The sequence below is a fragment of the Kibdelosporangium philippinense genome, from assembly GCF_021390435.2.
GTDB lineage: Bacteria > Actinomycetota > Actinomycetes > Mycobacteriales > Pseudonocardiaceae > Kibdelosporangium > Kibdelosporangium philippinense.
Window position 1 is genome coordinate 113,477 of record NZ_JAJVCN010000001.1, and the last position, 56,870, is coordinate 170,346.

The 56,870-nt window shown below is 64.5% G+C and carries 55 protein-coding genes (2 of these 55 running past the window's edge); 24 read left to right on the forward strand and 31 right to left on the reverse strand.

What is annotated here, in order from left to right; translation table 11 throughout:
• The 3 genes in view from LWC34_RS00560 to LWC34_RS00570 are tightly spaced (at most 2 nt apart) and all read right to left on the reverse strand, a layout consistent with a single transcriptional unit that may run on beyond the window.
• Positions 1-213, reverse strand: the 5' portion of a protein-coding gene (locus LWC34_RS00560) for an enoyl-CoA hydratase/isomerase family protein (RefSeq protein WP_233726338.1). The gene continues 549 nt to the left of window position 1, outside the view; the window shows 213 of its 762 coding nt (coding positions 1-213); it begins with the start codon at positions 211-213; its stop codon lies off the left edge, out of view.
• A 2-nt stretch (positions 214-215) separates the two neighbouring features.
• Complete coding sequence (locus LWC34_RS00565) at positions 216-1,379, reverse strand: CaiB/BaiF CoA transferase family protein (RefSeq protein ID WP_233722412.1); 1,164 nt, start codon at positions 1,377-1,379, stop codon at positions 216-218.
• A gap of 2 nt (positions 1,380-1,381) precedes the next feature.
• Complete coding sequence (locus tag LWC34_RS00570; RefSeq protein WP_233722413.1) at positions 1,382-2,644, reverse strand: SLC13 family permease; 1,263 nt, start codon at positions 2,642-2,644, stop codon at positions 1,382-1,384.
• 109 nt (positions 2,645-2,753) lie between these two features.
• Here LWC34_RS00570 and LWC34_RS00575 point away from each other — a divergent pair, with 109 nt between their 5' ends.
• Positions 2,754-3,884 carry a pyridoxal-phosphate-dependent aminotransferase family protein gene (locus LWC34_RS00575; protein ID WP_233722414.1) on the forward strand — a complete coding sequence of 377 codons (1,131 nt, stop codon included), beginning with the start codon at positions 2,754-2,756 and terminating at the stop codon, positions 3,882-3,884.
• Positions 3,881-6,682, forward strand: coding sequence for an FAD-binding and (Fe-S)-binding domain-containing protein (locus tag LWC34_RS00580; RefSeq protein ID WP_233722415.1), 2,802 nt, complete (start codon positions 3,881-3,883; stop codon positions 6,680-6,682). Before LWC34_RS00575 ends, LWC34_RS00580 begins: the two co-directional genes overlap by 4 nt.
• Here the strand turns inward: LWC34_RS00580 and LWC34_RS00585 are convergent.
• The gene (locus LWC34_RS00585) at positions 6,658-7,542 is read right to left on the reverse strand and encodes a bile acid:sodium symporter family protein (protein ID WP_233722416.1); all 885 of its coding nucleotides are present in this window, start codon (positions 7,540-7,542) and stop codon (positions 6,658-6,660) included. The genes LWC34_RS00580 and LWC34_RS00585 overlap by 25 nt on opposite strands.
• 367 nt (positions 7,543-7,909) lie before the next feature.
• Here LWC34_RS00585 and LWC34_RS00590 point away from each other — a divergent pair, with 367 nt between their 5' ends.
• Positions 7,910-8,854 (forward strand): alpha/beta hydrolase, encoded by a 945-nt coding sequence (locus LWC34_RS00590; protein WP_233722417.1) that lies wholly within the window; start codon positions 7,910-7,912, stop codon positions 8,852-8,854.
• Position 8,855: 1 nt separating this feature from the next.
• Here LWC34_RS00590 and LWC34_RS00595 read toward each other — a convergent pair whose 3' ends face one another.
• The 7 genes from LWC34_RS00595 to LWC34_RS00625 all read right to left on the reverse strand — a co-directional run bounded on the left by LWC34_RS00595 (position 8,856) and on the right by LWC34_RS00625 (position 15,081).
• A complete protein-coding gene (locus tag LWC34_RS00595; protein ID WP_233722418.1) occupies positions 8,856-9,338 on the reverse strand; it encodes a hypothetical protein in 483 nt (160 codons plus the stop codon).
• Positions 9,331-9,909, reverse strand: coding sequence for an RNA polymerase sigma factor (locus tag LWC34_RS00600; protein ID WP_233722419.1), 579 nt, complete (start codon positions 9,907-9,909; stop codon positions 9,331-9,333). Before LWC34_RS00600 ends, LWC34_RS00595 begins: the two co-directional genes overlap by 8 nt.
• A 66-nt stretch (positions 9,910-9,975) precedes the next feature.
• The gene (locus LWC34_RS58625) at positions 9,976-10,173 is read right to left on the reverse strand and encodes an IS3 family transposase (protein ID WP_372496411.1); all 198 of its coding nucleotides are present in this window, start codon (positions 10,171-10,173) and stop codon (positions 9,976-9,978) included.
• A 447-nt stretch (positions 10,174-10,620) separates the two neighbouring features.
• On the reverse strand, positions 10,621-11,526 hold the full coding sequence (locus LWC34_RS00610; protein ID WP_233722420.1) for an acyl-CoA dehydrogenase family protein: 906 nt from the start codon (positions 11,524-11,526) through the stop codon (positions 10,621-10,623).
• Entirely contained in the window at positions 11,523-12,635 is a 1,113-nt protein-coding gene (locus LWC34_RS00615) for an acyl-CoA dehydrogenase family protein (RefSeq protein ID WP_233722421.1), read from the reverse strand. Before LWC34_RS00615 ends, LWC34_RS00610 begins: the two co-directional genes overlap by 4 nt.
• 164 nt (positions 12,636-12,799) lie before the next feature.
• Positions 12,800-13,630 carry an enoyl-CoA hydratase gene (locus LWC34_RS00620; protein ID WP_233722422.1) on the reverse strand — a complete coding sequence of 277 codons (831 nt, stop codon included), beginning with the start codon at positions 13,628-13,630 and terminating at the stop codon, positions 12,800-12,802.
• Positions 13,627-15,081: a FadD3 family acyl-CoA ligase gene (locus LWC34_RS00625; RefSeq protein ID WP_308199944.1), complete on the reverse strand. Its 1,455-nt coding sequence runs from the start codon at positions 15,079-15,081 to the stop codon at positions 13,627-13,629. The genes LWC34_RS00620 and LWC34_RS00625 overlap by 4 nt, the downstream gene beginning before the upstream one ends.
• A gap of 39 nt (positions 15,082-15,120) precedes the next feature.
• Between LWC34_RS00625 and LWC34_RS00630 the strand changes: the two genes are divergently transcribed.
• The 4 genes from LWC34_RS00630 to LWC34_RS00645 are packed head-to-tail and all read left to right on the forward strand — an operon-like array spanning position 15,121 to position 18,851.
• Entirely contained in the window at positions 15,121-16,266 is a 1,146-nt protein-coding gene (locus LWC34_RS00630) for an acyl-CoA dehydrogenase family protein (RefSeq protein ID WP_233722424.1), read from the forward strand.
• Complete coding sequence (locus LWC34_RS00635; RefSeq protein ID WP_233722425.1) at positions 16,263-17,033, forward strand: SDR family oxidoreductase; 771 nt, start codon at positions 16,263-16,265, stop codon at positions 17,031-17,033. Before LWC34_RS00630 ends, LWC34_RS00635 begins: the two co-directional genes overlap by 4 nt.
• Before the next feature lie 13 nt (positions 17,034-17,046).
• On the forward strand, positions 17,047-17,673 hold the full coding sequence (locus LWC34_RS00640; RefSeq protein ID WP_308199945.1) for a TetR/AcrR family transcriptional regulator: 627 nt from the start codon (positions 17,047-17,049) through the stop codon (positions 17,671-17,673).
• A 26-nt stretch (positions 17,674-17,699) separates the two neighbouring features.
• Positions 17,700-18,851: an acetyl-CoA C-acetyltransferase gene (locus LWC34_RS00645; protein WP_233722426.1), complete on the forward strand. Its 1,152-nt coding sequence runs from the start codon at positions 17,700-17,702 to the stop codon at positions 18,849-18,851.
• Between the two features lie 7 nt (positions 18,852-18,858).
• On the opposite strand, the gene LWC34_RS00650 is transcribed toward LWC34_RS00645, so the two are convergent.
• A complete protein-coding gene (locus LWC34_RS00650) occupies positions 18,859-19,101 on the reverse strand; it encodes a hypothetical protein (protein WP_233722427.1) in 243 nt (80 codons plus the stop codon).
• 118 nt (positions 19,102-19,219) lie between these two features.
• Here LWC34_RS00650 and LWC34_RS00655 point away from each other — a divergent pair, with 118 nt between their 5' ends.
• Entirely contained in the window at positions 19,220-21,715 is a 2,496-nt protein-coding gene (locus LWC34_RS00655) for a M14 family zinc carboxypeptidase (protein ID WP_372496412.1), read from the forward strand.
• A gap of 44 nt (positions 21,716-21,759) precedes the next feature.
• Here LWC34_RS00655 and LWC34_RS58630 read toward each other — a convergent pair whose 3' ends face one another.
• Positions 21,760-22,488, reverse strand: coding sequence for an NPCBM/NEW2 domain-containing protein (locus tag LWC34_RS58630; RefSeq protein WP_372496413.1), 729 nt, complete (start codon positions 22,486-22,488; stop codon positions 21,760-21,762).
• A gap of 74 nt (positions 22,489-22,562) precedes the next feature.
• Positions 22,563-22,712 (reverse strand): hypothetical protein, encoded by a 150-nt coding sequence (locus LWC34_RS00670; RefSeq protein ID WP_233722428.1) that lies wholly within the window; start codon positions 22,710-22,712, stop codon positions 22,563-22,565.
• A gap of 190 nt (positions 22,713-22,902) precedes the next feature.
• On the opposite strand from LWC34_RS00670, the gene LWC34_RS00675 reads away from it, so the two are divergent.
• Together LWC34_RS00675 and LWC34_RS00680 are read left to right on the forward strand one after the other, a co-directional pair.
• Positions 22,903-26,754, forward strand: a complete 3,852-nt coding sequence (locus LWC34_RS00675; RefSeq protein WP_233722429.1) for a Pls/PosA family non-ribosomal peptide synthetase — start codon at positions 22,903-22,905, stop codon at positions 26,752-26,754.
• Positions 26,751-28,034, forward strand: a complete 1,284-nt coding sequence (locus tag LWC34_RS00680; RefSeq protein ID WP_372496414.1) for a M1 family metallopeptidase — start codon at positions 26,751-26,753, stop codon at positions 28,032-28,034. The genes LWC34_RS00675 and LWC34_RS00680 overlap by 4 nt, the downstream gene beginning before the upstream one ends.
• Here LWC34_RS00680 and LWC34_RS00685 read toward each other — a convergent pair.
• Genes LWC34_RS00685 through LWC34_RS00700 form a run of 4 tightly spaced genes read right to left on the reverse strand, consistent with a single transcriptional unit; the run spans position 27,987 to position 31,318 of the window.
• Positions 27,987-29,051, reverse strand: coding sequence for an NAD(P)H-dependent flavin oxidoreductase (locus LWC34_RS00685; RefSeq protein ID WP_233722430.1), 1,065 nt, complete (start codon positions 29,049-29,051; stop codon positions 27,987-27,989). The genes LWC34_RS00680 and LWC34_RS00685 overlap by 48 nt on opposite strands.
• Positions 29,048-29,761: a CoA-transferase subunit beta gene (locus LWC34_RS00690; protein ID WP_233722431.1), complete on the reverse strand. Its 714-nt coding sequence runs from the start codon at positions 29,759-29,761 to the stop codon at positions 29,048-29,050. The genes LWC34_RS00685 and LWC34_RS00690 overlap by 4 nt, the downstream gene beginning before the upstream one ends.
• Entirely contained in the window at positions 29,752-30,573 is an 822-nt protein-coding gene (locus LWC34_RS00695; RefSeq protein ID WP_233722432.1) for a CoA transferase subunit A, read from the reverse strand. Before LWC34_RS00695 ends, LWC34_RS00690 begins: the two co-directional genes overlap by 10 nt.
• Positions 30,566-31,318, reverse strand: coding sequence for an enoyl-CoA hydratase family protein (locus tag LWC34_RS00700; RefSeq protein ID WP_233722433.1), 753 nt, complete (start codon positions 31,316-31,318; stop codon positions 30,566-30,568). The genes LWC34_RS00695 and LWC34_RS00700 overlap by 8 nt, the downstream gene beginning before the upstream one ends.
• Before the next feature lie 72 nt (positions 31,319-31,390).
• On the opposite strand from LWC34_RS00700, the gene LWC34_RS00705 reads away from it, so the two are divergent.
• Positions 31,391-32,131, forward strand: coding sequence for an SDR family oxidoreductase (locus LWC34_RS00705; protein WP_233722434.1), 741 nt, complete (start codon positions 31,391-31,393; stop codon positions 32,129-32,131).
• Positions 32,128-33,039 (forward strand): SDR family oxidoreductase, encoded by a 912-nt coding sequence (locus tag LWC34_RS00710; RefSeq protein ID WP_233722435.1) that lies wholly within the window; start codon positions 32,128-32,130, stop codon positions 33,037-33,039. The genes LWC34_RS00705 and LWC34_RS00710 overlap by 4 nt, the downstream gene beginning before the upstream one ends.
• 15 nt (positions 33,040-33,054) lie before the next feature.
• Here the strand turns inward: LWC34_RS00710 and LWC34_RS00715 are convergent, their stop codons facing one another.
• On the reverse strand, positions 33,055-34,056 hold the full coding sequence (locus LWC34_RS00715) for a hypothetical protein (protein ID WP_233722436.1): 1,002 nt from the start codon (positions 34,054-34,056) through the stop codon (positions 33,055-33,057).
• Positions 34,057-34,147: 91 nt separating this feature from the next.
• Positions 34,148-35,266, reverse strand: coding sequence for a steroid 3-ketoacyl-CoA thiolase (locus LWC34_RS00720; protein WP_233722437.1), 1,119 nt, complete (start codon positions 35,264-35,266; stop codon positions 34,148-34,150).
• Positions 35,267-36,102: 836 nt separating this feature from the next.
• On the opposite strand from LWC34_RS00720, the gene LWC34_RS58635 reads away from it, so the two are divergent.
• Complete coding sequence (locus LWC34_RS58635; RefSeq protein WP_372496512.1) at positions 36,103-36,654, forward strand: cytochrome P450; 552 nt, start codon at positions 36,103-36,105, stop codon at positions 36,652-36,654.
• A gap of 41 nt (positions 36,655-36,695) precedes the next feature.
• On the opposite strand, the gene LWC34_RS00730 is transcribed toward LWC34_RS58635, so the two are convergent.
• From LWC34_RS00730 to LWC34_RS00750, 5 genes are all read right to left on the reverse strand, one after another.
• Entirely contained in the window at positions 36,696-38,171 is a 1,476-nt protein-coding gene (locus tag LWC34_RS00730) for a carboxylesterase/lipase family protein (RefSeq protein WP_233722439.1), read from the reverse strand.
• A gap of 82 nt (positions 38,172-38,253) precedes the next feature.
• Positions 38,254-38,970 carry an SDR family oxidoreductase gene (locus tag LWC34_RS00735; protein WP_233722440.1) on the reverse strand — a complete coding sequence of 239 codons (717 nt, stop codon included), beginning with the start codon at positions 38,968-38,970 and terminating at the stop codon, positions 38,254-38,256.
• Positions 38,940-40,094, reverse strand: coding sequence for a thiolase family protein (locus LWC34_RS00740; RefSeq protein WP_233722441.1), 1,155 nt, complete (start codon positions 40,092-40,094; stop codon positions 38,940-38,942). The genes LWC34_RS00735 and LWC34_RS00740 overlap by 31 nt, the downstream gene beginning before the upstream one ends.
• Positions 40,094-41,146: a thiolase family protein gene (locus LWC34_RS00745; protein ID WP_233722442.1), complete on the reverse strand. Its 1,053-nt coding sequence runs from the start codon at positions 41,144-41,146 to the stop codon at positions 40,094-40,096. Before LWC34_RS00745 ends, LWC34_RS00740 begins: the two co-directional genes overlap by 1 nt.
• A 7-nt stretch (positions 41,147-41,153) precedes the next feature.
• Positions 41,154-42,095, reverse strand: a complete 942-nt coding sequence (locus LWC34_RS00750; RefSeq protein ID WP_233722443.1) for a Zn-ribbon domain-containing OB-fold protein — start codon at positions 42,093-42,095, stop codon at positions 41,154-41,156.
• Positions 42,096-42,185: 90 nt separating this feature from the next.
• Between LWC34_RS00750 and LWC34_RS00755 the strand changes: the two genes are divergently transcribed.
• The gene (locus LWC34_RS00755) at positions 42,186-43,703 is read left to right on the forward strand and encodes an acyl-CoA synthetase (protein WP_233722444.1); all 1,518 of its coding nucleotides are present in this window, start codon (positions 42,186-42,188) and stop codon (positions 43,701-43,703) included.
• Between the two features lie 53 nt (positions 43,704-43,756).
• Here the strand turns inward: LWC34_RS00755 and LWC34_RS00760 are convergent, their stop codons facing one another.
• Positions 43,757-44,530: a crotonase/enoyl-CoA hydratase family protein gene (locus tag LWC34_RS00760; protein WP_233722445.1), complete on the reverse strand. Its 774-nt coding sequence runs from the start codon at positions 44,528-44,530 to the stop codon at positions 43,757-43,759.
• Between the two features lie 63 nt (positions 44,531-44,593).
• On the opposite strand from LWC34_RS00760, the gene LWC34_RS00765 reads away from it, so the two are divergent.
• On the forward strand, positions 44,594-46,198 hold the full coding sequence (locus LWC34_RS00765) for an acyl-CoA synthetase (RefSeq protein WP_233722446.1): 1,605 nt from the start codon (positions 44,594-44,596) through the stop codon (positions 46,196-46,198).
• The gene (locus LWC34_RS00770; protein ID WP_233722447.1) at positions 46,198-47,286 is read left to right on the forward strand and encodes an NAD(P)H-dependent flavin oxidoreductase; all 1,089 of its coding nucleotides are present in this window, start codon (positions 46,198-46,200) and stop codon (positions 47,284-47,286) included. The genes LWC34_RS00765 and LWC34_RS00770 overlap by 1 nt, the downstream gene beginning before the upstream one ends.
• A 135-nt stretch (positions 47,287-47,421) precedes the next feature.
• Here LWC34_RS00770 and LWC34_RS00775 read toward each other — a convergent pair whose 3' ends face one another.
• Positions 47,422-47,712: a DUF3159 domain-containing protein gene (locus LWC34_RS00775; protein WP_233722448.1), complete on the reverse strand. Its 291-nt coding sequence runs from the start codon at positions 47,710-47,712 to the stop codon at positions 47,422-47,424.
• Between the two features lie 32 nt (positions 47,713-47,744).
• On the opposite strand from LWC34_RS00775, the gene LWC34_RS00780 reads away from it, so the two are divergent.
• On the forward strand, positions 47,745-47,882 hold the full coding sequence (locus tag LWC34_RS00780; RefSeq protein WP_233722449.1) for a TetR/AcrR family transcriptional regulator: 138 nt from the start codon (positions 47,745-47,747) through the stop codon (positions 47,880-47,882).
• On the opposite strand, the gene LWC34_RS00785 is transcribed toward LWC34_RS00780, so the two are convergent.
• A complete protein-coding gene (locus LWC34_RS00785; protein WP_233722450.1) occupies positions 47,872-48,402 on the reverse strand; it encodes a TetR/AcrR family transcriptional regulator in 531 nt (176 codons plus the stop codon). The two genes, LWC34_RS00780 and LWC34_RS00785, sit on opposite strands and share 11 nt — an antisense overlap.
• A gap of 80 nt (positions 48,403-48,482) precedes the next feature.
• Here LWC34_RS00785 and LWC34_RS00790 point away from each other — a divergent pair, with 80 nt between their 5' ends.
• Positions 48,483-48,911, forward strand: a complete 429-nt coding sequence (locus LWC34_RS00790) for a nuclear transport factor 2 family protein (protein ID WP_233722451.1) — start codon at positions 48,483-48,485, stop codon at positions 48,909-48,911.
• Between the two features lie 113 nt (positions 48,912-49,024).
• Positions 49,025-49,618 (forward strand): hypothetical protein, encoded by a 594-nt coding sequence (locus LWC34_RS00795; RefSeq protein ID WP_233722452.1) that lies wholly within the window; start codon positions 49,025-49,027, stop codon positions 49,616-49,618.
• Here the strand turns inward: LWC34_RS00795 and LWC34_RS00800 are convergent.
• Genes LWC34_RS00800 through LWC34_RS00810 form a run of 3 tightly spaced genes read right to left on the reverse strand, consistent with a single transcriptional unit; the run spans position 49,604 to position 52,464 of the window.
• Positions 49,604-50,623: an acyl-CoA dehydrogenase family protein gene (locus LWC34_RS00800; protein ID WP_233722453.1), complete on the reverse strand. Its 1,020-nt coding sequence runs from the start codon at positions 50,621-50,623 to the stop codon at positions 49,604-49,606. The two genes, LWC34_RS00795 and LWC34_RS00800, sit on opposite strands and share 15 nt — an antisense overlap.
• A 15-nt stretch (positions 50,624-50,638) precedes the next feature.
• A complete protein-coding gene (locus LWC34_RS00805; RefSeq protein ID WP_233722454.1) occupies positions 50,639-51,820 on the reverse strand; it encodes an acyl-CoA dehydrogenase family protein in 1,182 nt (393 codons plus the stop codon).
• A gap of 47 nt (positions 51,821-51,867) precedes the next feature.
• Entirely contained in the window at positions 51,868-52,464 is a 597-nt protein-coding gene (locus tag LWC34_RS00810) for a dihydrofolate reductase family protein (RefSeq protein ID WP_233722455.1), read from the reverse strand.
• Between the two features lie 241 nt (positions 52,465-52,705).
• Between LWC34_RS00810 and LWC34_RS00815 the strand changes: the two genes are divergently transcribed.
• The 5 genes in view from LWC34_RS00815 to LWC34_RS00835 are tightly spaced (at most 10 nt apart) and all read left to right on the forward strand, a layout consistent with a single transcriptional unit that may run on beyond the window.
• Complete coding sequence (locus LWC34_RS00815; RefSeq protein WP_233722456.1) at positions 52,706-53,554, forward strand: 3-oxoacyl-ACP reductase; 849 nt, start codon at positions 52,706-52,708, stop codon at positions 53,552-53,554.
• Positions 53,555-53,564: 10 nt separating this feature from the next.
• A complete protein-coding gene (locus LWC34_RS00820; RefSeq protein WP_233722457.1) occupies positions 53,565-55,073 on the forward strand; it encodes an aldehyde dehydrogenase family protein in 1,509 nt (502 codons plus the stop codon).
• Complete coding sequence (locus LWC34_RS00825; protein WP_233722458.1) at positions 55,073-55,831, forward strand: glucose 1-dehydrogenase; 759 nt, start codon at positions 55,073-55,075, stop codon at positions 55,829-55,831. The genes LWC34_RS00820 and LWC34_RS00825 overlap by 1 nt, the downstream gene beginning before the upstream one ends.
• Before the next feature lie 7 nt (positions 55,832-55,838).
• A complete protein-coding gene (locus tag LWC34_RS00830) occupies positions 55,839-56,633 on the forward strand; it encodes an MlaE family ABC transporter permease (RefSeq protein WP_233722459.1) in 795 nt (264 codons plus the stop codon).
• Positions 56,634-56,870, forward strand: the 5' end (the start) of a protein-coding gene (locus LWC34_RS00835; protein WP_233722460.1) for an MlaE family ABC transporter permease. 624 nt of this gene lie beyond the right edge of the window; only the first 237 of its 861 coding nucleotides appear in the window; the start codon lies at positions 56,634-56,636; its stop codon lies off the right edge, out of view. It abuts the gene before it with no gap.

Below are 56,870 nucleotides of genomic sequence, written 5' to 3' on the forward strand. Positions count from 1 at the left end.
GGTCTCGAACTCGCTGAACTGCGTGATGTCCGTGCCGGACACGAACGCCTGACGGCCCGCGCCGCGCAGCACCATCGCGCGGATCTCGTCGTCGTTGTCAGCGCGCTCGCATGCCTCAGCCAGGTAGCTGTACATGTCGAACGTCATCGCGTTGTGCTTGTCCGGACGGTTGAAAATGATCGTGAGGACAGGACCGTCCTGCTCGACAACCACGCTCAAGACTGTCCTCCGACCAGTTCGTCAATTTCCTCATTGGTGTACCCGACCGCGAGCAGCGCTGCACGCGTATCCGCTCCGAGCGCTGGTCCGGCGGCGTTGCGTTGTGTGGGCGTGCGGGACAACCGCATTGGCGAGCCCAGTTGGCGTACGCCATCCGTACTGTCCCAGAGGAAGCCTCGCTTGGTGAGGGCATCGGCCGTGAAAACCTCGCCGTAGTCCGAGATCGGCGCGCACGGTACCTCGGCACGGTTCAGTGCTGCGACCAACTCGGTGACCGTCCGCATCGACGTGACGTCCTCGATGAGGGGGATGAGCTCGGCGACGTTCTCTTTGCGGCGGTAGGCGTCGTTGAACCGTTCGTCGTCCACGAGTGCCTGCAGGCCAAGGACTTCGCACAGGCCAAGCCAGGTTTTCGGGGTGATGGCGCCGACCGTGAGCCACCCGTCCGCGCACCGCACGGCCTGATACGGCGCTTGGCTCTGGTGCGCTGTGCCAAGTGGCCCACCGACTTCGCCGGTCGCGAAGTACTTCCCGGCTTCCCAGACCGCCAGTGACACACCGGATTCGAGCAGGCTCACGTCGATGTACTGGCCTTCACCACTTCGGTCTCGTTCACGCAGTGCCGCGGTGACAGCGAGGGCGACGTACAACCCGCAGACCAGATCGCACACCGGCACGCCGACCTTTGCCGGGCCGCCACCGGCCTCGCCCGTGATGCTCATCAGTCCGCTGCGTGCCTGCGCCATGATGTCCAGGCCCGGTAGCGTCGCAAGTGGACCGTCCTGGCCCCAGCCGGAGGCGGAGGCGTAGATGAGGCGCGGGTTTGTCTGCCGCAGGGTTTCGTAGTCCAGCCGTAGCCCGCGCATCGCGCCTGGCCTGAGGTTTTCGACCAGCACGTCGGCCCGGTCGGCCAGGCGCCGGAAGGCCGCGCGCCCGTCCGGCGATTTCAGGTCAAGTGCCACGGATTTCTTGTTCCGGTTGAGCCGGGCGAACGGTGAACTGGTGCCGTCGACGAACGGCCCGGCTTGCCTGACCGGATCGCCGCCCGTCGGATTCTCGACCTTGAGTACCTCCGCGCCGAGGTCAGCGAGTTGCATGGTGGCGTACGGGCCCGCCATGAACACGCCGACCTCGAGCACTGTGATCCCGTCCAGTGGCATGCCTACAGCCAACCCGGAACCACGAGAACCAGCCACGTGACGATCGGCGCAACGGCGATCATCGAGAATCCCCACGCCATCAGCCGCTTGAACACCAGTTCGCGCTGCTCCGGCGGAGCACTGGCCACAGTGAGCGCGCCGCTGGTGGAGAACGGGCTGGCGTCCACCACCGAAGAGGACAGCGCGAGCGCCGTGATCAGGCCGATCGCGCCGACTTGCCCGGTTTGCAGGAACGGCACCGCCAGCGGGATCAACGCGCCCAGGATTCCCGTGGTCGACGCGAACGCCGACACCGCACCACCGATGAAGCAGATCAGCAACGCGCCCAGCAGCGGCAGCCCGATGTTCGCTACGCCACGACCGAGATAGTCGACCGTGCCGATGTCCTCAAGCAGGCTGACGTACGTCACGATGCCGCAGATCAGCAGGACCGTGGCCCACGCGACCTTGTCGACGGCCTCGCGGGTCGTCGCTGGCGAAACCAACGACAGCACGACCACCACGGTCAGCGCGAGCAGACCTACGTCGAGGTCGAAGAACAGCGCGCCGACCGCGAGGCCGACGATGCCGACCAAGGTGAGGATCCGGTTGTGGTCCAACCGAACTGGCGCCTGAACAGTGCCGGGCCCCGAAGCAGGCTCGAGGTCGTTGGCCTGCTGGCCAACCAGGTGCCGTCCGCCGAAGATCACGAACACCACCACGCTAAGCAGCAGGTTGAAGACGAACGACGCGATGAACAGGGTCATCGGGCTGCCCGGCAGGTTGCTGCGTTCGACCACGCCGTTGGTGATCCCGCCGAAGATGCTCAGCGGCGAGAACCCGCCCGCGCTGGCGCCGTTGATCACCAGCAAGCCCATCAGCACCGGGTGGATCCTGTAGCGGACGGCGAAGCCCATCGCGATCGGCGCGATGATCGCCACCGCCGCGGGCACGACCGCGCCGAACGCGGTCAGCACGGCGGTGATCAGGAACATGATCCACGGGATCGCCACCACCCGGCCGCCAACGACCCGGATGGCGAGGTTGACCAACCAGTCGACGGTCCCGTTCTGTTTGGCGATGGCGAACAAGTACGTGACCCCGACCAGGATCACGAAGAGATTGCTGGGAAAACCGCCGACGATGTCGTCGGTCGATTTGTCCACGACCAGGGTGCCGACCGCGAACGCGGCAACGAACGCCAGCACACCCATATTGATCGATAACGTGGTTCCCAGTACGAACACGGCAACGAGAACCAGGATCGAGATGATTTCCACCGACATAAGCGGCTCCGAGGGATTCCGCAATTCGGAATTGGCTGTTCGTCAATAGAAATTAGACGTATGGTCAGGAAGTCGTCAAGGGTTGACCAGACGGAAGGCAAACAGGCGTATGAGTTTCGCCAGCGGACGTCACTTTCTGCAGATCCCTGGCCCGACCAACGTTCCGGACCAGGTACTGCGTGCCATGTCGGCGCCGACCATCGACCACCGCGGGCCGCAGTTCGCGGCCATGGTGCCGCCGTTGCTCGAAGCGCTGAAGCCGGTGTTCGGCACCACGGGTGACGTGGTTCTGTACCCGTCGTCGGGCACCGGCGCGTGGGAAGCCGCGCTGGTCAACACGTTGAGCCCGGGCGATCGCGTGCTGTGCTTCGAGACTGGTCATTTCGCCACGCTGTGGCAGGCGATGGCCCGTGACTTGGGGCTGGAAGTCGACTTCGTACCAGGGGATTGGCGGCATCCGGTCGATCCAGCCGAGGTTTCCGCGCGCCTCACGCCGGAGACCAAGGCCGTTCTGGTGGTGCACAACGAGACTTCGACCGGTGTGACCAGCGATATCGCCGCCGTCCGGCGGGCGATGGGCGACCATCCGGCCCTGCTGATGGTGGATACCGTGTCCTCGCTGGGATCCATCGACTACCGGCATGACGAGTGGGGTGTGGACGTCACGGTCTCGTGCTCCCAGAAGGGACTCATGCTGCCGCCTGGGCTCGGTCTGACTGCCGTGAGCGCCAAGGCCCTTGCCGCATCTGGTGGTTCGCGTCGGTCGTATTGGGCGTGGCAGCCGATCATCGAGGCCAACAAGCGTGGCGCTTTCCCTTACACGCCACCGACGAACCTGTTGTACGGGCTTCGCGAAGCGTTGCACATGTTGCACTCCGAGGGCCTGCCTGAGGTGTACGCGCGGCACGCTCGTCATGCGGCTGCCACGCGTGCGGCCGTGCAGGGTTGGGGACTTGAGCTGCTGTGCCTCGATCCTTCGGCGTACTCGAACACGTTGACCGCGATCCTGGTGCCTGGCGCCGATCACGTCCGGGAAGTGATCCTCGACCGGTTCGACATGTCGTTGGGCGCCGGGTTGGGAAAGGTGGCTGGTGAGGTGTTCCGGATCGGGCATCTCGGGCACTTCAACGACCTGAGTCTTGCCGGGACGCTTTCCGGTGTCCAAATGGGACTCCAGATCGCCGGTGTTCCGGTCAAGGACGGGGTATCGGCCGCGCTGTCGTTGCTGGCGGAAGCATGAGCGACCTCGCCGAGGCTCTTCGGAAGGCGCTGGAAGGCGAGGTCGCGTTCGACTCGTACACGCGGCATCTGTTCTCCCGTGACGCCAGCATGTACTCGATCATGCCTGAGGGCGTGGTGTTTCCACGGCATGCGGACGACGTGGTCGCGGCGGTGACTATCGCTCGGGAGTTTGGCGTTCCGGTCCTTGCCCGCGGCGGCGGGACGAGCTTGGCCGGTCAGACCGTTGGTTCTGGTGTGGTGCTGGACTTTTCCAGGCACATGAACCGAATCCTGTCCTTGGATCCTTCGACCGGGATCGCGCACGTGCAGCCCGGTGTCGTGCAGGACGACCTGAACCGGGCCGCGGCGCCGCACGGGATGATGTTCGGGCCGGACACGTCGACCAGCAATCGCGCCACCATCGGCGGGATGATGGGCAACAACTCCGCGGGCAGCGGATCCGTCCGGTACGGCATGACCATCGACCACGTCCAGTCCATGGAAGTCGTGCTGTCCGACGCCAGCACGGCCACACTTGCCCCCGGGACGCCGACGAGGTTCGACTCCGCGCTGGCCGATCTTGTGGCTTCGTCTGGATCCGCGATCGCCGAGGGGTTCCCGAAGTTCTGGCGGCGCGCAGGCGGGTACCGGCTGGACCGGTTGGCAGACGGGCCTTTCGACCTCGCCAAGTTCGTGGTCGGCTCGGAGGGCACGCTCGTTGTTGCGACTTCCGCGGTCGTCGGGCTCGTGCCCAAGCCCAAGCACACCGTGATCGCGGTCGGGCACTTCACGTCGGTCGAGGCCGCCATCGCCGCGACCGATGACGCGCTGGCGTGCGATCCGGCTGCGGTGGAGCTGCTCGACAAGACGATCCTGGAACTGTCTCGGCAGAAGCTGGAGTACCGGCGGCTCGGCAGTTTCCTCGTTGGCGACCCCGAGGGACTGCTGTTCGTCACGTTCACCGGCGACACGTTGGCTGAAGCAAGCGCTAGGTTGGAACGACTGGCTGCCTTGTGGGACAAGCATTCCCACGGCTACCACACGTTGCGCGCCGAGACTCCGGCGCAACAAGACGCTTTGTTGAAAGTCCGCAAGGCCGGGCTTGGTCTGCTGATGGCCTCGAGTGTCGGTTCGCGACGGCCGCAGGCGTTCGTCGAGGACACGGCCGTCGATCCGTCTCGTCTGATCGAGTACAGCACGCGATTCCGTGCGATCCTGGAACGCCACGGGATGAAGGCTGGGTTCTACGGTCATGCGTCGGTGGGATGCTTGCACGTCCGGCCGTTCGTCGACCTGACAAACCCCGACGAGGTCGCCGCGATGCGGTCGGTCGCCGAGGAGGTCCGCGACCTCGTGGTGGAGTTCGGCGGCGCGAACTCCAGCGAGCACGGCGACGGCCTGGTACGCAGCGAGTTCAACCGCAAACTCTTCGGCCCTTCGCTGTACGAAGCGATGCGCCAGGTGAAGCGGATCTTCGACCCAACGGACGTGCTCAATCCCGGCAAGATCGTCGACTCACCCTCGATGACAGACAACCTGCGTGACCCCGCTTTGCCACCCGCAGAGCCGCTGACAACGCACCTGACGTTCCTCGGGGACATGCGCAGCGCGGCTGACCGGTGCATGAACATCGGCCTGTGTCGCAAGAGTTCGTCCGGCGTGATGTGTCCGTCCTATATGGCCACCCGAAACGAGGAAGACTCGACTCGCGGTCGGGCGAACGCGCTCGTCAAGGCCTTGTCTTCGCCCTCGCCCGCTTCCGCATTGGGCGATGCCCGGCTGCACGAGGTGCTGGACCTGTGCCTGATGTGCAAGGCCTGCAAGAGTGAATGCCCGCTCGGGGTCGACATGGCCGCGCTGAAGAGCGAGACGCTTGCCCAGAAACACGCGCAGTCCGGCGTGCCGTTGCGGTCACGGGTTTTCGGTTCGATCCGCCTGCTCAACCGCCTCGGCTCGGCTTTTGCTCCTGTGTCCAACCTGGCTGCACGTCTGCCTCTCGCACGACGTTGGTTGGGCATCGCAGCCAAGCGGCCGTTGCCAGAGTTCAAGCGCGAGAACCTGATCCGCTGGTTCCGCCGCCGTCCCGTCTCTTCCGGTCAGACAGTCACGTTCCTGGCCGACTCCTTCACGACCTTCACTGAGCCGGGGGTCGGCCGTGCCGCGATCTCGTTGTTGGAACAGGCAGGCTGGCAGGTCCTGTTGGAGTCTTCAGGCTGCTGCGGTCGCGCCGGGATCTCGAAAGGCCTGTTGGACGACGCTAAACGCAAGGCCACCGCCTTGACGGCGCAGCTGTCGACTTCGTCAGGCCCGATCGTCGGCTGCGAACCATCCTGTGTGTACACGTTGCAGGACGAGTATCTGTCCCTGCTGCCGGACAATCCCGCAGTCAAGTCCGTGGCGTCCCGGGTGCGCCAGGTTGAGGAACTCCTGGTGGAGGCAATCGACGCTGGCCTGTTGACGCTGTCACCGGCGCTGTCAGGCAAGGAGATCCTGTACCACGGGCACTGCCACCAGAAAGCCGAGGTCGGAACGGCAGCGTCGGTGGAGTTGTTGGGCCGAATCCCCGGCGTCACAGTGAAAGAGCTGGACGCCGGGTGTTGCGGAATGGCAGGGTCTTTCGGCTTCGAGGCAGAGCACTACGAGGTGTCGATGAAGGTCGGCGAAGACCGGCTGTTCCCAGCGATCCGCGCTGCCGATCCCGAGGTCGTGCTCGCGGCGACAGGAGTGTCCTGCCGCCAACAGATCCGCCACGGAACCGAACGCCGAGCCTGGCACCCGGTCGAGCTCATCGCTCAGGTCGTCGTGACCTCAGCCTGAGCAGGTCGCCTGCTCACCCAGTAAGCGAAGACACCCGCGGGGATGAACATGACAACGCCGTAGACAGCGGCGGGGATGGCCATCTGCGTGTTGTTGAGGAGTGCGGGGCTGAGCGCGATCGTGATGGCCAAGGTGCTGTTGTGGATACCGATCTCCATCGAAGAAGCGATGGACTGCCGCCGGTTCACCTTGAGCAGCCGTGGAATCGCGTACCCGACAGACAAGCTGATCACGCAGAACACCAGCGAGATCGCGCCGACATCCTGAAGGTAGCCACCAATATTGGCCCGTTCCTGGAACACGGCGACAGCAATAGTGGCAACCATGAACACAACGGCAGCAATCTTGAGCGGCCGAAGCATCCGGTCAGCGAAAGCAGTGAACCGCCGCCGGACAAGCATGCCGATAGCGACCGGAACCAGCACGATGGCGAAAACCTGGAGCATCTTGTCGAACTGAAGCCCAAGCTCCCCACCATCCATGAACCCGGACAGTGACAGGTTCACGACAATCGGCAACGTAACCACGGCGATGACAGCATTGATAGCGGTCAGCGTGATGTTGAGCGCGACATCCCCACCCGCAAGATGACTGAACAGATTGGCAGTGGTGCCACCAGGAGAAGCGGCAAGCAGCATCATGCCGACAGCAAGGGTGGGCGAAAGATCGAACAGCAGGACCAACCCAAGGCAGATGGCGGGCAGCAGGAGCACCTGGCACACCAAGGCGACGATGGTGGCCTTGGGCACCTCGGCGACCCGTTTGAAGTCCTGCACGGTCAGGGACATCCCCAGGCCGAGCATGATCACACCGAGCGCGATCGGCAGGAAAACCGTGGTCACCACGGACGACGAAGTCATCGGACACTCCCTGAACCGGACATTCCGGTGATTGTGTCAACCAGGTGCGCGTTCGGCCAGTACGTGTGCGACATCGAAATAAGTCGTGATGTCCGATAGCGGACAACAAGGTTGACAGCTAACCACCCCACAGCCAAGTTGGAAACACGGACACCGAGCAAGCGAGGCCTGCGAACGGAGAGGCCAAGACCGCGGCAGAGCCACAACCTGCCAAGCATCGCGGCACCCGTGGAACCGCACACCTGACCGCACAACTATTGCCCTATCCGGGCGCATCGCCGATCGAACACTCATCGGCCATGCGTGCGCCCAAGCCACCCTTATGCACCACGTTGTTGAGGAGTTCCGGCCATCAGTGGAGGTCTGAATGCGCGTCCGGGGACTGTTGCTCTCGTTCTTGCTACTAGTTGGCGTCCTTGTTGGAGTTCCTGCTTCGGCAGGGACTGGCGGTGCGACCGTCGTTCGGGAGCAGCAACTCAGCGAACGGCTGCTTGAACTGACTGTGCGTTCTGAAGCCGTTGGCCGGGAAGTCGGCGTTCGGTTGCTGCTCCCGAAAGACTGGCGTCGCGCGCCGTACCGCAAATGGCCGACGCTCTACCTCCTGCATGGTTGTTGTGACGGCGATAATGGCTATCGCTCATGGACGGACAAGACCGACGCCGAAGTCTTCACCGCACGGACCAACGTCCTCATCGTCATGCCCGAGGCAGGTGCGGCGGGGTTCTATTCGGATTGGTTGACGGGGCCGAAGTGGGAGACCTTCCACCTGACTGAGCTCAGGCGCCTGCTTGAGCGCAAGTACCGGTCCGGTCATGACCGTGCTGTGGCAGGTTTGTCGATGGGTGGGTTCGGAGCGTTGTCCTACGCCGCAAGGCATCCGGGTTTCTTCAAAGCCGCGGCGTCCTACAGCGGCGTCGTGCACCCCACGTACCAGGGAAAGCGTTCGACCGACGTGGTGACCGGGATTGTCGGCCAAACCAGCGGCGACCCCTTCGCGTTGTGGGGAGATCCGGCCACGCAGCCTGAAATCTGGGCTGCTCACAACCCGTACGACCTGGCCAGCCGGTTGCGCGGCATCCCGGTCTATCTGTCCACAGGCAACGGTGAACCCGGTCCGTTCGACACGCCTGGTTCAAGCTTGGATCGGCTGGAACAGTTGCTCGGCGAGCAGACTGTCGCCGTGGCGGATCGTTTGCGCGCCAAGCATGGCCGCGTGTTCACGGACTTCTACGGTCCCGGCAAGCACACCTGGCCATATTGGGAACGAGCATTGCATCGATCCTTCCCGATGTTGTTGGCGGCGCTGAACTGAACTACTTGCCGCGGACCATGTACATGTCACATTCCGCGCCAATGAGCGTGACCTGGCCGTCGGCGTCCATCCTTACTGTGATCCTTGTCGGCACGTTCTCGCGCGCGAGTTCTTTGATGCTCTTCAGAGCTGATTCGCCCGGCTGGATTGTTTTCTCACCACTGCCTTGAATGCATTCGATCTTGAATTCCGGGTCGATCCGCATCGGGAGCTCCATATCCTTCAGCTCCTGGTTGGCCACGTCGACGGAGATGTCCTTGTTCACCGAAACGGTGACAGTGCCGTCGTCGTTCTTGGTCACGGCATGCGCCGGTTTTTCCCCTGGCACCAGGACGAACGCGACAGCCGCGGCCGCCGCAACGGCAACGCCCGTCGTGACCCACGCTGGCTTGGTCGACCGCCTTACGGGTCGTCGCGCTTCGGCCAGTTCTGGTCCATGTTCCCGCATCAGGTCGCTGAGCAGTTGCTCTTCGAACTTACCCATCCTTCTCACCTACGCTTTTCCGCAACTTGTTCCGAGCCCGGAACAGCCTGATCCGCAACGCACCCGTGGAGATGCCGAGTGCCTCGGCGGCTTCCTTGCGTTCGAGTCCAACAATGTCAACGAGTTCGACGGCCTCCCGATCGGCGGGCGTCAACGCCGCCATACCGTCGAACAACGCACGTCCTTCGCGCTCCGCGTCGATCCGGACAACCAGTTCGGCGGCCTCGTCGATATCGAGTTCGCGCCGCCCAGCCAGCCGTTTGGCCACATCCTGCCCACGGCTGACCCACTCGCAGTGTTGAGCGAAGACCCGCCTGGCGATGCCGTACAACCAACTGCGTGGACTGCCCCGCGCCGGATCAAACGTGGTGAAGGACGTAATCGCCTGCACAAACGTGTCCGCGGTCAGATCAGCGACCGCCTGCGGATCCGCTGTACGCCGGGCGAAGTACGCCGTGACGTGCGGGACATGCGCGCGGTAGATCTGCTCGAACTCCGCTGCCAGCCCAGTCGCCTCGACCTCACGCTCCACATCGGGCGGCTGTCCGGCCTTGGCCATCGTTTCGCTCACACAACCTAGTTGCTCAGTCCCGGCAAACCCGTTACTCAGCTCAGGGCAAGTGATGTTGCCTCGTTTTCACGGACTCGCCGGTGAGATCAGGCTCGACGTGTGGGTGGTGATTTCGAACTCTATCGGGCTCATCCAGTCCAGGGCGGAGTGTCTGCGGCGGCGGTTGTAGAACCCTTCGATGTACTCGAAGATCGCACTCGCTAGCTCGATGCGGGTGCGCCAGAGGCGGCGGTCGAGTAGTTCGGCCTGCAGGCGTGTGCCCAAAATGCCTCGGCCATAGCGTTGTCGTAAGGATCGCCGAAGGTGCCCAGTGAGGGCGACAGCCCAGCCTTGCGGGTGCGTTCGGTGAAGATCCATGAGGTGAACTGCGTACCGTGGTCCGCGTGGATGATGCCATCCGGGACTTGGCCAGCCGACCACGCGGCGGGAGTACGCGTCGAGGCCCACGCAGCAGTAGAGCTATGCCCTGGCCGTGGACCAGTTCGGCCCGCAACGTCCGTGCCCGTCAAACGGGGGCATCAGATCCATGTGCGCTTTAGACAACTGACTACGACGCACGTGAGTGGGAATGATAGCCGTCAACAGGATGGCGAGTGGGAAGGCGACCGCGACAGCCGCTTTGTCCAACCGTCGCCGAATTTTCGGGCGCGTCGAGCTGAGCCTTGGTTGGTTAGGAGTAAGTGGGCGAGGTGGTGTCTATTAAGGACCTCTCTACGTTGCGGTTGCGGGTTGCGAATACAAGTTGGTTGTTCGTGGGAGGGTGGTAGCAACGTGGGCACGGTGGACGGATCCGGTTCCCCAGGCGGAGTGCAGCGCACGGACTTTCGATAACCATAGGCTGAGGTCGTTTTCGACGGTGTAGCCGATGGCGCCGTGGACCTGGAGTGCTGAGCGGGCAGCTTTATGGGCTGCGTCGCCTGCGGTGATCTTTGCGGCCGAGACGGGGACGGCGTTGAGCGCAGCGCCGTATACCAAGGGGCGGGCGAGTTCGAGGGCGACGTGGACCGAGGCTAGGTGGTGCTTCACGGCTTGGAAGGAGCCGATGGGTTTGCCGAATTGGGTGCGTTGTTTGACGTACTCGACGGACTTTGCCAGCAGAGCGCGGCCCACACCCAACAGTTGCGCGGAGCAGGCGAGCACACCGCGTTCGAAGGCATCTGGGAGCTGACCGATCTCGGTGGTCGCGGTTACTTCGAACAGCGAACGGCACGGATCCACCGAGTTGATCCGCTTGCCCGCGCTCGCCGTGTGGAGGATTCCGCCTCGCAGCACGAATACGCGGTCGGCGACATCGGCGTCCACTGCGTACGGCACGTGCGGGGGAATGGCCACGGTGCCCAGTAATGCGCCGCCCAGATGGTCGGGCAGGACGGCCAGGGTTTCGATCGCTGGACCGGGGAGTGCGTGAAAGCCGATGGACTCCATGGCGACGACGAGGTCGATGGGTTCACCGTCCTGCGCGATGCTCGTGACGCCGAGGTCAGCCAGTTGACGCCAGACGGCCATTCCGGGTTCGTGGTCGCCCGCTGCCCAGGATCTGGCGACGTCGGACTTGGCCAGCAGCGCGTCCAGCGTGTCCGCGAACTGGGTTTGTTCGGGGGAGAGCGCGAATTTCATCGGGGCAGCCCCAGTATCCGTTCGGCTACGACGTTGCGTTGGATCTCGTTGGTGCCTGCGTAGATCGGACCGGCGAGCGAGAACAGATAGCCGTCCAGCCAGGGACCGTCTGCCTCGCCCTCACCACCGAGCAAGTCCAAGGCGGTCTCGTGCATGGCGATGTCCAACTCGGACCAGAACAGCTTGTTCACACTGGACTCGGGCCCGAGACTGCCACCTTCCATCAGCCGGGTGACGGTCCCGAACGTGTACAACCGATACGCCTGAGCACCGATCCACGCGTCCACAACGCGATCGCGTAAAGCAGGTTCGGGCAACGCCTGCCATAGGTCGACGAGCCGTTGCGCGGTCGCCAGAAACCGTCCAGGACTGCGCAACGAGAGCCCACGCTCGTTGCTGGCCGTGCTCATCGCGACCTTCCAGCCGTTGTCCACGTCGCCGATCACGTCCTCGTCCGGTACGAAGACGTCGTCGAGGAAGATCTCGGCGAAGCCAGGCTCGCCGTCCAGTTGGTTGATCGGCCGGACAGTCACACCGGGAGCACTGAGCGAGAACATGAAGTACGTCAGGCCCCGGTGTCTTTCCCCGGAAGTGCGGAACAACCCGAACCCACGGTCGGCGAAGGTCGCACGGGAACTCCACGTCTTCTGCCCACGCAGCAACCATCCGCCTTCGGTCCGAGTCGCGGACGCCCGGATCGCCGCGAGGTCGCTGCCCGCCTCCGGCTCTGACCAAGCCTGCGCCCACACCTCCTCGGCGCTGGCCATCTTGGGCAACAGCCGCGCACATTGCTCCGGCGTTCCGTGCGCGAACAACGTTGGTGCCAAAAGGAAGATACCGTTCTGGCTCACCCGGGCGGGTGCGCCTGCCGCGTAGTACTCCTCCTCGAACACCACCCACTGCAGTAAGGACGCATCCCTGCCGCCGAACTCGGTTGGCCACGACACCACGGCGAGCCGAGCGTCGAAAAGCGTCTTCTCCCAGGCGCGATGGGCCGCGAAGCCTTCCGGCGTGTCCATCGATGGCAGGTCGGTTGGCACGTTCGCGGCCAGCCATGACCGGACTTCGGCTTGGAAGTCGCGGGTGGCGGGATCGAGGTCGAGATCCATCGGTTCTCATTTCGGACAGGAGAGCTGCGGTGCTTCGCGTCTCGCGCCATGGGCTGTGGTGCCCGTCCAAGGTGACTCGGCGCCGGATCGGTGCGGGCTTTGCCCGAACCACCGGCGGCCACGTCACCGCGGGCATCAGGCGAGCACCACGGCGTTCGAAGCTGCTATTGGCGTTCTTTCATCGAGCGGGCATCGAGACCCGCCAGCGAGTCCTTGGAGACTTCGGCGTTGTGGGCGTGCGCGAAGTGGTGTAGTCCGAACACCGAGTCCATCCCCGAGCGCAGACCCATCAGGTCTTCCGCTTGGTTCACCGCGCGTTTGGCCAGTGCGAGGCCGAACTGGGGCATCTCGGCGATTCGGCCGGCGAGCCGTAATGTCTCCGCTGTCAAGGATTCCCTAGGCACTACCCGGTTGACCATCCCCCAATCGAGGGCTTGCTGAGCGCTGAACCGGTCGCCCGTGAAGAGCACCTCTTTGGCCGCGCGTGGCCCAAGCACCCACGGGTGGGCGAAGTACTCAACGCCCGGAATTCCCATCCGCACAACAGGATCCGAGAAGAACGCGTCGTCAGACGCGACGATCAGGTCGCAGATCCACGCGAGCATCAGCCCGCCCGCGATGCACGCGCCCTGGACCATCGCGATGGTGGGCTTGGGAATATCACGCCAGCGGCGGCACATTCCCAGGTATACCTCCATTTCTCGGGCATAGCGCTGGTCGCCGCCGGGACGGTCGACGTGGTCCCACCACATCACCGCCTTGCGCTCGAACGACACATCGACATCTCGCTCGGGCGTTCCTATGTCATGGCCTGCCGAGAAGTGCTTTCCTTCGCCAGCAAGGACGATCACCTTGACTTCCGCGTCGTCGACAGCGGCTTTGAACGCCTCGTCCAGCGCGTACGTCATCGCTGAGTTCTGCGCGTTGCGGTAGTCCGGCCGGTTCATCGTGGCGGTCGCGACCGGGCCTTGCTTGTCGTAGCGCACGACACTCATGACTCTCCCCTTAGAACTCTCTTCAAGACCTTGCCCGACGGGTTGCGGGGCAGTGCCGCGAGGAACTCCACTTCTCGTGGCACTTTGAAGTTTGCCATGAGGGTCCGACAAAAACTGATGACTTCGTCTTCGGACAGGTCAGCGCCTGGTTTTTTGACTATGTGGGCTTTGCCCACCTCGCCTAGGCGTTCGTCGGGGACGCCGATCACCGCGGCCTCCGCGACCCCCGGCAACCGGGCCAGCGCCTGCTCGATCTCGGCGGGGTACACATTGAACCCGCCACAGATGTACATGTCCTTCAACCGGTCGGTGATCGTCAGATTCCCTGCTGTGTCAAGGCTTCCGATATCGCCTGTGTGCAGCCAGCCGTTCTCGTCGATCGCCGCGGCGGTCGCTGCGGGGTCGTCGAGATAACCGAGCATCACGTTGGGGCCCCTGACAAGGATCTCGCCATTCGGCGCGACACGCACTTCACAACCTGCCGCCGCATGACCCGCGGTGTGCGCTACAGTGGAAGCGTCGTCCTCGGGGGAGCAGAGTGTCACAACAGGACACTCGGTGAGGCCGTATCCGGTGAGTACGGTGTCGCACAATTCTTTCTGCATAAGCTCGACCAACGCGACGGGCACAACCGCCGCACCTGTGACAGCAAGCCGGATTCGGGGAAAGTCAGCAGGGTGATCCACAATGGACTGATAGATCGTCGGCGCGCCCGGCAGAACAGTGATACGCTCGACAGTGGTCAGCCGGATGGTCTCGGCGACATCGAACTTGGCTTGCGGCACGATCGTCGCGCCACTCACCACACACGCCAGAATTCCTGCCTTGTAACCAAAGCTGTGAAAGAAAGGGTTCACGATGAGGTATCGGTCAGCGGAACTCAGCTCTGTCCTCGCCACCCAGGCCCGTGCCGCGGCCAGCGTCTGCCGATGGGCGCTCATGGCTCCCTTGCTACGACCCGTGGTTCCGGACGTATAGAGAATGTCCGCCACGTCGTCCGGCTCAGCCGGCGATTCGAACGTGGCTTCCGGCCATTCCATCGGCATCCGGTAGATCCGCACCCGGGAAGCCAGCGTGACATCGGCTTCAAGGAGATCGGCCTCCCGGTCCACGCCAAGGAATTCGCCTTCGACGAACAACCCTCGCGCACCGCTGCGGTTGATCACATCCAAGGTCTCCGCTGTGGTGAAGCGGGTGTTGACAGGCACCAGAGTGGCGCCCGCGTAGAGCACACCGAGTGCTGACGTGACCCAGTGATGCGTGTTCGGTCCGAAGATGGCAACCCGGTCACCCCGGGTGATGCCGCTTGACCAAAGGCCGTACGCGACTGCCATCACGCGGTTGTGTAACTCGCGGAAACTCAGCCTGACCTGGCCATCAACGACTGCTTCGGCATCGCCGAAGCGCTCGGCCGCTTCGAGGAGCGCGGCGGGAATGGTTTCTCGGCGCACACTCACCTCCTCAAGCAAGTGCTTGGTAGGCTAGCCTACGTGAACGGCGACTTCCGTCAACAGCTGCGCGCCTGGCTCGCGGACAACCTGCACGGTGAGTTCGCGAAACTGCGCGGTGTCGGTGGTCCCGGCCGTGAGCACGAGCAGTACGAGTCGCGCCGGGAGTGGGATCGCAAACTGGCGAAGGCGGGCTGGAGTTGCCTTGGCTGGCCGGTTGAGCATGGTGGCCGTGGTGCGAGCACCCAGGAACAGGTCATCTTCTATGAGGAATACGCGGCGGCCAACGCGCCTGCGCGTGTCAACCACATCGGGGAGGAACTGCTTGGGCCGACGCTGATCGCGTTCGGCACGCCGGAGCAACAGCGCCGGTTCCTGCCGAAGATCCTTGCTGTCGAAGAACTCTGGTGTCAGGGGTACTCCGAGCCGGGTGCCGGGTCGGATCTGGCGTCGGTGTCCACAACGGCCACAGTGGACGGCGACGACTGGGTGATCACCGGCCAGAAGGTGTGGACGTCGTTGGCGCACGAGGCGGACTGGTGTTTCGTGCTCGCTCGTACGCAACCGGGGTCACGCCGACGGGAAGGCCTGTCGTACCTGCTGGTGCCGATGCGTCAACCGGGTGTGGAGGTCCGGCCGATCCGTCAGCTGACTGGAACGTCGGAGTTCAACGAGGTCTTCTTCGACAACGCAAGGACTTCGAAGGACATGGTCGTCGGTGAGGTGGGCGACGGCTGGCGGGTGGCCATGGCGACGCTCGCGTTCGAGCGTGGTGTGGCGACATTGGGACAGCAGGTCGGTTTCCGGCGTGAACTGGACGCCTTGATCGATCTGGCCAAGCGGAACGGAGCAATCGATGACCCGGTTATCAAGGAACGCCTGACCCGGTCGTGGATCGGTCTTGAGGTGATGCGGGCGCACGCCCTGCGGACGTTGTCGCGGAAGGACCCCGGTTACGAGGCGTCGGTGTCGAAGCTGGTGTGGGCCCGGTGGCACCGCGAGTTGGGTGAGCTCGCGATGCAGGTCCGCGGCCCCGAGTCGATGGTCGCCGTGGACGGTGACCTGGACGAATGGCAGCGGCTGTTCTTGTTCAGCCGCGCGGACACCATCTACGGCGGCTCGGACGAGATCCAACGCACCATCATCGCCGAGCGCGTGCTCGGCCTGCCGAAGGAACCTCGCGCATGAACTATCCCGAGGGACACAACCTTCTCCAAGACAAAACAGTCGTGGTGACGGCGGCTGCCGGCACCGGGATCGGCTCGGCCACCGCACGACGCTGCCTTGAGGAAGGCGCGTCCGTGGTGATCAGCGACCATCACGAGCGCAGGCTGGCCGAGACGCTCGACGCGCTGAAGTCCGAACACAATGGCCGGGTCGCCGCGGTGACCTGCGATGTGACCGACGAGGACCAGGTGCAGGCGTTGGTGCACGGCGCGGCGAGCACCTTCGGCCGGATCGACGTGATGATCAACAACGCTGGTCTAGGCGGCACGAAGTCCGTGCTGGACATGACCGACGACGAGTGGTCACGGGTGTTGGACGTGACGCTGAACGGCACGTTCCGATGTACAAGGGCGGCGTTGAAACAGATGGTGGCGCAAGGCGACGGTGGCGCCATCGTCAACAACGCCTCGGTGGTCGGCTGGCGAGCACAACGCGGGCAGGCGCACTACGCGGCGGCCAAAGCCGGTGTCATGGCGTTCACCAGATGCGCGGCGATGGACGCGGCCGCGTACAAGATCAGAGTCAACGCGGTGGCGCCGAGCCTGGCCGCGCATCCGTTCCTCGCCAAGGTGACCAGCGAGGAACTGCTGACCGAACTGGCTGAGCGGGAGGCTTTCGGGCGTGCCGCGCAGCCGTGGGAAGTCGCGAATGTGATGGTGTTCCTGGCAAGCGACTACGCCTCGTACATGACCGGCGAGGTGGTGTCGGTGAGCAGCCAGCACCCATGATGGGAGTTCGAAGGTGAAGAAGGAGTCAGGGGCGCAGGGCGGTGTGTCAGCGCGCCGGGCCGAGCTGTTGCGGCTGGCCGCCGAGATGTTCGCCGAGCGCGGGTTCCGCGCGACGACCGTGCGGGACATCGCGGACGCCGCGGGCATCCTGTCGGGCAGTCTGTACCACCATTTCGACTCCAAGGAGTCCATGGTGGACGAGATCCTGACCGGCTTTCTCGACGAGTTGTTCGGCCGGTACGGCCAAATCGTCGACTCCGGCATGCCGCCGAAGGCGACACTCGAGGCGATCGTGGTCGCCTCGCTGGAGAGCATCGACAAACAGCACGCGGCGGTCGCGATCTACCAGAACGACGCCAAGTACCTGGCGACGTTCGAACGGTTCGGCTACATCGCCGAGCGTGGCGTCGAGTTCCGCAAGATCTGGGTCGGCGTGCTCGAGGAAGGCGTGCGGGCCGGGGCGTTCCGGCCGGACCTCGACGTCGAGCTGGTGTACCGCTTCATCAGGGACACCGTGTGGGTCGCCGTGCACTGGTACCGGCCAGGCGGCCAGCTGTCCGCGCAGGACGTGGCCGAGCAGTATCTCGGCATCCTGCTCGACGGCATCTCGACCCGCCGGCGGCCGGTCCGTCGACCCTGATCCGGCGTCCCTGAAGGGAGCGACCCATGTCCGATGCGTACATCATCGACGCCGTACGCACTCCGGTCGGCCGGCGTGGTGGCGCGCTGTCCGGCGTGCACCCCGCCGACCTGGGGGCGCACGTGATCAAAGCGCTGTTCACCGAAAGCCCGGTCGACCCTGGCGAGATCGACGACGTGATCTTCGGCTGCGTGGACACCCTCGGCCCGCAAGCCGGTGACATCGCCAGGACAGCGTGGCTGGCCGCGGGATTTCCCGAAGAAGTGCCAGGGGTGACGGTGGACCGGCAGTGCGGATCGAGCCAGCAGGCACTGCACTTCGCCGCGCAGGCGGTGATGAGCGGCTCGGATCTGGTCGTGGCCGGTGGCGTGCAGAACATGAGCCAGATCCCGATCGGTTCGGCGATGCTGGTCGGCGAACAGTTCGGCTTCCCGACCCCGACGCACGGCTCGCAGGGCTGGGACCACAGATACGGCGCGGAGGAGATCAACCAGTTCCGCTCGGCGGACATGATCGCCACCCGGTGGGATCTGTCCAGGGCGGAAATGGAGGGCTTCGCCCTCGCCAGTCACCAGAAGGCCATCGCAGCCCAGGATTCCGGCCGCTTCACCCGCGAGATCGTCCCGCTCAACGGCATCGAACACGATGAAGGCCCGCGCCGCGACACCAACCTGGCCAAGATGGCCAAGCTCGCTCCATTACGCCCCGACGGTCGCGTGACCGCTGCGCTGTCAAGCCAGATCTCCGATGGAGCAAGCGCCGTACTCGTCGCTTCGGAACGGATGGTGTTGCGCCACAAGCTGACGCCGCGCGCCCGCGTGCATCACATGTCGGCCCGTGGCGCGGACCCGGTCTACATGCTGACCGCGCCTATCCGCGCCACCCGACATGCCTTGGAACGTGCAGGCATGAGCGTGTCGGACATCGACCTGTTCGAAGCCAACGAAGCTTTTGCGAGCGTGGTTCTGGCCTGGGCCAAGGAACTTAAGGTCGACCTCGATCGCGTAAACGTGAACGGCGGCGCCATCGCCCTCGGCCACCCCATCGGCGCAACTGGAACTCGCCTGTTCACCACCCTGCTGCACGAACTGGAGCGCACCTCAGGCCGCTTCGGCCTGCAGACAATGTGCGAAGGAGGCGGCCAAGCCAACGTCACGATCATTGAACGCCTCGGCTGAACAAGGTTCAGACCTGGCGCGGGAACGGGCTCACCAGTTCTTGGTTGTCGCCCACATCGGACGGTTTGATGCCCGACCAGGACGACACCGCGTCGGCGCCGAGGTCGGCCGCGGTCCCGATCGCGTGATCATCCACGCCTGCCAGGTTCTCCCGCGTTGACCGGGCAGGCGTGGATCGCGCGGCGGCACGGACGTGACCACGTTGCGTGAGAACTGTAGCGCCGCTGAACTTCGTCCGACTGTGTGCCACCGAAATGTGACTTCTTGCCACTTTCGGTAGTGCCTACTTTCGGCCCCCGCAGCGACGCCGATTGGTGTCTTAGGGTCGGTCGATTAGCTGGTCTGGACTTACGAAGGGCAGAAAGTCTATGGGGCCAAGACGCAGATCGCCCGTCGCGCTGCGCACGGCGATCGCTTTGGGGGCGTCCGGTCTGGTGATCTTCGGGATCGCCGTGCCGTCCGCAACTGCTGCCGACAACGTCATGAGGGCTGACGGGTCGGCTGGCCAAGCGTGCTACGAGTCCGTGCAGTCACGGCGTGCGCAGGGCATTGACCAACGTGAAGTGACCTCGACTGTCGACGGCCTGATCCAGGCACGCCTCGCGCCACGTGATGGTGCTGAAGGCGACTGGGACATCGCCGTGTTCGACAAGGCGACCGGGAAGGTTGTCGCCGCGTCGTCGGCGTTGCGCAGCCGGGAGCTCGCCGAGAGCTTCGTGAAGAAGAACCAGCAGCTGATCGTGCAGGCGTGCCGGTATTCCGGGTCCGCCCGCGCTGTCACGGTCGGCCTCGACTTCCTTGCGCTCACACCGCAAGGCACTCCGACTGGCGTGGCCGAGCAGCCACAGCGCGCCGAGGTCGTCCGCGTCGAGACGCCGGAGCGGACGGACAAGAGCAAGCTTCTGGCTCTCGGCCTTGACGTGACCGAGAAGGGTGACGAGACCGGCATCGAGGTCGTGCTGGCCGACGACGCCGACCGCAAAACCCTCAGGGACAGCGGATTGCGGTCTACCGTGATCAACCCCGATCTGTCCACGACTTCACGGGAAGACGCTGCCAAAGACCGTGAGTACGCGGCCACCACTCAGACGTCCGGCCTGCCGTCCGGCCGCACCAGCTACCGGCACCTCTACGAGTACGAGTTCGAGCTCAAAGAGCTGGCTCGCAAGAACCCCAAGCTGGTCAAGGCATTCACCCTGAACCACCCGTCCATCGAGGGCCGGGATGTACTCGGCGTGGAGATCGCGACCGACGTGGCCAACATTGCCGACGGCAAGCCGGTCAACGTCACCATGGGTGTGCACCACGCGCGCGAGTGGCCAGCCTCCGAGCACGCCATCGAGTGGGCGTACGAGCTGGTCAACGGTTACCAGAACGACCCGGCGATCAAGTCGCTGGTCGGCAAGACCCGCAACATCATCGTGCCGATCGTGAACGTGGACGGCTTCTCGATCTCGCGTGAGGCCGAGCCCAAGGGCGACTTCTCCCGGTTCGACTACGAGATGAAGCGCAAGAACTGCAAGGCGGACGACTCGCCGTCGCAGTTCCGTACCGGCATTTGTAAGGCCAACCCGGCGGGCCGCGAACGCGGCATCGACCCGAACCGCAACTACCCCACGTTCTGGGGCGGCAACGGCGCCAGCCCCAACTGGAACAGCGACACGTTCCGTGGCTCCGGCCCGTTCTCCGAGCCGGAGACGCGCAACATCCGTGACCTCGTGTCCAAGCGTCAGGTTACGAACCTCGTCACGTTGCACACGTACGGCAACTTGATCCTGCGCCCACCGGGCGTCGCTGCTACCCGCGCGCCACTGGACGAGCCGGTGCTCAAGGCGCTTGGTGACAAGATGGCGTCTCGTAACGGATACCGGAGCATTCCTAGCTGGGGTCTGTACGACACAACGGGTACGACCGAAGACTGGTCGTTCTGGTCGACCGGCGGCCTCGGCTACACCTTCGAGATCAACACCGCTGGATTCCACCCGACGTACCAGAACGCTGTCGTGGCCGAGTACACCGGCACGGCGCCAGCAGCAGGTGCGGGCAAGGGCGGCAACCGGGCGGCATTCCTCGACATGCTCGGCAGCGCTGCTGACCCGGCCGCGCACGCGACACTGATCGGTTCGGCGCCGCGTGGCTACGAACTCAAGCTGCACAAGACGTTCCAGACGCCGACGTCGCCAGTGCTGCAGCCGGACGGTTCGACCAAGCCGCCGATCTACGTCACCGACACGCTCGACTCGACGTTCTCGTCGACCGGTGGCCGGTTCGCCTGGTCGGTCAACCCGTCGACCCGTCCGTATGTGGCTGGCCGATACGGCCGTGAGCCTCAGGGACCGCCGCAGGCGTCCGTGCCGTTGGCGAACCCGGCTGGTGTGCCTGCGGAAAACACCCAGTACCCGGGCAACCCGGTGTCCGAGAGCATGCCGTTCACCGTCAAGGGCCTGCCCGAGGTGGACAACGGCCGGTTCGAGGTCGTCGTGCAGTGGGCGAACACCGACACCGACTGGGACCTGTACGTCTACAACGCGGCTGGTGAACTGGTGACGTCGTCGGCCGCAGGCGGCACGAACTCGGAGCGCGCCACCCTGTTCGACCCGCCGCCCGGCAACTACACCGCGGTGATGGTCAACTACGACCAGGTCGACCCGGCCAACCCCGATGACTGGGGCAACGGCCGGATTGAGTTCGCCTCCCCGATCCCGCCGACCTACGGCACCAGGGAGGCGTACACCCTCACCTGCACCAACCGGATCGGCAGGCTCGTCGGCATCGCTGACGTGTACGCCGACCGTGGGCAGACCGTCGATGTCGGCGAGGTCTGCACCAACTCGGCGCGTGCAAACAAGCAACGCCGCCGCTGAAGTAACTGAGGGGGCGGCGAACTCTGGTTTGCCGCCCCTTGGGGCTATTGACTACACGTGAGCCGGGCGTCGGCCCAGTCCGTGTGGTCACTGTTGTTGCCGTCGCCCGCGTCCGTGCTGATCAGCCGGACCAGCGTGGCTCCGGTGATATCCGCAGACAACGGTTTGGCTGGCATCAGATTCGTCAGCGCGCCGCTGTCCGCGACCTTCCGGCCGTCCGCCCAGACTTCGAACGTCGCGGTGCCGTTGTTGCCTTTCTCGTCATCGAGCCCGACATCGGCTGTGAACCCGGTGCACCGGCCAGCCACGTAATACTCCACAACGCCAGGCGCGTGAGTGCCCAGGCCTTTTGCGTACTGCACGCCGTTGATGAAGCCCGCCGAGTTGCACGTCTTGCTGCCCGCGCTGGTGTAGATGCCGAACTTCAGGCCTTTCGCGTGGACGTAGTCGGCGACGTGCGTGATGCCGTTGGGGAAACGGACGGGGTCGGGGACGAGGTTGCCGTCGGGCCCGCGTTGCGGTAGCGCCCAGCAGTCGTCGAGGTTGACGTACTGGTAGCCCGCGTCTTTCAGGCCTTGGGTGACGAAGATGTCGGCGATGCCTTTGACCATCGTCTCGTTGAAGTCGGCCCGGCAATGGGTCGAGTTCCAGTTGTTGAAGCCCATGGGCGGCGTCAGTGCCAGCCCATTTCCCGGGGTGACCGCTGCCGACGCGTTCGGGGCGCAGAGCCCGGCGGCGACGAGCGGGCTGGTGACGAGCAATCGAATATACATCGGACCTCACTGTCGATTTTCGGGACAGTTCGGGCGGCAAAGTCTAAATGTAATCGATTACATCGGGGGTTTGTCTAGAAGAATTCAACCCACCGACGTGTCACCGCGAGGGGAAGATCCGTGGCGTTGAGCGCCGCGAGGGTGACCTTCACGACAAGTAGCTCGTCACTCGGAGTGACGGTCGGTGTCCGCCTCTGGAATGGCGGGTCGATGCCAACTGTCATGGTCGCTGCTTTCGGGTCATCGGATCTTGCTCGTGGGATCGGGTCTGAATCGCCGTTATCCGGGAGTTTTGTCGTCGTTTAGGTCCGATGTCTGTGCGACACGCTGGAGATAGCGACCACATCAGCAGGCCCTGAGTTCACCGATTCGTTATGCTCTTTGGTCGGCCTACTACTTGACGTCAGGAGTTCGATGACCGTCCTGGACGAAAGTCAGCTACTGCTCGATTCCGGAACGGTTGAGAACCCCTCGATCCTCTACTCGGGTGGAGCAACGCCGCCCGAGCGCACGCTCGTAGACGTCCTCACGGCTACGGCGCGCCAGTACCCCAACGCAGCCGCTCTCGACGACGGTACGGCTGTCCTGACCTACCGCCAGCTCATGGTCGAGGTGGAGGCGCGGCGCGACATTCTCGCGGCCGCTGGCATTGGCGTGGGGGACCGCGTCGGCATCCGCGTCGAGTCCGGCACCGCCGAGCTGTACCTCTCGATCCTCGCGGTGCTCATGGCTGGTGCCGCCTACGTCCCCGTTGACGCTGACGACCCTGATGAGCGTGCTGAACTGGTCTGGGCCGAAGCCAAGGTCAGCGCGGTCATCGGCTCGCAGGGTGAGTTCCGGCCGATCGGGCAGCCGATGCGCTGTGGCACTGGGCCTGGGCCGGACGATGACGCGTGGATCATCTTCACGTCCGGTTCGACCGGTACGCCCAAGGGTGTTGCTGTCAGCCACCGCAGTGCCGCGGCCTTCGTCGACGCCGAAGCCCGGTTGTTCTTGCAGGAAGAACCAATCGGGCCTGAGGACCGTGTGCTCGCGGGTTTGTCGGTCGCGTTCGACGCGTCGTGTGAAGAGATGTGGCTCGCGTGGCGGCACGGCGCATGCCTCGTGCCTGCGCCGCGGGCGCTTGTGCGGACGGGCATGGACCTGGGGCCGTGGCTGTTGGAGCGTGAGATCACTGTCGTGTCGACGGTGCCGACGCTCGCTGCGTTGTGGCCCGTCGAGGCGCTCGACGAGGTCCGCCTGCTCATCTTCGGTGGGGAGGCGTGCCCGCCTGAGTTGGCCGAGCGTCTGGCTGTCGAAGGTCGCGAGGTTTGGAACACGTACGGCCCGACGGAGGCGACGGTCGTTGCGTGCGCTGCTCAGCTGACGGGTGAAGGCCCGGTACGGATCGGCCTGCCGCTGGACGGCTGGGACCTGGCCGTCGTTGACCAGGTTGGTAACCCGGTGGCGATGGGTGAGATCGGCGAGCTTGTGATCGGCGGCGTCGGCCTGGCTCGCTACCTGGATCACGAGAAGGACGCCGCGAAGTTCGCTCCGCTGGACTCGTTGGGCTGGGACCGCGCCTACCGCAGCGGCGACCTGGTCAAGGCCGAGCCTGAAGGCCTGTTGTTCGTCGGGCGCGGTGACGAGCAGGTCAAGCTGGGTGGCCGCCGGATCGAGCTTGGCGAGGTCGACGCCGCCCTGCAGGCGCTGCCGGGTGTGGCCGGTGCCGCAGCGGCCGTGCGTAAGACCAAAGCGGGCAACCAAGTGCTTGTTGGTTATGTGGTGGCCGAGGAGTTCGACGAAGCCGACGCCCTCGAGCGGCTGCGTACCGCCCTGCCTGCGGCTTTGGTGCCGTTGCTCGCGGTCGTGGACACGCTGCCGACGCGGACTTCCGGCAAGGTCGACCGCAACGCGTTGCCGTGGCCGCTGAAGACCGTCACCACAGAGCTGTCCGGCACAGCGGGCTGGCTGGCCGAGCAGTGGACCGAGATCCTCGGCATCGGTGTGGACAAGGAAGACGAGGACTTCTTCGCCCGCGGCGGCAGCAGCCTCGGCGCCGCGCAGCTCGTCTCGCTGGTCCGGCAGCAATACCCAGGACTTTCGGTCAGTGACGTCTATCAGTATTCGAAGCTCGGCCAGATGGCCAAACGCCTCGACGAGCTGGGCGTCGTGGAGACCACGAGCCGCACGGTCGAGCCGACGCCGCGTGGCTTCGCGCTGGCACAGACCGCCTTGATGGCGCCGTTGCTGACGGTCGTGGGCGCGCGCTGGGTCGTCGCCCTCGCCGCGATCAACAACGTCCTGGCAATGCTCGGGTTCACGTGGGCACCAACGATTTCGTGGTGGTGGGTGGCGCTCGGTTGGGTCGCGTTCGTCAGCCCGCTTGGTCGTCTCGGCATAGCAGCAGGCAGTGCGCGGCTGCTGCTGAAGGGCCTGAAACCGGGTAAATACAAGCGCGGCGGTGGAGTCCACCTGCGACTGTGGATGGCTGAGCGGATCGCCGCGCTGACCGGTGTCTCGAACCTGTCCGGCGCGCCGTGGATCACGTACTACGCCCGCGCGCTTGGTGCCAAGATCGGCCGTGGCGCAGACCTGCATTCCTTGCCGCCAGTCACCGGCATGCTCAAGCTCGGCAAGGCAAGCGCGGTTGAGCCCGAGGTCGACCTGAGCGGTTACTGGATGGACGGCGACCGCCTGCACATCGGCAAGATCCGCATCGGTGCCGGTGCCGTGATCGGCGCGCGCAGCACGCTGTTCCCTGGGGCCCGTGTTGGCAAACGCGCTGAGGTCGCGCCTGGCTCCGCGGTCATCGGTGCCGTTCGGCCAGGTCAGCGTTGGGCCGGTGCGCCTGCGGTGAAGTCCGGTAAGCCTGGGCGGTCATGGCCGTCGGCTCGTGCACCGCGCAAGCTGCGTTGGGTTATCGCGTACGGCATCACGTCGTTGGTAATGGGGATGTTCCCGGTTATCGGTGCGGTGCCTGGCCTTCTGGTGCTCTCAGCGTTCCTCGACGGTGGTTTGGCGGGCGTGCTGACGGCCGTGCCGCTGGCCACGCTCGCGGCGATGGGCAGCTTTGCCGCGCTGATCCTTGTGTCCGTGCGGTTGCTGGGCATCGGGCTACGTGCTGGGCATCACCCCGTGCACAGCCGTATCGGTTGGCAGGCGTGGGCGACCGAGCGGTTGATGGACCTGTCCCGCATCCTGCTGTTCCCGATGTACGCCAGCTTGTTCACGCCAGTGTGGCTGCGGCTGCTCGGTGCGAAGGTCGGCCGCGGGGTCGAGGCATCGACCGTCCTGGCCATCCCGAAGATGACGACCATCCGCGACGGCGCGTTCCTGGCTGACGACACGATGGTCGCTACATACGAGCTCGCTGGCGGTTGGGTGCGTATCGGCGAAGCGCGCGTTGGCAAACGAGCGTTCCTCGGTAACTCCGGTATGACCGCGCCTGGCCGTGCCGTTCCTAACGGTGGTCTGGTGGGCGTGCTGTCCGCGACTCCCAAGCGTGCCAAGGCGGGTTCGTCGTGGCTGGGTATGCCGCCGATGAAGCTACGGCGGACCGTCGCCGAGGGAGACACCAGTCGGACGTTCGCTCCCGCCAAGCGTCTCAAGGTCGCGCGCGCGTTGGTCGAGATGTGCCGGGTCATTCCGGTCATGGCCGGTGTCGCGTTGGCTGTGCTTGTCCTCGCCGCGTTCGAGGGCCTCGTCAGTCAGTTTGGTTGGGCCGTGGCTGCGTTGCTGTCCGGCGGTGTGCTGCTGGGCGCCGGACTCGTTGCGTGCGCAGTGACGACGGCCGCGAAGTGGTTGCTGGTTGGACGGTTCCGTGCGGTCGAGCATCCGTTGTGGAGTTCGTTCGTGTGGCGCAACGAGCTCGCGGACACGTTCGTCGAGGTGCTCGCCGGGCCGTGGCTGATCTCGTCGGCCACCGGCACCCCGCTGCTGAACGGCTGGCTGCGGACCATGGGCGCGAAGATCGGCCGTGGCGTCTACCTGGACACGTACTGGCTGCCCGAGGCGGACCTGGTGTCGCTTGGCGACGGCGTGAGCGTCAACCGCGGCTGCGTGCTGCAGACGCACCTGTTCCACGACCGGATCATGAGCATGTCCGAGGTGCTCATGGACGACGGCTCGACGCTCGGCCCGCACGGCATCATCCTGCCCGGCGCGAAGGTGGGCGCTCGCACCACGATCGGCCCGGCGTCGTTGGTGATGCGCGGCGAAGGTGTCCCAGCCGACACCAGGTGGCTTGGCAATCCGATCTCCGCTTGGCCTACTGTCAGGGCGTGATCGACCCGTACCTGCCCGAGCACGGCGACCCGAACTATCACGTTGAGCACTACGACCTAGAGCTGGACTACCGGGTCGCCGCGGGCAGGTTGTCGGGCCGGGCCAAGATCACCGCGGTCGCGAAGACCGCGCTGACCCGCTTCGCGCTCGATCTCGGCACCTTCAAGGTGAACCGGGTAAGCATCGACGGCAAGCCGACCCGGTTCACGCATCGCGGGCACAAGCTGACTGTGCAGGCGAGGCTCGCGGCTGGGCGGCAGTTCACTGTCGAGGTGCGGTACGTCGGCAACCCGACGCCGATCAACACCAAGCATTGGGGCGAGCTCGGCTGGGATCACCTCGAGGACGGTGTGTTGGTCGCCAGTCAGCCAACGGGTGCACCTTCGTGGTTTCCGTGCAACGACCACCCGAGTGACAAAGCGACATATCGGATTTCGGTGACCACCGCGTCGCCGTACCGCGTGATCGCCAACGGTGACCTGATCGACGGCAGGGTGGGGGCGTCGACCACAACGTGGGTCTACCTCCAGCTCGAACCGATGGCCACCTATCTCGCGTCTATCCAAATTGGACGATATGAGTTCATCGAGCGGGCCGACGACCGGGTTCCTTTGCGTGCGGCCTTTCCGATGCGTCTGCTCGACGGCTACGCGCACGACTTCGGACGCCAGTCCGAGATGATGGTCGCGTTCGAGCGGATGTTCGGGCCGTATCCGTTCAACGCCTACACGGTCGTGGTGACCGACGACGACCTGGACATCCCGATCGAAGCCCAAGGCATGTCGATCTTCGGGGCCAACCACATCGACGGCCGTCGCGGGTACGAACGCCTTGTGGCGCACGAGATGGCGCATCAGTGGTTCGGCAACAGCGTGTCGATCGCTGACTGGCGCCAGATCTGGTTGAACGAAGGGTTCGCCGCGTACTCGGAATGGCTGTGGTCGCAGGCTTCCGGCGGTCAGTCCGCCGACGCGTTGGCGAAGGTGACGTGGGCGAGGCTCGCCAAACTGCCGCAGGACCTCGTCCTCGCCGACCCTGGGGTTGAGCGGCTGTTCGACGACCTGCTCTACAAGCGTGGCGCGCTTGCCGTACATGCCTTGCGACTGAGGCTCGGCGACGCCGCGTTCTTCGCGATGCTGAGGGACTGGACACTGCAGAACCGGCACGGCTCAGTGACCATTGAGGACTTCACACGGCACGCACAGCGGCATTCGCCGAAGCCGCTCGGCGACCTATTCACCGCTTGGCTCTACCAGGCTGCTTTGCCCGAGCTTCGCTAGGATCCGTTCCGCCTCAGCCACGGTTTTGATGATCACGTCCGCGCAGGCGGGCAGGTCGTCGAGCTTGCCGACGACTTGTCCCGCGGCCAAAACGCCCGCGTCCGTCCGGCCTTCGACAAGGCCAGCACGCAACAACATTGGCGTGTTGGCCGCCATGACCACTTGGGACAATGACAAGTCCCCGCGCATCGACCAGCCTTCGCGGAGCATGGACGACCACGACAGACCGCTGAGTTTCTTGAACTTGGCCGCGTTCTTGATCGCGTGCAGGAGACTGCTGACCCGGCCGGATTTCTCCAGCTTCTCCACGAGTTCGGTTCTCAGAACGCGATGCGGGACACCGTCAACGCGCTTGGTGACCACGGTTCCATCGAGGCCCTTGCTGAGGTAGAACTGTTTGACCTCGTCGGGAACCGTGCTTTCCCGCGTCAGCAGGAATCTCGTGCCCATCGCGATTCCTGCGGCGCCGTACGACAATGCTGCGGCGAGCCCGCGTCCGTCGAAGAATCCGCCTGCCGCGATCACCGGGATGTCGATCGCGTCTACAACGGACGGTATGAGCAGTGTTGTCGCGATGGAACCTGTGTGTCCGCCTGCCTCGCCGCCTTGCGCGATCACCGCGTCGGCGCCCCATTCGGCGACCTTCTCCGCGTGCCGTACTGCTCCGACCGACGGGATGACCAGCGTGCCCGCGTCTTTCAGCTGCTTGATCAGGTCGGCTTTTGGTGCCCTGGCAAAGGATGCGACCCTGATTTTCTCCCGGATCAGCAGATCGATCCGTTCTCTGGCATCGACCGCGTCCGATCTGAGGTTCACGCCGAAGGGCTTGTCCGTGCGGCTTTTGGTTTCGGCGATTGCTTTTTTGAGTTCCTCGTAGGTCATTGTGGCCGATGCGAGGATGCCAAGGCCGCCAGCCTCCGCGCTCGCCGCGACCAGTCGTGGACCGGCGACCCAGCCCATTCCGGTCTGTACCACCGGATGCTCGACGCCGACGAGTCGCGTGAGGGCGGTTTTCACACTCGTACCTCACGATCTCGCTTACCGCCTGGATCGAGAACCGTCCGGATCAGCTCAAGCTCTTGCTCGGTTGGGTCCCGCGTGATCGACGGCTCCTCATACTCGGGGAGCTCGAAACCGGTCTGGTCGGAGACCTCTTGGATATCGACGTCTGGATGGACGGAAACCAGTCGCATCCGGCGATCCGGTGTGTCGAAATCGAACACCGCGAGGTTGGTGACCACTCGGTGGATGTGGTGGAACGGGCCCGCGTGCTTGTCGTAACCGACACCTGAGACCACGTCAACCGCGTCGACAAGAACTCGCTTGCTGTGCCGTGGAATCCAGTAGCTGGTCTTGTGGTTCGCTGTGTTGCCCGGCGCGCCACGGAAACCGAGCAACTGCCTGCTCGGCTTGCGGTGGTCGCCGATCGCGGAGATGTTCTGGTTGCCGAACTTGTCGATCTGGTTCGCGCCCATCACTACATGCCGGGTTCCGTGCGCCACCACATCGAAAACCTTGCGGTACGGCAGCCAGCCTTCGATCTCGCCTTGTGGCGTCAGCAAATAGGCCTCGCCGTCGGACAGCAGCAGGTCCGGCTCGGAGGTCAGCCTCGCCAGCCGGGCGCCGAGGCTGGGGACCAGGCCCATCGGGCTGGCCAGGATCTCGCCGTCGCCCGCGAACAGGTCCGCACAGGCCGCGACGCATACTTCGGCCCTGGTCACCGCCATGCCCGCACCGCCTCCTGGTAGCCGCGCTCGCCGCCGGTCAGGAACCTGTCCACAAAGGAATCCCAGTTCGCCTCGGCGTAAAGCTTCTGAAACTGTTCGTCACGTGGGTAATCCGGCACGCAGCTGGTGAAATGCGCGCCATTCGGTGTTTCCACGACCCCGTCGACCATCATTCTGTTCAACAGCAACGTCTGCACGGGGCCTTCGAACGTGTCCACGACCTGCTCGCACGACACGTACCGGCGCTTTGCCGCAAGGCAAAAGAGATCGTCGAAGTAAGGGTCGGGACCGAGGTACTGGGCGTTGCCGTGTCGATCTGCTCGGTTCATGTGGATCAGCGCGACATCAAGGTGCAGCGCGGGCATCGCCACGAGTTCTTCGCCGTCGTAAGGCGATCGGATCGTGCGCAGTTCGGGATTCGTACGCATCACGTCCGAGCCGAGCCCCGCGCGGATCGGCAGGAAGGGCAGCCGGTGCCCGGCGGCAAGGAGTCCACATTGGAACATGCCTTCGTCGAGCTCGGTGACGTCCAGATCACCTTCCTGGCGAAGTTTTTGGAAGTACGGGTCGTAGGCCACCGTGTCGAGCGAGACGAACCCGAAGACCAGCTTGCGGATTTTTCCTGCCGCGGCGAGCAATCCGACGTCCGGGCCGCCGTAGGACACGATCGTCAGGTTCTTCAGCGGGGAGTCGAGGATTGCCCGGACGAGTGCCATCGGTTTGCGGCGCGAACCCCAGCCGCCGATGCCGACGGTCATTCCGTCGGACAGTTCCGCCACCACTTCGGCTGGCGTCATCCGCTTGTCACGCATCTTTCGCTCCGTTGATGAAAGCGTCGCGTGCCTCGTCCGAGGCGTCGGTCAGGTTCAGCTCGAACGTAAAACCTTGTTCGTAGCGGTAACTGCGGTGCACTGGTTGTGGATCGATCCCGTTGATCGCTTCTTTCGCGCGCCGGATCACTCTGGTGTCCTTGGCCGCGATCTCACCTGCCAGCTTCAACGACGCTTCGTCGAGCCCATCGCGTGTCACGACCTCGTACACCGAACCGTGGTGGTGCAACTGTTTGGCGTCGATGTTGCGAGCCGTGTAGTACAGCGTGCGCATCAGATGCTGGGGGACAAGTCTCGCCAGATGTGTCGCCGCACCGAGCGCGCCTCTGTCCACTTCAGGCAGTCCAAAGTAGGCGTCGTCGGACGCGATCACGATGTCGCTGTTGCCGACAAGACCAACCCCGCCGCCGAGGCAGAAGCCTTGAACTGCGGCGATCACGGGCACCGCGCAGTCGTACACCGCCGCGAATGCCGCCGCGCAACCACGATTGGCACCGATCAGGGCGCCATGTCCTTCGGTGCGCTGCATTTCCTTGATGTCCACGCCCGCGCAGAAGCCTTTGCCCTCGGCGCGAAGGATCACCACGTGAGTCGCTGGGTCGTCGCCCGCGGCAAGGATTGCCGTGGCGAGGTCGAACCAGCCTTGCACCGGCGGCGCGTTCACCGGTGGGAAGTCGATGGTGACCTGGGTGACGCCGGGACCCGCCCGGCTGCTGGTGATCCCCATGGACCCTTCTTCCTAACCTAGCGATTGCTTGGTAACTTATCAGGGCCCGGTTCGCATGAGAAGGAGTCAGGAGTGGAACTCGCGCTCGACGGGTCGGTCGTCCTGGTGACCGGAGGTGCGCGCGGGGTCGGACTCGGCATCACACAGGCGTTTCAGGCCGCTGGCGCGACCGTGGTCATCTGCGGCCGGACGGAACCCGCCTCCCACGTGGCTGACTTCATCGCGTGTGACATCAGGGATACCGAACAAGTCGACGCCATGGTGACCACGATCGTCTCCCGCTATGGGCGGCTGGACATCCTGGTGAACAACGCCGGAGGCGCACCGGTTGTCTCGACGGGTTCGGCGTCACCCCGGTTCCACGAAGCCGTCATCCGGCTCAACTTGGTCGCGCCGCTCTTGGTGTCGCAGCGCGTGAACGCGGTCATGCAGGAGCAGGCCACCGGCGGATCGATCGTGATGATCAGCAGTATCAATGGTTCGCGCCCGGCACCGGCTTCTGTCGCATACGGTGCCGCGAAGGCCGGGATCAACAACATGGCCGCGAGCCTTGCGGCGGAGTGGGCGCCGAAGGTCCGCGTGAACTCGCTCGGCGTCGGGATGGTCCGTACCGACATCACCGAGGAAGCGTTTGCTCCGATCATGGACGAGGCCGCCGCGGCTGTCCCGTTGGGACGTTTGGCTGAGCCTTCGGAAATTGGCGCGTGCGCGGTCTTTTTGGCTTCTCCGCTGGCGTCCTATGTCACCGGCGCGACGCTTCTCGTGCACGGCGGGGGTGAACTGCCCGTCTACTTCGATAGGGAGACGCCTTGAGCAAGCTTTGTTCTGGCCGCGTTGTCATCGTCACCGGTGCGGCGCGTGGGATTGGTCGTGCGCATGCTCTTGCGTTCGCCGCTGAGGGCGCTTCCGTTGTCGTGAACGACTATGGCGTCGGGATTGACGGTTCTGGCGCGTCTTCCGGCCCTGCTTGCGCGGTGGTCGAGGAGATCGTCGCCGCGGGTGGATCGGCTGTGGCCAACTTCGACGATGTGGCTTCGTGGGACGGCGCGGCCGCGTTGGTCGACACGGCCGTGCAAGCGTTTGGTCGGCTCGATGTCCTGGTGAACAACGCGGGATTCCTGCGTGACCGGATGCTCGTGAACATGGCCGAGGAGGAGTGGGACGCGGTCGTCCGTGTGCACCTCAAGGGCCACTTCGCTCCCATGCGGCACGCCGCCGCGCACTGGCGATCGATAGCCAAGTCGGGCACGATGCCGGACGCCCGCGTGATCAACACAAGTTCCGGCGCGGGACTGTTGGGCAGCGTGGGCCAGGGCAATTACAGCGCAGCCAAGGCCGGGATCGCCTCGTTGACCTTGGTCGCCGCGGCCGAATTCGCGCCTTATGGCGTGACAGTGAACGCCATCGCTCCCGCCGCCCGTACCCGGATGACCGAGCAGACATTTGCTTCAACCATGGCCGCGCCCGCTGACGGCTTTGACGCGATGGCCCCGGAGAACGTATCACCACTCGTGGTTTGGCTGGGCAGCACGGAATCCCGTGACGTCACCGGCCGAGTGTTCGAAGTGGACGGAGGCCGAATCTGCCTCAACACCGGCTGGACACCTGGCCCCACCGCAACCAAACCCGCCCGCTGGTCACCAGCCGAACTCACCCCAGTGATGAAGGACCTGCTCGCGCAGGCCCCCGCACCACTCCCACCCTACGGATCCTCCTCGTGAGTGGTTATCCGTGTTCTAACCCGCATAACCACTCACGAGCCTTGAGCAGCGGGAACAGCTAGTTCCGCCGGTCCAGCCTGCCCTCCTGAGGATGGCCAGGACCTCGGACGCCACTCCGCATGGGTCCTTGTGGACTTCGTGCCAGCCGTAGATGAGGCGGGAGCGCCCGGCAAGCTCGGCGGCATTGTCCCTGCGCCGGTCCCGGAACGCCACGCCAGGAGTTGCGTGGTAAGCCCTGCCGTCCAAGCGGACGGTGAGGGGGACTCCGAGACTGTCGTAGGTCGCGTCCTCCCAGAGGACTCGATCGTCGACGGAGAAAGGGACCTGACGGTCAGCAGGCGGGATCCCATGCGCGAGCTCGACCTCCCGCAGGTATTCGGCTTCGAGGACGGACATCAGCCCACCAGCGATGAGCTCGACCGCGCGGTCAAGCGCCTTTCTGTACCGGTACGCCCTGCGCAGCTCGAGCACAGTGCTCAGTTCCGTCGCAGTGACTCCGCTGCGGCCCACCAGGTCGATCATCGTGTCCACAGCTTCTTGTGATGTGGGCTGTGCGACCGCCAAATCGATGATGGTGTCAACGCGCCTGGTTCGGGGCAGATCGTATACCCGGACGGTGAAGCGCAAGGCCCGTGACCGGTGCACGACAACAAGATCGGGTTGGGAGATCGCGGAACATCCGTACGGCACTGTGATCTCCACAGGACCATCCCGGATCGGCACCATGCCCCATTCCTCGGCAGCCGTGTAGTGGCTCAATGTCGCGTCTGGCCCGCCGTACAGGATGGCTGCGGACAATCGGGCAGCACGCGGCAACTCACCAGTGAAGGTGGCGTACACACCTCGCAGGATGCGCTGCCAACGCCGCGCGGCGACGTTCGCGGCAATGCCCGCGTGGCTGAGGCCGAAGTAGCGTCGCAGTTGCTCGTGGGAAACGATTCCCTGCTGGTCGCCGACCAACCGGTTCCAGTCTGACTGCTGATGGTCCGGCACCGACCATCGTGGAGTACTAGGCATGCGAAGGACCGTCGCACACCCCACCGACAATCTCCGTCCTCGTGAGTGGTTATCAAGGTTAGAACACGAATAACCACTCACGAGGGTCTTTTTAGAGGCGTTCGATGATGGTCGCGGTGGCTAGCGCGCCACCTGCGCACATGGTGACGAGCGCGCACGTTTCGTCGCGGCGTTCGAGGGCGTGCAGTGCTGTGGTGAGCAGGCGCGCGCCCGTGCTGCCGACTGGGTGACCGAGGGCGATGGCGCCGCCGTTGACGTTCACGCGGTCGGTGTCCGGCTTGTGCACGCTCGTCCACGACATCACGACGGATGCGAAGGCCTCGTTGACCTCGAACACGTCAAGGTCGCCGATCTTCATGCCGCTGCGCTCAAGTACGCGCGCGGTCGCTTGAACAGGGCCGTCGAGGTGGTAGTACGGCTCGGCGCCGACGAAGGTTTGCGCGACGATGCGCGCCCGCGGCCGTAACCCCAGGGCCCGAGCACGGTCCGAGTCCATGAGCATCACCGCCGCGGCGCCGTCGGAAATCTGCGATGACGTGCCTGCGGTGTGCACGCCGCCTTCCATGACGGGTTTGAGGTTTGTCAGGCCTTCGAGGGTCGTGTCGCGCAGGCCTTGGTCCTGCGTGACACCGTTGACCGGGACGACTTCGGCCGCGAAATGCCCGGAATCCCAGGCGTTGCGTGCTTTGGCCTGCGACCAGACGCCGAACTGGTCGACTTCCTTTCGGCTGAAGCCTCGGCGTACGGCGATCCGTTCGGCGGCTTCGTACTGGTTGGGCAGGTCGATGTCCCAGTCGTCCGGGCGCGGCATGCCGACGTCGACACCGAGGTTGGATCGAAGTGGCACGCGGCTCATCGCCTCGACGCCGCACCCGATACCGATATCTATCGTGCCCATCGCGATCAGTCCGGCGATCAGATGAACCGACTGCTGCGCCGAGCCGCATTGGCAGTCGACGGTCATGCAGCCCGTGGTGTGCGGCAGACCGGCGTGCAACCACCCCGTGCGGGTGATGTTGTTCGACTGCTCACCCGCCTGGGTTACACAGCCACCGGCGACCTGTTCTACCAGCACCGGGTCGATGCCCGCACGCTCGACCACCGCCCGTTGCGCGGTGCCGAGCAGCTGCGCCGCATGCAGCCCGGCCAGCCAACCTCCTCGTTTGCCGATCGGTGTGCGTACCGCTTCGACGATCACCGGATGACCCACGCCGAGCACCTCCCGTGCCTGTCCGTGATCGAAAAATAGAACACGTTCCCGTCATCAGCAAGACTGATGGCTAAGCAGCTCTTTCGTTGAGTTAACGGTGTATGCTTAAATCGGTCGTAGAACGTGTTCCACACCGTTGTGGGGGGCGACCCGAGGAGGCAATCGTGGCCGAACCCAGGATCCCCGAAGGCTTCGACTTCACCGATCCCGATGTTTACGCCACGCGGTTACCACACCAGGAGTTCGCCGAACTGCGCCGGTCCGCCCCAGTCTGGTGGAACAAGACACCGAAGCGGGACTGCGGATTCGACGACGACGGCTACTGGGTGGTCTCCAAGCACTGTGACGTCAAAGAGGTGTCCCGCAACTCGGATGTGTACTCCAGCAGCGAGAACACCGCGATCATCCGCTTCGGCCCGGACATCACGAGGGAGAAGATCGAAGCGCAGCGGCTGATCATGCTGAACATGGATCCGCCGCAGCACACCAAAGTCAGGGCGATCATCCAACGCGGCTTCACGCCCCGCGCGATCAACAGCCTGCGTGACGCACTGGCCAACCGCGCGGAACGGATCGTGAAAACCGCGCTCACCGAAGGAACGGGCGACTTTGTTCTGGACGTCGCCTGCGAGCTTCCCCTGCAGGCGATCGCGGAGTTGCTCGGCGTCCCGCAGGACGACCGGCACAAGTTGTTCGACTGGTCGAACCGGATGATCTCCTACGATGATCCTTCGGCCTCCCAACCAGAACTAGCCTCGGCCGAACTGCTCGGTTACGCGTGGCACATGGCTGAGGACAGGAAACGCTGTCCGGCGCACGACATCGTGACGACGTTGGTGAACGCCAACATCGACGGTGAAGACTTGGCGTCGGAGGAGTTCGGTTTTTTCGTTCTGCTGCTTGCGGTGGCGGGCAACGAAACCACGCGAAACGCGATCACGCATGGGATGCACGCGTTCTTGGAGCACCCCGAGCAGTGGGAGCGGTTCAAGGCCGAACGCCCGGCGACCGCGGCTGACGAGATCGTCCGGTGGGCGACCCCGGTCATGGTTTTTCAGCGAACCGCCAAAGTGGACACTGAACTCGGCGGCGTCGAGATCAAGGCGGGCGAGCGGGTGGGCCTGTACTACAGCTCGGCGAACTTCGACCCCGAGGTGTTCGACGACCCGCACGCGTTCGACATCGGCCGCGATCCCAATCCGCACTTGGGTTTCGGCGGTACGGGCGCGCATTACTGCATCGGCGCGAACTTGGCGAGGCTGGAGATCGACCTGATCTTCAATGCGATCGCCGAGCATATGCCGAACATCGCGATGGCCGCCGATCCGGTCCGGTTGCGGTCCGGCTGGCTCAACGGCATCAAGGAATTCCCGGTCATGTACGCATGACAGACAACAACTCCTGGGCCACCGGGCCCAGGAGTTGTTCGTCAGCGGATTGTCTGCCAGAAGCCGCAACGGTGTTCGCGGGCCAGATCGATCGGGCCTGTCTGGGCAGCGGCCAGTGATTGCACAATGCCGCCTTGATACACGGGCCATCCCGGGTCGCCGTTCTTGGCGAACGCCACCCAATGCCCGATCAGCCGGTCCGCGAAAGCCTTCTGCCCCGGCGTGAACGAAGTCGGCATGAGGTCGAGCAAGAAGTCCATGTCGGCGCCATGGGTCGCACTGGGCGGCCAACCCTCGAACTGCCGGACCGCGGGCTCGGCGAATTCATAGCCATACGCCGGAGCTCCGCGACTTGCAGCCTTGAGAGCAGGCAGCTGCGTGCATGCACCGACCATGGCGCCGTAGTCGGTCAGTGCCGTCGCCAGCGTCAAGCCTGGATTCGAACCGGCCGGGTAGGCCGAAAGGATTCTCGAGGCTTCTTTGCCGAACATGCCCTTGATGACCTTCGGGTAATCAACGGGTTGGCCCGAAAAGGTGACATGCGCACGGACCTCATGTTTGGTCCCGCCGTGCAGCAAAGGAACATCCGCGGCCAAGCCCAGTTGCAAAGCGGTCAAAGGCTGAAGCGGTAACGCGCGTGTACCCGCGACAGGCATCCAAGTCTTCCCAGTGGCATACCGGTGCACCTGGAAAGTTTCGGCACGGTCGGAATGCCGGACGAGTTGCGACGCAGGCAAACCACGAAGACAAGCCTCGGTCGAACATCCAGCAAAAGAAGCGAACGCCAGCCCACGCTCAACCGCGGTCGCCGGATCAAGCACAGCGTTCCCGCACGGAGCGCTCTGAGCAATAGCCTTTGAGAACAACCCACGCGCGCCAGGAGAAGCCAACTGCGAACAGACGCTGACACCACCAGCCGACTGTCCCCACAGCGTCACGTTGCGCGCGTCCCCACCGAAAGCGGCGATGTTGTCACGCACCCACCGCAACGCGAACTGCTGGTCCGCGAGCCCGAAGTTGCCGGCATAAGGGTCATCCAGCGAAGGATGCTTGAGGAACCCGAACGCGCCAAGCCGGTAGTTCAGCGTGACCACAATGGCGTCATGCTGGACCATCCGCCGCGGGTTCCAAGCGTCACCAGCGCCGGTCACCAACCCACCACCATGCACGAACACCAGCACCGGCAACCCTTTACGGGCCCCAAGCGGAGTGGTCACGTTGAGGAACAGGCAATCCTCTCCGCCGGTGACACCACCCTGAAAATTCGACTGCGTACATCGTTGACCCGGCCGAGTGGCATCACGGACACCTTGCCAAGGCTTGGCAGGTTGTGGCGAACGCCATCGCAGCGGGCCAACTGGCGGTGCGGCGTAAGGGATTGCTTGGAAACTTCGATGGTCCGCGGCCACAACTCCCTGCAGCCAACCATCACTGGTCTGAACGCGGGCCTCATCCGGCGGGGGACCACCGGACATCCCGACTACGAGCGTGGCCACTGCCGCGAGAATGCTTGTCATACGGACAAAGATCCCGGCGCGAGCCGCGCAAGTCGTCGGCAGCCGGGCGTATCAGCCTCCACGCCCGGGACCGTACGCCGAGTCAGACGCGACCGGGAACGTCCAGGTGAGTGCCGGTAATCGCGCTTGCTTCGTCACTGCACAGGAAGTGGATGACGTCCGCGATCTTCTCCGGACGCACCCAGCGGGTGAAGTCAGCCTGAGGCATGCTCGCCCGGTTTATCGGCGTGTCGATCGTGCTGGGCAGCACGGCATTCACCCGAATCCCCTCGGATTTGTACTCCACAGCCAGCGTGTCCACTAGCGCGAGCACCCCTGCCTTCGCGGTGATGTAGCCAGCCGCCCCGGAGAATGGGCGGAGCGCGGCCCGGCTGGACACGCACACAATCGCCCCGCCGGTCTTGAGCATGTGCGGCAGGCTGTGGTGGCACGCCAGATACGTCGGACGCAGATTCAACCGCAGCTGAGCCGTGAAATCATCCACAGACGTCTCGTGTACGCGGCCCGCCTTGTGGAAACCGCCAACAAGGTTGACCACGGCGGCAAGGGGCGCGTCCTCGCGGCTGGTGGCCAGCTTGACGCACGCGGCGACCGCCTGGTCGTCGAACAAATCCGTCTCGGTCAGTTCGAGCATGCTGTGCCGAGGCAGCCTGGGCAGTTCACCCGGCGCGATCCACGGCACCACCACGCGCCACCCGGCGTGCAGGAACCGCGCGGTCACGGCCGTGCCCAGCCCACCCGTGCCGCCGGTGACCAGGACCGTTCGGGTCAGGTCGGCTTGTTCGCGCTCACTATCCACATCGCGAAGTATTGCGAACCTCCGCCGTATGCGTGACCCATAGCCACCCTTGCATCGGGCACTTGGTGCGCTCCCGCGCGGCCCATCACCTGCATAGCGGCCTCGGCATAGCGGATCAGGCCGGATGCGCCGATCGGGTTGGACGACAACACTCCACCCGATGGGTTGACTGGCAGCAGGCCGCCGATCTCGGTCTCGCCCGCTTCGGTCAGTTTCCAGCCCTCGCCGATCTCGGTAAAGCCGAGGTTCTCCAGCCACATCGGCTCGAACCAGGAGAACGGGACGTAGATCTCGGCCGCGTCGACCTGGTTGAGCGGGTCGTCGATGCCTGCTTGACGCCACAGCGCCTTCGCTGCGTCTTGGCCTGCGCGTGGGTTGACCTGGTCGCGGCCCGCGAAGGTGGTTGGCTCGGTGCGCAACGCGGTCGCGGTGATCCAAGCGGCGTTCGATCCGGCCGTCTTCTCGTCGGCGATCACGATCGCGCAGGCGCCGTCCGAGGATGGGCAGGTTTCGTCGTAGCGGATCGGGTCCCAGAGCATCTTGGACGCGCGGACCGATTCCACGGTGATGTCGGGCTGTTTGAGGTGGGAATGGGGGTTGCGGGCGCCGTTGCGCCGGTCCTTGGCCGCGACCATCGCGCCGACGTGCTCCGGGGCGTTTGACCTGCGAATATACGAGCGCACGTGCGGTGCGAAGTACCCGCCCGCGCCCGCGTGCACTGGCATGGTGAACGGCGTGGGGATGGACAGCGCCCACATCGCGTTGGACTCGGATTGCTTCTCGAACGCCACCGCCAGAACCCTGCGGTGTACGCCGCTTTGCACCAGGGATGCTGCGACGTTCCCGGTCGAGCCGCCGACGGATCCCGCGGTGTGCACGCGCAGCAAAGGCTTGCCGACCGCGCCTATCGAGTCCGCGAGGAACAGTTCGGGCATCATCACGCCTTCGAACATGTCCGGTGCCTTGCCGAGAACGACCGCGTCGATGTCCGGCCAGTCGACGCCTGCGTCGGCGAGTGCCCGGTCGATCGCCTCGCGGCACAGGCCGCCCATGGACACGTCCAACCGCTTGGCGGTGTGGTCCGTCTGCCCGGTCCCGATCACCGCGGCCAGCTGTCCGGCCATCAGCCCCGTCCCTCCATCAGGCACACCAGATTGTGTTGCAACGCAGGACCGCTTGTGGCGTGCGCCATCGCGCGGTCGGCCTGCCCCGAGCTCACTTGCCGGGCGGCTTCACCGATCCTGATCAACCCGGCTGCGAACATCGGATTTCCGCACAGCACGCCACCGGACGGGTTGATCCGCGTTCCGTTCAGGCCGAGTTCCTGGCGCAGCAGGAGTTCTTGGTGGGTGAAGGGTGCGTGCAGCTCGGCAACGTCCACTTTGTCGAAACCCGCGTCCCTTGCCGCGCCCACTGTGGACGCTGACGTGGTCAGGTCACGGCCGCCAAGGTTCGCTGAGTCAACGCGATGCGCGATTCCGGTGATCCATGCTGGACGGTCGGACAGTTCACGTGCCCGATCACCGGCAGCCAAGACGACCGCCGCGGCGCCATCCGTGATCGGTGCGCAGTCGTGTTTCCGAAGTGGATCAGCCAAGTACGGCTCGGCCAGCAGGTCATCCGCTGTATAGTCGCCTTTGAGCTGCGCCAACGGGTTTCCCTTTGCGTCAGCACGGCTGCGGACCGCGACTTCGGCCATCTGTTGCTCGGTCCACTTGCCTTGGTCGAGGCCCGCGCGGGCCTGCAACCCGGCGACGCTGACCGAGTCCGGCCACAGTGGAGCGACCGTGTACGGGTCCAGCTGCATGGTCATCACGCGCCGCAACTTGCCCGCTGAGGACTTGCCGAATCCGTACACCAGCGCGAGGTCCACTTCGCCTGTCTGGATCTTCACCCAGGCCTCGTAGAACGCCCACGCCGCGTCGGCCTCCACATGGGACTCGTTGATCGGTGGGAAAGCGCCGATCGCGTCGACCGCCGCGATGAACGAGAACGCTCGACCGGCGACGTAGTCCGAAGATCCTGAGCACCAGAATCCGATGTCTGATTTGGACAGGCCGAGGTTTCCGAGCACCTCGTGGAAGACCGGCACGAGCATCTCGACACCGTTGGTCGTGCCGTGTGTCTCGCGGACGGCGGGTGCCTGTGCGAAGCCGACTACCGCGACATCTCTCACCGGTGCCTCACAGGTGCTGGGAGTAGGTTTCGAACGGCGCGTCCGGCTCGCCGCTCGGTTCGAAGTGGTCGATGTTGGCTAGCGAGGGCTGCCATTCCGCACGCGGCCGCCATACCGCTTTCACGCGCATGCCCATCCGGACCTCCGAGGCTTCACAGCCGAGGATCAGGTGCTGGAACGCGATGTCGGCGCCGTCGAGCAGGACATACGCGGTCACGTAAGGCGGAGTGATGCGCTGACCGAGGAACGGCAGGTTGACGATGCAGAAGGTCGTGACGATGCCCCGGTCCGGCAGTTCGACTTCGTCCACTGTGGGCACTCCGTCGGTCGGGCACGCACCTCGCGGCGGGATGTAGACCTTCTGGCACGCGGGACATCGCTGGCCAAGCAGGCGTCCTTCTTGCAGACCGTTGAGGTACCGGGTCTCCTCGCGGGACGCGGTGTGCGTGTAAAGCAGGCGGACGGGTGTTGTCAGCATCGTGACCGGTTCACCTTGCGCTGCTTGGGTTTCCACTTCTTCACCGGGCTCGAAGCACGCGATGTCGTGCATGCTGCCGACAGGTTCGGCCGCCCAGCGCACCCGGACGCGCATGCCTGTCTGGATGTGCTCGGGGCCGGGAACGTCGACCGCGTGCAGCATGGCCGTGTCGGCGCCGTCGAGTTTGATCAAGGCCCACGCGAACGGCTTGTCCAGCGGCTGGCCTTCGTCGGGTTCGGGGACCCATGCCCACGTCTGGACGGTGCCCGCGTGCGCGACCTCGACCCACTCGGTGAGTCTGCGCGCGGTGATCGGGTCGAATTCGACCGGCGGCACGTGCACGCGGCCGTCGTCGCCCCGGATGCCCTCGATCCGCCGGTCACGCAGGCCGGTGATGAATCGGCCGAGAACCGGGCCGAGCGACCGGGTGTAGTCGAATTCGACGTTGAGCGGCGCGCTGAGCTGGGTCACGACAGAAAGTGAAACACGTTATCGCTGGACTGGCAAACATGCGTCACGCAAGGCCTTGTCTCGACTTGTAACACGTTCTAAGTTTGCGGTATGACCGCGATAGGGCTCTGGAACATCGCCGCTGACCTGCCCGATCATCCGGCCGTCGTCGACCCGGACGGTGCCGTGGTGACCTACCAAGAGCTGGCGGCGCGCGCCAACCGGTTCGGCCGCGGCTTCCAGGAACTGGGTCTGCAACCCGGCGACACGGTCGTGATGGCGCTGCCCAACTCGGCGGACCTGCTGGCGCTCTACTTCGCGGTGCTGCAGACCGGGCTGTACGTCGTGCCGGTGAACTGGCACTTGGTCGGGCCGGAGGTCGCGTACATCGTCGAGGACAGCGGGGCGAAGGTCTTCATCGCGCACGAACGGTTCGCCGAAATGGCGGCAGAAGCCGGAAACGCGGTCGACGCGAAGTTCGCAGTCGGTGACATTCCGGGCTTCCAGCCGTTGGACGCGCTGGGCGCGTCCGCCTCACCTGGCCGTCCCGAGGCGCGCACCGCGGGCGCGCCGATGGTCTACACCTCCGGGACAACCGGCCGCCCGAAAGGCGTGCGGCGGCCGTTGACCGGTGGGGATCCAGACGACGTGCCGCCCGCGTCGATGTGGTTCTTCGGGATCTTCGGCATCAAACCGTTCGACGAGCACGTGCACATCTGCGGATCACCGCTGTACCACACGGCAGTGCTGAACTTCGCGGGCATTTCGATCCAAATGGGACATACGGTCGTCCTGATGGAGAAGTGGGAGCCGGAAGAGATGCTCCGGCTGATTCAGGAGCACCGGGTGACCCACAGCCACATGGTGCCAACACAGTTCCATCGGCTGATGGCTTTGCCGGAGTCCACAAGGGCTCGTTACGACGTGTCGTCACTGCGTGTGATGATCCACGGCGCGGCGCCATGTCCTCTTGAGACAAAGCGCCGGATGCTCGACTGGTGGGGCCCGGTTGTCGTCGAGTACTACGCGGCGACTGAAGGCGGCGGGACTTCGATCACCGCCGAGGAATGGCTTCGGAAGCCGGGTTCGGTAGGCAAGGCGTGGCCGGGTTCAGTCGTGCGGGTGCTTGACGATCACGGCAACGACATGCCTGTCGGCGAACTAGGCTTGGTGTACATGAAGATGGGCGCGTCGACCTTCGAGTACCACAAGGACAAAGCGAAGACCTTGGCCTCGCGGGTCGGGGATCTGTTCACGCTCGGCGACGTCGGGCACCTGGACGAGGACGGGTATCTGTACCTGCACGACCGCAAGGCCGACATGATCATTTCCGGTGGTGTGAACATCTACCCGGCGGAGATCGAGGGTGAGCTGGCGGTTCACCCCAAGGTCGCCGACATCGCCGTCTTCGGCCTGCCGCACGCCGACTGGGGCGAGGAGATCAAGGCCGTCGTGCAGCCCGCTCCTGGCGTCGTAGCCGATGATTCGCTGACCGAGGAGCTGTTGGAGTACGCGAAGTCCCGGCTCGCCAAGTTCAAACTGCCACGCAGCATCGACTACATCGAGGAGATGCCGCGCGACCCGAACGGCAAGCTGTACAAACGAAAGCTGCGCGCGAACTACCTGTAAGACCCTCGTGAGTGGTTAGTCGGGTTAGAACACCGCTAACCACTCACGAGGGTTTACCTGCCCCGGAACTCGGGTGTGCGCTTCTCGGCGAAGGCTCGCGGGCCTTCCTTCGCGTCCTCGCTGCGGAATACGTCCATGCCAAGGCGGGCGTCGATCTTGAACGCGTCATTCTCCGCCATACCTTCGGTTTCCCGGATCGTGCGCAGGATCGCCTGTACGGCCAGCGGGCCGTTGGCGGCGATCAACGCGGCCAGTTCCAGCGCTTTGGCCAAAGCTTGGCCGTCCGGGACCACGTGACCGATCAAGCCGAACTGCAAAGCCTCCGCCGCGGTGATGTGACGGCCAGTCAGCAAAAGATCGCAGGCGACTGTATAAGGGATCTGGCGAGGTAACCGAACGGCGGAACCGCCCAGTGGGAACAGGCCCCAGCGTGGTTCGGAAACGCCGAAACGGGCGCCCTCCCCGGCTACCCGGATGTCGGTCGCTTGCAGGATCTCGGTCCCACCGGCGATCGCGGGCCCTTCGACAGCCGCGATCAAAGGTTTGGTCAGCCGACGTCCTTTCAACAACGGCTCGATTACTGAGAGATCCCAATCGGACGCGGTGTCACCCGGATGGCTCGACGTCATCGCTTTCAGATCCGCGCCCGCGCAGAACGCCCCGCCGGCGCCGGTCAGGATGCACGCCCGAATCGATTCATCGTTGTCCACCTGGTCCCAGGCCGAGCGCATGATCGCCATCATCTCCGCGGACAACGCGTTGCGTGCCTCCGGGCGGTTCATGGTCACGATGAGTACGTGCCCCTGCTGCTCTACCAGGCAGTCCATCGAGTTCCTTCCTGCACGGAACGGGGGATTGTTCGGAACAGTAACATGTTCTACTTTGGGTCGGTGACCTTTAACATCGCCGATCTCGTCGAGCACGCCGTTGATGTCGTGCCCGAGCGGGTCGCCGCGATCTGCGGCGATCGCCGGGTCACCTACTCCCAGTTGGAGGAGCGCGTCAACCGGCTCGCGCACTACCTGGCCGCGCAGGGCGTCGGCAAGGGTTCGCACGTGGGTGTGTACTCGCGAAATTCGATTCAGGCGGTCGAGACCATGCTCGCCGCGTACAAGCTTCGCGCCGTCGCGGTGAACGTCAACTACCGCTATGTGGCAAGCGAACTGCGGTACATCTTCGAGGACGCGGACCTGGTGGCACTGGTGCACGAGCGGTGTTACGCCGACAAGGTCGCGATGGCAAGAACCAACAAACTGGAACACGTTATTGTTGTTGATGATGACTCGGGGCTGGACTACGCCGGCTGCGAGTACGAACACGCGCTCAGCCAGGGCGGTCCCGAACGCGACTTCGCGCCGCGCAGTGCTGACGACACCTACATCCTCTACACCGGTGGCACCACGGGAAATCCCAAAGGTGTGGTGTGGCGGCATGAAGACGTGTGGCGCGTGCTCGGCGGCGGCATCGACTTCATGACCGGTGCCCGGGTCGAGGACGAATGGCACCAGGCCAATACCGGCCTGCAGTACAGCCTGATCCGGTTCCCGATCCCGCCGTTGATCCACGGCGCCACGCAATGGGCCGCGCTGCAGAGCTTCTTCTCCGGTGGCACAGTCGTTTTCGTTCCCCAGTTCGAGCCGCACGAGGTGTGGCGGACCATCGAGAAGCACAAGGCGCAGATCATCCTGATCACCGGCGACGCGATGGCCAGGCCAATGATCGAAGCGTTGCAGGAAGGTCAGTACGACACGTCCTCAGTGGTCGCGATCGCGAGCACGGCCGCGTTGTTCTCGCCGTCGGTCAAGGACCAGTACCTTGCCGCGCTGCCGAACGTGGTGATCACCGACTCGATCGGCTCGTCGGAGGCGGGGTTCTCCGGCCTCAGCATCGTCCAAAAGGGAGTCGAGCACCGCGGCGGGCCACGCGTCAAGATCGACGCGGACAACACCGTGATCGACGAGAACAACAACCCGGTGCCCCCAGGTGTCGTTGGCAGGCTCGCGCGCAGCGGCAACATCCCGTTGGGGTACTACAAGGACGAAGCCAAGACCAAGGCGCTGTTCACCGAGGTCAACGGAAAGCGTTACGTGGTGCCAGGCGACTTCGCGCGTGTCGAGGAAGACGGCACGGTCACGCTTTTGGGGCGTGGCAACATGTGCGTGAACTCCGGCGGCGAGAAGATCTTCCCAGAAGAGGTGGAAGGTGCCTTGAAGTCGCATCCGGACGTGTTCGACGCACTGGTGATCGGTGTCCCGGATGAACGGTTCGGCCAACGCGTCGCGGCTGTCGTGCAACCGCGTCCAGGCAAGACGCCGACATTGTCCTCATTGGATGCCCATGCTCGCAGCGAGATCGCTGGCTACAAGGTGCCGCGCAGCCTGTGGCTGGTTGACGAGGTCAAGCGGTCGCCAAGCGGAAAGCCCGACTATCGCTGGGCTTTGGCGCACGCGAGCGAGAACGAAGCCACTGAACACACGACGGTAGCGGTGAAATAGTGCACACACCACTGTGTGACACGCTGGGGATCGAGCATCCGATCGTCGGCTTCACACCGTCCGAACATGTGGCCGCCGCGATCAGCAGGGCAGGCGGCCTCGGTGTGCTCGGCTGCGTCCGGTTCAACGACGCAGCCGATCTCGCCAAGGTTCTCGACTGGATGGACGACAACACGGACGGCAAACCGTACGGCGTCGACATCGTGATGCCTGCCAAGGTCCCGACCGAGGGCGCGGCCATCGACCTGGACAAGCTGATCCCGCCAGGACACAAGGACTTCGTCGAACGGACATTGCAGCGGCTCGGTGTCCCGCCGCTCGCGGATGAAGGGCGTGCCGGAGTCCTTGGGTGGCTGCACTCGGTTGCTCGGTCGCATGTGGACGTCGCATTGGAACACCCGGTCAAGCTCATCGCCAACGCACTCGGGTCACCGCCCGCGGATGTCATTGCCCGAGCCCATGACCATGGTGTCCTGGTGGCTGCTTTGGCGGGGAAGGCTGAGCACGCTCGTAGCCATGTTGCCAATGGTGTTGATCTCGTTGTGGCGCAGGGTTATGAGGCTGGTGGACATACTGGTGAGATCGCGACTATGGTGCTCGTGCCGGAGATTGTTGATGCTGTTGACGTTCCCGTGCTCGCGGCTGGTGGGATCGGCAGTGGTCGGCAGGTCGCGGCTGCGTTGGCGCTGGGTGCCGATGGCGTGTGGATGGGTTCGTACTGGCTGACGACTGAGGAATACACGCAGTCGTTGGGCGAATCCGCCATGCAGGAGGCTTTGCTCGGCGCGAGTTCCAGCGACACCGTCCGAACACGGATCTATACGGGCAAACCGGCTCGTTTGTTGAAGACCAAGTGGACGGACGCATGGGCGTCGGATGACGCGCCCGAGCCGCTGCCGATGCCGCTGCAGAACTTGTTGGTCGCCGAGGCGCACAACCGGATTCATCGCGCGAACGACCCGGCCGTGGTTTCGATGCCTGTTGGTCAGATCGTCGGCCGCATGTCGGCAGTCCGGCCGGTGGCGGACGTCATGGCGACGTTGCTCAGTGAGACTGAGGAGACGTTGGGACGACTGAAGAATCTGTGACTTCCTCGCGCAGGATCCGCCAGCACAGGTAGAGGCAAATGCCAGCCGCGGGCGCTCCGCCCAGCAGCGTGACGGCGATGCCGAGCGGGATCACTTCTCCGGTCAAGTAAAGCGGCACTAGCACTGCCGTGCCGATCACGAACTTCGCCAGGAATATCGCCGTGCACACGTAATACCGACGATCGCGGGGCGAGTCACCGCGTACTTGCTCATCACCAACCCAATGACCGGCCATCGCACCAAAATGGACACCAGGAACACCACGCCGCCGCCTGCCTGCATCAGCACGGCAGTGAGGTAGAAGTCGACCGTCTGCCCAGACTTTCCGGCCAGCATCGAGGACACCCCGACCACGATCAACCCAATCGCGGGCTGCCAGATCTTACGGTCTGTACACAGCCGCACGACGGCGAACACGCGGCGCACTCGGCACACCGGATGCCGCCCTGCGCGCGGGAATGGTCAACGTCCAGATCCTGGGGCTAGCGGTCGCCAGATATATCGTCCACATCGAGCCGATCGCGTCGGCATCGGTTGACGAACTGGCCGCCATGTTCGGCCCGCTCGTGCAACAGTGTCTGACCGTTAAGCAGTGAGGCCATCAAAGACGATGGCGAGCATGCGTTCCTTCACCTCGGTCTCCAGACGCGCTTGGGATGTGGCGACCAGCAACGCGTAAACCTCAGGCAGTTCGACGTCGGCGCGGATGGACCCGGCTTCCTGTGCACGCTTCAGCAGAATGCCGACGGTCTCCCGGAGTTTCTGAGAGGACTGCGTGGCGTCGTCGCCGTTCCCGCCTGCGTCAAGCAAAGCTTCGCCGATGGCGATTTTTGACGTTGCGTCCGCGACGACCTGGGCGAAGAAATCGAGGAATGCTGGGCCTGGGTCGGCGGCGTCGAGCAATGCTTCGGCTTGTGCGCGTAGTCGGTCGAAGCGTCGGACGAGAACGGCTTCCAGCAGGATCGCTTTGGTGGGGAAGTGGCGGAACACCGTGGCGATGCCGACTCCGGCCAGGCGGGCCACTTCCTCCGTGGACGCGGACGCTCCGCCTGCGCCGAAGACTTCTTCGGCGGTGTCCAGGATTCGGTCACGGTTGATGCGTGCGTCGACCCTCATCGCTCCACCTGATTGACATCCGAAGTGAGGACTCCGTATATTTGCGGAGTCGGGACTCCGGATGTTAGCAGGGGGATCTCATGAGTCCACGCGAGGTGTTTTTGGCGCTCGTCAACGGTGTCGTCGAGGGGCGCTGGCGGGAACTGCCGGATCTCTATGCGGAACAGACTCACGTCGTGCATCCGTTTGATCCGCTTCGCGCACCCGCTCTGCGGACTCGGGACGAACTGCGCGAGCATTTCACGCCAACCGGCGCAGGTCCGGAGATCCGCCGAACGCCAGTCAACATCACCATTCACGAGACGACGGATCCTGAGGTCATCGTCGCTGAGTTCGAATACCGGGGCACCGTGAACGGTAAGCCGTTCACGCAGCCGGCGATCTTCGTGCTTCGCGTGCGCGACGGGCAGATCATCGAATCTCGGGATTACTTTGATCACATGTCTATTGCCTACAGTCGCGGTCAGCTCGAAACCCTTGTCGCAGCAATGAAAAAGTCGCTGCCCTGAAGGGCACGTTTGGCGGCCCGGTTGCCGCCATCGGAACCAATTTGCCACAAACTGTCACGAAATCGTGTGATCCGGCGACATACTCGGCAACACCCGGAGTCCCGAGGAGCCGCATGTCCAATCAGTACGGTCAACAACCCTACCCTGGAAACCACTCGCCGGTCCCTGGATTCGAGACACCACAGGAACAATACGGCTACCCCGCCGGGCAGCCGATGTACCCGCCGCCATACCCGATGGCCTATGGCCCGCAGCCCAACGGTAGACCGGGCTCGGTCACCGCTGCCGCGGTACTTGGGTTCGTCCAAGCTGGCATCACTTTGCTGACGACGGGCCTCTTGTTCGCTGCCCTGTTCGCTTCGACGTCTGAACAGGACTACTCCGCGCTCGTCTTCTGGTCGCTGGCGACCGCCCAACTCGTCGGCTTGCTGCTGCTGACCATTGGATCGGTGCAGCTGTTGTCCGGCAAGTCTCGCGTCCTTTACCTCTGCGGCGCCGCGCTCGAATTGGCGATCTGTGCCTTCTACCTGGTCATGGTCATCGGGGCGAGCGTGAACGCTGCTGCCTTGGTCAGCGACTACTACGCGCAGGGTTTCGCGGTGGGACTGTCGATCTTCCCGGTGTTCTTCGCGATCATGCCGATGGTCGGGCTGTTCCTGTCCGCTGGCTCGGGTACGGGCGACTACCTGCGGTCAAACGGGCGTTGACGCGAGCGCGGCGCCGATCTTGCGCAGCTGCGCGGTCGCGCCCCCGAGGGTGAACTCGTTTCGTTTGGCTGCAACGAAGTACCGGTGCAACGGGTGATCCGTATCGATTCCCATACCGCCGTGCACATGTACGGCGGTATGGGCGATCCGGTGCCCAGCGTCGGCCGCCCAGAACTTCGCGCTGGCGACCTCGGTCTCCGCGGGAAGTCCTTCGCTGACGCGCCAAGCCGCCTGCCATAAGGTCAGCCGGATCGCTTCAACGTCCACATAGGCGTCAGCGAGCCGTTGTGCCACTGCCTGGAACGATCCAATTGGACGGTCGAACTGCACCCGGGTGCGCGCATGCTCCGCGGTCAGTTCCAAAGCGCGTTCCGCCACGCCAAGCTGAAGCGCGCAAAGCCCGACTGTCATCCTGGTGACAAGCCAGTCGGCGACTTCAGCCCCGCCGAGCACACGCGAAGAATCCACGGCCACGTCAGCGAACTCGAGCAACGCTTCGCTGTCGCCGTCGACGATCCGCTGCCGCGTGATGGCCACTTCAGATGGTTTGACCACGAAAACCCTGACACCATCAGGAGTCGTGGCAGGCACGAGAATCAGGGACGCTATACCGCCTGTCGGGACACAGGACTTCATCCCCGACAACGTCCATCCGTCCGATGTGGGCGAAGCGAACACTTCGTCGTCCGACAAAGCCACCGTGTGAATGGCTTCGGGCGAGTCAAGCGAACCGAACTCGGCCAACGCCGAAGCGGCGACAATCGACGGCAGATAAGGGACTGGCGCGACCGCGCGGCCGAGCTCGATCAGGATGCTGCAGTGTTCGAGCAGGCCGAAGTCGGTCACTGACAGGATTCCCGAGCCTGCCAGCGCCTGCCACAGCGAGGCGTCGATCCGGTCGTCACCAGACTCGGCCGCTCGCAACCGCGCGTCGGTCAGGTCGGCCATGATCGAGCGGGTCAGCCCGGCGAGCTCGATCTGTGCCTCGGAGAACGAGAAATCCATCGGTGCGATGCCCTTTCAGCGTTTGGCCAGCGGCAGTTTCAGGCCGACGCCCGCGATGATGTCGCGCTGCACCTCGTTGGTGCCGCCGCCGAACGTCAGGATCAGCGCGCCCCGGTGCAGTCGCTCGATCCGCCCGCCGATCAGCTCACCCCGCGAGCCGGTGCGTACGTAAGCGTTGGTCCCGAGGACTTCCATGAGCAGCCGGTACGCCTCGGTCGCGAACTCGGTGCCGAAGATCTTGGTCGCCGACGCGTCCGCGGGCTTGGGCGAATGCTCGACGCCCCAAGCGATCCGCCAGTTCATCAGCTTGAGGAACTCGGCCTTCGCGTGCACCCGGGCCAGGTGCAGCTGGACCCATTCCTGATCGATCACGCGCCTGCCGTCGGGCAGTTTGGTGTTCTGCGCCCACTCGATGACGTCCCGCAGCGCGTTGCGGACCGGCGCGGACGACGTCAAAGCGACGCGCTCGTGGTTGAGCTGGTTGGTGATCAGCGGCCAGCCCTGGTTCTCCGTGCCGACCAGGTTGGTCACCGGAACGCGCACGTCCTGGTAGTACGTCGCACTGGTCATCACACCTGACACGGTGTGCACGGGCGTCCACGAGAAACCCGGCGTCTCCGTCGGCACGATGATCATCGACAGGCCCTTGTGCTTGGCCGCTTCCGGGTCGGTCCGGCACGCCAGCCACACGTAGTCCGCGTACTGGATCAGGCTTGTCCACATCTTCTGGCCGTTGATCAGGTAGTCGTCGCCGTCACGAACCGCGCGCGTCTTCAGCGACGCCAGGTCGGTGCCCGCCTCCGGCTCGGAATACCCGATCGCGAAATGGGTCTGGCCGCCCGAGATCCCCGGCAGGTACTTCGCCCGCTGTTCCGGCGTGCCGAACCGCATGATCGTCGGGCCGACGGTGTTGATCGTCAGGAACGGGACCGGCGCGCCCGCGATGGCCGCCTCATCGTTGAAGATCAGCTGGTCCATCGCGGACCGGTCCTGACCGCCGTACTCCGACGGCCAGCCGAGTGCCAGCCAGCCGTCCAGGCCCATCTGCCGGACGACCTCCTTGTACGCGGACCCGTCGCCGTATTCACCGCCGTCCGACGCGAGCGCCTGCCTGCGTTCGGGCGTCATCAGCGCCGAGAAGTACTCGCGCAGCTCGCGGCGCAGCTCTTCCTGCTCGGGCGTGTAGGTGATGCGCACCAGACGACCTCCCGGAGTGGAACGCGTTCTAGTTCACCATAGCCCGGCTAGCCCTTGGTGACCAAGTAGCTGAGGTGCGTCACGCCAGTTCCTTCGATGACAGAGACCGGACCTTGGAGTTTCACCGGTACGTTGGCGATGGCGCCGAAGAAGGGCGTTCCGCCGCCGAGAATGACTGGAACCAGATCCACTTCCAGCTCGTCCACGAGGCCGGCGTCCAGCGCCTGGCGGGTGATGGTGCCGCTGTTGAGGCCCACGTTCTTGTCACCGGCGATCTCCTTGGCCTTGGCCACGGCGGCCTCGATGCCCTCGGTGACGAAGACGAAGTGCTCCGAGTGCTGCTCCGGTGGGTTGTGCGTGAGGACGACAACCGGGCACTGCATCGGGTGCTCGCCGTCCCATCCGTTGGTCTGGTCGTACAGGAACCGGCCGACGACCAGCGCACCGGTCGCCTGGATCAGCTCAGTGAACCGGCTGGCGCTGACCTGGGACATCTTCAGGTCCAGCCGCGTGCCCTCGCCGCCGACAGGCATCGCGACATCGCCGTTGTTGTACCAGTCGAAGAGGTGCTCGAAGCCGCTCTGATCCGGCCCGGCGACGTATCCGTCGAGGGACATGCTCGCGCCTGCGACTACCTTGCCCATGTCGGTGCTCCTTGGTTCTGGTCCGTCCTTTGGTAGAACGTCGAACGGGAGCGGAACTCATCGACTGGCTGGCCGTCACTTTTTTCGGGGGATTTTCGTTAACAGGGCGAACCGGACGATCGTTCGATGTAGAACCTGTTACTGATCGTCGTAAGAGTCTCCTGGTCGACGGCCTTGTCACGTCTGAGAACCTATTCTAGTGTGAGCTGCGACGCAGCCATGCTCGGACAGGAGGCAGGGTGTGAGGCCGCTAGACGGGAAAGTCGCGGTAGTCACCGGTGCTGCCGCCGGTCTCGGCCGTGCTGAGGCTGTCGCGCTGGCCAAGGCCGGCGCCGACGTGGTGCTCGGCGACCTCGCCGAATCCGACGTACTCGCGGAGGTCGAGGAGCACGGCGGCAAAGCCGCGTTCGTGCCGGGCGATGTGTCCGAAAGGGACACCGCGGACGCGTTGACTCGGACAGCCATCGAACGCTTTGGTGGCCTGCACATCCTGGTCAACAACGCGGGCGTGCTCCGCGACCGGATGCTGTTCAGCATGTCCGACGAGGAATGGGATCTGGTCGTCAAGGTCCACCTGCGCGGGCATTTCCTGTTGTCCCGCAACGCTGCCGCGTACTGGCGTGAACAGTCCAAAGAGTCCGGTGAACCGGTGTACGCGCGGATCGTGAACACCTCGTCCGAGGCGTTCCTGATGGGTTCGGGCGGTCAGCCGAACTACGCCGCCGCCAAGGCCGGTATCACCGCGTTGACTTTGACCAGTGCCCGGTCACTGGCGAAGTACGGGGTCCGGGCGAACGCGATCTGCCCGCGCGCCCGGACCTCCATGACCGCCGACGTCTTCGGCGAAGCACCCGACGGCGACGACCCGCTGTCGCCCGATCACGTCGGCAGTTTCGTGGCCTACCTGGCCTCACCCGCGGCCGACAAGATCAACGGCCAGCTGTTCGTCGTGCACGGCGGGATGGTCGCGCTGATGGGCGCGCCGACCGTGGAGCAGACCTTCACCAGTTTCGACGACCTGACAACGACTTTCCAAGCGCGTGATCCCAAGAAGACGTTCGCGTGTATGGAAACAATGTCACTGTCCTAGAAGGGAAGTCATGACGCTCAGTATGCTCGCGCATCGCGACGACGTGGGCCTCAAGGACGGATTGCTGCTGATCGGCGGACAGTGGCGGGCCAGCAGCGACGGCGCCACGTGGACACACAAGCACCCGGCGACCCACGAGGACATCGGCTCGTTCCCGATCGCCAGCGCCGAAGACGTCGATGCTGCCGTGAAGGCCGCCCGGCAGGCCTTCGACGAAGGGCCGTGGCCGCGGGCCACAGTCAGCGAACGGGTCCGCGTCCTGCACAAGTTCAGCGCCTTGCTGCGGGAGAACAACGACGACCTGCTTTCCCGGCTGGCGCTGGACAACGGCGTGCCCAAGACGTTCGGCAACATCTACGCGGCCAGCGTTGGGGTGGCCGCGGACGTGTTCGACCACCACGCGGGCTGGATCGACAAGGCTGGCGGCGAGACGTTCCCCGGCTACCAGGGCGGCGACAAACTCGCCGTGACCTTCCGTGAACCCGTCGGTGTGGTGGCAGCGATCCTGCCGTGGAACGCACCTTTCCTGTTGTTCGCCCAGAAGCTCGGCCCTGCGCTGGCCGCTGGATGCACGGTCGTGCTCAAACCGTCCGAATACGCGAGCTTTTCCGTGCTCAGGATGGTTGAGCTGCTCCTGGAAGCCGGGCTGCCCGAGGGCGTGGTGAACGTCGTGACCGGCCCCGGCGACCCGACCGGCGAAGCACTGATCACGCACCCGCTCGTCGACAAGATCAGTTTCACGGGTAGCCGCGCGGTCGGCAAGCGAATCGTCGAAGCATCGGCCGGAACGCTGAAGCGCGTCTCAATGGAACTCGGCGGCAAGAGCCCGGCGATCGTGTTCCCGGAAGCCGAAGTCGCGCTGGCGGCGGCGACCGCGATGGGCATGGTCACGATGGGACTGTCCGGACAGGCCTGCATCGCGCAGAGCCGAGCGCTTGTTCACCGTGACGTCTACGACGAGTTCCTCGCTGTGGCACAAGGCGTTGCTGGATACATGACCTACGGCGATCCGTTCGAGCCAAGCGTGCTCGCCAGCCCGTTGATCAACGAACGCCAGCTCGACCGAGTCCTCGGCTACATCCAAAAAGGACAAGAGGAAGGTGCCCGACTTGTCCAAGGTGGAACCCGGCTCGACGGCGACTACAGCAACGGAAACTTCGTGGCGCCCGCCTTGTTCGCGGACGTCGAGAACACGATGACCATCGCGCAGGAAGAGATCTTCGGCCCGGTACTCGCGGTCGTACCTTTCTCCGATGAGGACGAAGCGATCAAGCTGGCCAACGACACCGAATACGGCCTTGGCGCCGGTGTGTACACAAAGGATGTCCGGCAGGCGTTCCGCGTGGCCAAGCGGTTGCGCGCGGGATCGATCGGCATCAACGGCTTCCAAGTCGAGCCGCATCTTCCGTTCGGCGGGTACCGGCAGTCCGGGATCGGCAGGGAAGGCGGACGGTCGGCCTACGAGGCGTACACCGAACTGAAATCCGTGATGATGCCGCTGACCGAGGCGATGATGTGATGACGCGCTTGAACGGGAAGGTCGCACTCATCACCGGCGCCGCGCGAGGACAGGGCGCGGCGGCAGCCAGGCGGTTCGTCGAGGAAGGCGCCCGCGTGACGATCGCGGACATCCTTGACGAACAGGGCAAGGAACTCGCCGCCGAACTCGGTGACGCGGCGGTGTACCAGCACCTCGACGTGACGTCCGAAGAGGACTGGACGGCCGCGGTCGAACGGACGCTGACCGAGTTCGGCTCGTTGAACGTGCTGGTGAACAACGCTGGAATCGTCCACGTGAAGTCCATCGTCGATACCTCGCTCGCCGAATACGAGCGGGTGATCAAGGTCAACCAGGTCGGCACGTTCCTCGGCATGCGGGCGGTGATCCCGGCGCTGACCGAAGCCAAGGGCGGCTCGATCATCAACGTGTCGTCGGTGGAAGGCCTCGGCGGCATGGCGTTCCTGATGGCGTACACCGCGAGCAAGTTCGCCGTCCGCGGGATGACCAAGGCGGCCGCGATGGAACTCGGCCACCTGAATATACGAGTTAACTCGATTCACCCAGGAGTGATCGACACCCAGATGGTCCGCGACGCGGCCGGTGGCGCCGAAGTGGACATGAAACGAGTGGGCAAGCGCGTGGCCCTGCGCCGGTGCGGGCAACCCGAGGAAATCGCCAACCTGCAAGTTTTCCTCGCCAGCGACGAAAGTTCGTACTCCACTGGAGCGGAATTCGTCGCGGACGGTGGCGCGACCGCCACACACTCTCTACTTTGAACGTCCTATGACTCCCACCACCAAGAGGTCCAAGACACCTGGCGTGGCCGCGCTGCGCCAGGTGGGGCGGATCTCGACGCTCGCTTGGGAAGTGCTGCGGGCGATCCCCAGACGCCCGTTCCAGTTCCGCGAGTTCATCCAGCAATGCTGGTTCTTCGCGAGCGTCACGATTCTGCCGACGGCGCTGGTCGCGATTCCGTTCGGTGCGGTGATCGCGCTACAGCTCGGTTCCTTGACCCAGCAGATCGGCGCGCAGTCGTTCACCGGCGCCGCGAGCGCGCTGGCGATTGTTCAGCAGGCAAGTCCGCTGATCACAGCGCTTCTCGTGGCTGGCGCGGGTGGATCGGCGGTGTGCGCGGATATCGGCGCCCGCAAGATCCGTGAAGAGATCGACGCGATGGAAGTGCTCGGCGTGTCGCCGATCCAGCGGCTCATCGTGCCGCGCGTGCTGGCCGCGATGGTGGTGGCCGTTTTGCTCAACGGCCTGGTCAGCGTGGTCGGCACGATGGGCGGCTACTTCTTCAACGTGATCATGCAAGGCGGCACGCCCGGTGCGTATCTGGCGAGTTTCAACGCACTGGCGCAACTTCCGGACCTGTGGATCAGCGAGATCAAGGCGCTGTTGTACGGTTTCGTCGCCGGGGTCGTCGCGGCATACCGTGGCCTCAACCCCGCGGCCGGGCCGAAAGGTGTCGGTGACGCGGTCAACCAGGCCGTGGTGATCACGTTCCTGCTGCTGTTCCTGATCAACGTCGTGCTGACCGGGATCTACCTGCGGATCGTGCCGTCGAAGGGCTTGTAGATGACGGCCGTGGAACCCCGGGACCAGGAGCCGAGGTCGGCGATCTTGGACCTCGCGGCGCGCCCGTTCACCGGCCTCGAACATCTCGGCAGGCAGTTGTCCTTCTACGCCAGGGCATTGGCGTGGGCGCCGCGCACAATCCGCCGATACTCCAGAGAGGTCATGCGCCTGCTGACCGAGGTCAGCTTCGGCACTGGTGCGCTCGCGGTCATTGGCGGCACGCTCGGCGTGATGATC

What these genes read in the sequence shown, in the direction of transcription:
- LWC34_RS00565 (WP_233722412.1), bottom strand. Translation starts at nt 1,379, where the DNA reads ATGCCACTGGACGGGATCACAGTGCTCGAGGTCGGCGTGTTCATGGCG.
- LWC34_RS00570 (WP_233722413.1), bottom strand. Translation starts at nt 2,644, where the DNA reads ATGTCGGTGGAAATCATCTCGATCCTGGTTCTCGTTGCCGTGTTCGTA.
- LWC34_RS00575 (WP_233722414.1), top strand. Translation starts at nt 2,754, where the DNA reads ATGAGTTTCGCCAGCGGACGTCACTTTCTGCAGATCCCTGGCCCGACC.
- LWC34_RS00580 (WP_233722415.1), top strand. Translation starts at nt 3,881, where the DNA reads ATGAGCGACCTCGCCGAGGCTCTTCGGAAGGCGCTGGAAGGCGAGGTC.
- LWC34_RS00585 (WP_233722416.1), bottom strand. Translation starts at nt 7,542, where the DNA reads ATGACTTCGTCGTCCGTGGTGACCACGGTTTTCCTGCCGATCGCGCTC.
- LWC34_RS00590 (WP_233722417.1), top strand. Translation starts at nt 7,910, where the DNA reads ATGCGCGTCCGGGGACTGTTGCTCTCGTTCTTGCTACTAGTTGGCGTC.
- LWC34_RS00595 (WP_233722418.1), bottom strand. Translation starts at nt 9,338, where the DNA reads ATGGGTAAGTTCGAAGAGCAACTGCTCAGCGACCTGATGCGGGAACAT.
- LWC34_RS00610 (WP_233722420.1), bottom strand. Translation starts at nt 11,526, where the DNA reads ATGAAATTCGCGCTCTCCCCCGAACAAACCCAGTTCGCGGACACGCTG.
- LWC34_RS00615 (WP_233722421.1), bottom strand. Translation starts at nt 12,635, where the DNA reads ATGGATCTCGACCTCGATCCCGCCACCCGCGACTTCCAAGCCGAAGTC.
- LWC34_RS00620 (WP_233722422.1), bottom strand. Translation starts at nt 13,630, where the DNA reads ATGAGTGTCGTGCGCTACGACAAGCAAGGCCCGGTCGCGACCGCCACG.
- LWC34_RS00635 (WP_233722425.1), top strand. Translation starts at nt 16,263, where the DNA reads ATGAACTATCCCGAGGGACACAACCTTCTCCAAGACAAAACAGTCGTG.
- LWC34_RS00645 (WP_233722426.1), top strand. Translation starts at nt 17,700, where the DNA reads ATGTCCGATGCGTACATCATCGACGCCGTACGCACTCCGGTCGGCCGG.
- LWC34_RS00655 (WP_372496412.1), top strand. Translation starts at nt 19,220, where the DNA reads ATGGGGCCAAGACGCAGATCGCCCGTCGCGCTGCGCACGGCGATCGCT.
- LWC34_RS58630 (WP_372496413.1), bottom strand. Translation starts at nt 22,488, where the DNA reads ATGTATATTCGATTGCTCGTCACCAGCCCGCTCGTCGCCGCCGGGCTC.
- LWC34_RS00670 (WP_233722428.1), bottom strand. Translation starts at nt 22,712, where the DNA reads ATGACAGTTGGCATCGACCCGCCATTCCAGAGGCGGACACCGACCGTC.
- LWC34_RS00675 (WP_233722429.1), top strand. Translation starts at nt 22,903, where the DNA reads ATGACCGTCCTGGACGAAAGTCAGCTACTGCTCGATTCCGGAACGGTT.
- LWC34_RS00690 (WP_233722431.1), bottom strand. Translation starts at nt 29,761, where the DNA reads ATGGCGGTGACCAGGGCCGAAGTATGCGTCGCGGCCTGTGCGGACCTG.
- LWC34_RS00695 (WP_233722432.1), bottom strand. Translation starts at nt 30,573, where the DNA reads ATGCGTGACAAGCGGATGACGCCAGCCGAAGTGGTGGCGGAACTGTCC.
- LWC34_RS00700 (WP_233722433.1), bottom strand. Translation starts at nt 31,318, where the DNA reads ATGGGGATCACCAGCAGCCGGGCGGGTCCCGGCGTCACCCAGGTCACC.
- LWC34_RS00715 (WP_233722436.1), bottom strand. Translation starts at nt 34,056, where the DNA reads ATGCCTAGTACTCCACGATGGTCGGTGCCGGACCATCAGCAGTCAGAC.
- LWC34_RS00730 (WP_233722439.1), bottom strand. Translation starts at nt 38,171, where the DNA reads ATGACAAGCATTCTCGCGGCAGTGGCCACGCTCGTAGTCGGGATGTCC.
- LWC34_RS00740 (WP_233722441.1), bottom strand. Translation starts at nt 40,094, where the DNA reads ATGGCCGGACAGCTGGCCGCGGTGATCGGGACCGGGCAGACGGACCAC.
- LWC34_RS00755 (WP_233722444.1), top strand. Translation starts at nt 42,186, where the DNA reads ATGACCGCGATAGGGCTCTGGAACATCGCCGCTGACCTGCCCGATCAT.
- LWC34_RS00760 (WP_233722445.1), bottom strand. Translation starts at nt 44,530, where the DNA reads ATGGACTGCCTGGTAGAGCAGCAGGGGCACGTACTCATCGTGACCATG.
- LWC34_RS00780 (WP_233722449.1), top strand. Translation starts at nt 47,745, where the DNA reads ATGGTCAACGTCCAGATCCTGGGGCTAGCGGTCGCCAGATATATCGTC.
- LWC34_RS00785 (WP_233722450.1), bottom strand. Translation starts at nt 48,402, where the DNA reads ATGAGGGTCGACGCACGCATCAACCGTGACCGAATCCTGGACACCGCC.
- LWC34_RS00790 (WP_233722451.1), top strand. Translation starts at nt 48,483, where the DNA reads ATGAGTCCACGCGAGGTGTTTTTGGCGCTCGTCAACGGTGTCGTCGAG.
- LWC34_RS00795 (WP_233722452.1), top strand. Translation starts at nt 49,025, where the DNA reads ATGTCCAATCAGTACGGTCAACAACCCTACCCTGGAAACCACTCGCCG.
- LWC34_RS00800 (WP_233722453.1), bottom strand. Translation starts at nt 50,623, where the DNA reads ATGGATTTCTCGTTCTCCGAGGCACAGATCGAGCTCGCCGGGCTGACC.
- LWC34_RS00810 (WP_233722455.1), bottom strand. Translation starts at nt 52,464, where the DNA reads ATGGGCAAGGTAGTCGCAGGCGCGAGCATGTCCCTCGACGGATACGTC.
- LWC34_RS00820 (WP_233722457.1), top strand. Translation starts at nt 53,565, where the DNA reads ATGACGCTCAGTATGCTCGCGCATCGCGACGACGTGGGCCTCAAGGAC.
- LWC34_RS00825 (WP_233722458.1), top strand. Translation starts at nt 55,073, where the DNA reads ATGACGCGCTTGAACGGGAAGGTCGCACTCATCACCGGCGCCGCGCGA.
- LWC34_RS00830 (WP_233722459.1), top strand. Translation starts at nt 55,839, where the DNA reads ATGACTCCCACCACCAAGAGGTCCAAGACACCTGGCGTGGCCGCGCTG.